Genomic DNA, 56500 nt, shown 5'->3' on the forward strand with positions numbered 1-56500 from the left:
ATGCGCCAGCGCGTCGCGATCGCGACCGCCCTCCTGAACGATCCCGACCTGATCATCGCCGACGAGCCGACCACCGCGCTCGACGTCACCATCCAGGCGCAGATCCTCTACGAGGTGCAGAAGCTTTCGCGCGAGAGCGGCGCCGCGGTGATCTGGATCACTCATGATCTCGCCGTCGTCGCCGAACTCGCCGACCGGGTGGCGGTGATGTATGCCGGCCGCATCGTCGAGATCGGCGATGTCGAGACCGTGCTCGACCGGCCGCGCCATCCCTATACGCTCGGCCTGCTCAACTCCTCCGCGACTATGGTCGAGCCGGGCGAGCGCCTGCACCAGATCGACGGCATGGCGCCGCGCATCGACTCGCGGCCTTCCGGTTGCCCTTTCCGGCCGCGCTGCGAGCGGGCCTTGCCGGTCTGCGCCGAGAGCGATCCGCAGCCGCAGGCTCATGACGGCCGCACCTTGCGCTGCCACAACCCCGTGCCGGATCAGGTGGCGGCATGAGCGAGACCCTGTTCGAGCTGCGCGGTGTCTGCAAATATTTCCGCGGCAAGGCCAACATGGCCGAGCGTATCCTGACCGCGATCGGCAAGCATCCGTCGCCTGCGACACTGAAGGCGGTCGACGGCGTCGATCTCAGCGTCCGCAAGGGCGAGGTGCTCGGCCTCGTCGGCGAATCCGGCTGCGGCAAGTCGACCCTGGCGCGCATCGCCACCGGCATCCTGCCGCCGACCGAGGGCGAGGTCGTCTACAAGGGGCGCTCGGCCGCGGCGCTGAAGGGCAAGGACCGACTCGATTATCTGCTGAAGGTGCAGATGATCTTCCAGGACCCCTATGCCTCGCTCGATCCGCGCATGCGGGTGAGCCGCATCGTCGGCGAGGCGCTTTCGGTCCACAAGCTGGTGCCGAAGGCCGAGATCGACAGCGCTGTCGACAGGGCGCTGAGCGAGGTCGGGCTCGACCTCGCCTATCGCGAGCGTTACCCGCACCAGTTCTCCGGCGGCCAGCGCCAGCGCATCGGCATCGCCCGCGCGCTGGCGGTGAAGCCCGATTTCCTGGTCTGCGACGAGCCGGTCTCGGCGCTCGACGTCTCGATCCAGGCGCAGGTGATCAACCTGTTCATGGATGTGCGCGAGCGGCACGGGCTGACCTATCTCTTCGTCAGTCATGATCTCGGCCTCGTCCGCCATATCAGCGACCGCGTCGCGATCATGTATCTCGGCCGTATCGTCGAGATCGGCAGCGCGACCGCGATCTTCGCCGAGCCGGCGCATCCCTATAGCGCCGCTTTGATCAAGGCGATCCCGTCGGCGGCACGGCGCAAGAGCAGCTTCCAGCCGCTCAAGGGCGAATTGCCCTCGCCGCTGGCCCCGCCGCCCGGCTGCCCCTTCCACCCGCGCTGCGAGCACGCCATGGCGGTCTGCCGCGAGGTCCGCCCGGACCTCAAGGAGATCGCGCCCGGCCGCAGCGCTGCCTGCCATTTGCACACGACTGCGAAAGCCGCATGAGCACGACGCTTACTCTCGATCCGCCGCAGGGCCGCAGCACCCTGCCCTTCATCGACGCCCGCCATCCGCAGCGACCGCTGGACGTCAATTTCTACCGGCCGGCGCGTCATCGCCCGGACGACGAGGTCGTCTTCGTCCAGCACGGCATGCTGCGCAATGGCGATGATTATCGCGATTTCTGGATCGACGCGGCCGAGACGCACGACCTCCTGATTGTCGCCCCGACCTTCGGCAACGAGCACTTCCCCAAGGCGGAGGGATACAATAACGGCCTCGTCATCGGCGAGGACGGCACGGTCGCCGCGCAGGACGATTGGCTCTACGCCGTGCCGGGCCGCGTGCTCGCGGCTTTGCGCCAGGCCGGCGTCACCACGCGCGACAAGGTCAGGCTGTTCGGCCATTCCGCCGGCGGCCAGTTCGTCCACCGCCTGCTGGCGACGCAAAGCGAGACACCCTTCGAGACCGCTTTCGCCGCCAATTCCGGCTGGTACACGCTGCCGACGCTGGAGCGGCGCTTTCCGGAAGGGCTCGGCGGGCTCGGCCTCGGCGAGACGGAGCTGGCACGCTGGCTGGCCTGGCCGATGGTGATCTTCGCCGGCGACCAGGACATCGTCACCAACGATCCGAACCTCCCGGCGCAAGCCGAAGCGCTGGCGCAGGGGGCGATGCGCTATGCCCGTGCCCATTTCATGCTGGATTTCGCCAAAACGGAAGCGGCCAGGCGCGGCCTGCCCTGCAACTGGACGCTGATCACGGTGCCCGGCATCGGCCATGACGGCGCTGCGATGTCGCGCGCGGCAGCGGCCTGGTGGTACGAAGGGCGCATTCCGTCGGTGGAAGAGCTGCAACCTCAGGCCACCGCCGTCGCCTGAGACACCGGAGGCTCGACCGGCCTCTTCCGATCTGCGACATCTGGCCTCCGATCATTGGTGGAGGCTGATCGCAATGAAGCTGCTGCTGGCGGGAGCGACGGGGCTGGTCGGCGGCCATGTGCTGGCGCAGGCGCTCGCCGATCCGCGCATCGATGCGGTGATCGCGCCCGTGCGCCGTGCCCTGCCGGCGCATCCGAAGCTGCTGGCGCCGACCGTCGATTTCGAAGCGCTGCCCGAGGATGCGCCCTGGTGGGCGGCGGATGCAGCGATCTCAGCGCTCGGCACGACCATCCGCAAGGCTGGCTCGCAGGAGGCCTTTCGGCGGGTCGATCACGGCTACCAGCTCGCCGTCGCCCGGCTCGCCAGCCGGCACGGCACCCCGGTCTTCGTCCTGAACTCGGCGCTCGGTGCCGATCCGGCCTCGCGCATCTTCTACAGCCGGGTGAAGGGCGAGCTGGAGCGTGACCTCGCCGGCCTCGACTTCGCCTCACTCACTTTCGTCAGGCCGGGCCTGATCGGTGGCGAGCGACTGGAAAGTCGTCCGGCCGAGCGCGCCGCACTCGTCCTGCTCGGCATCCTCGGCCCGGTGCTGCCGCGCGCCTGGCGCATCAATCCGGCCAAGCGCATCGCCGCCGCCATGATCGAGGCCGCCATCGCGGCGAAGCCCGGGACGCATGTCGTCACCTCGGCGGAGTTGGTCTAAGCAAGCCGCCTACGCGGCCTTGCGCTTCTCTGCCGCGTGCTGCTCTTCCGAGACACCGGCGCGCCAGTAGCTGACGACGAGATGCGCGTCGACCTCGGCACGCAGGTATTGGCGCGCCGCGGCCCGGATCTCGCGGAAGGCGGCATGCTCGCAGGCGGCCCAGAGATAAAGGCTGCCCTCGCCGGCCGGCCACTCCAGCGTCGCCAATGCGTCGGTCAGCAGGCTCGTCGAGCCCGGCGCCGCGCCGTCGCGATGGAGCCAGCGCAAGCTGAACCCCTCCGGCATGGTCAGGGACTGACGCTCGGCGGCATCGGCGATCTCGACCAGCGCGAGACCGGACGTACCCGCCGGCAGATGCTCCAGCATCCGCGCGAGCGCCGGCAGGCCGGTCTCGTCGGCGAGGAAAAGGTAGCGCTGCGCCTGCTTCAGCCCGCGTCCGCCCGGCCCGGCCATGCCGATGCGGTCACCGAGCTGAACCCGCGCCGCGAAGGCCGAACCCGGCCCGGCATCGTCATGCAGCACGAAATCGATGGCGAGCGTGCCGGCCGCGGCGTCGATCTCGCGGATCGTGTATTTGCGCACCGCCGGCCGCTGCTCGGGTGGCGGCGTCTGCAGCAGGCCGTCCGCGCCGATCATCGGCCAGACCGGCTCGGCAAGGCCTGCCGGCGGGATGAACAGGCGCACATGCAGCGCTTCCAGCGAGTCGTAGCGGGCAAGGTCCTCGCCGCGGAAGCGGATGCGGCGCATATGCGGCGTCAATTGCTCGACGCCGGTCACGCTCAGCACGCGGAAATCCGGCGGCAGCATCGGCTCGGCGCCGTCCCCGCTCCAGTGGATCGCCGGCGCGGTTCCTTCCGGCGCGAACTCGACGACATGGCTCGCGATCGCGAACCTGCTGCCTTGCAGTTGGGCGAGATCGGGAGCCTCGATCACAACGGAGAGCGCGCCAGGCTCCACGGTCAACTCCGCCCGGCTCTCGCCGAAGCCGATCGTCGTCACGCCGTCAGCTTCACTCACCTCCGCCTCATGCTCACGCATGTGCTCGCAGAGCGGACGCAGCACGGCAGCGGGATCGGGCAGGGCGATACGCGTTTCAGCGCGAAGCATGGTCATTGGGGTATCCTGTCGCTGCCCTGGCTTTCAGGGCTTGGCCTGACCGGCGCTCTCGATCCAGAGCGCGCCGTCGAGCGGGATCGCCGAGAAGTGGCGGGAGATCTCGTCCAGCGTCACCTGCGGGTCGACATCGGCGAAGCGGTCGGGGTGGAACCATTTCGCCAGCCGCTCAATGGCGACGATATGGAGTGGGGTGTCGTTGAACAGCTGCCAGAGCCCATAGGCCCGGTGATTGCGCACCGCGGCGAGCGCAGCGATACCGGGCCGGCCCAGTAGCGCCGCAAAGGTGGGCGCCGCGGTCTCGCGGGAGACGCCGAGACCGAGGACGAGACCATTGAGCTTGGCCAGATGCGTGCCACCGGTCCCGACATAAATCGCGGGATCGGCGGCCAGCAATTGCTCGAGGCTGATCTGCCCGCTCGCGCCCGGCAGCATCGCGGCGGCGATATTGCGGCCGCCGGCCGCCGTGATGAAGTCGTCGAAAGTGCCCTTGCCCGGCGTCGGACAGCAATCGAAGCCGCCGGCATGGGCATGCATGAAGACAGCCGGACGTTCCGCGCCGCGCACGCGTTCCTCGATCAGGCGACGGCGCTCCTGGTAGAAGCGGATATAGGCCTCAGCCTGCTCTTGGCGGCCGATCAGCTTGCCGAGGATGCGCAGGCTCGGCAGCGTGTCGCGCATCGGCTGCAGGTAGAAATCGACCACGGCGACCTTGATGCCGGCCGCCTCGAAACGCTGGACGAGATCGCCCGGTCCGCGCCGCGTGCCGGCGAGCGAGGAGCTGAGGATCACAAGGTCCGGTGACAGCGACACCGCCTTCTCGAAGGAGAAACCGTCCTGCGTGCCGCCGTCGCCGACGGTCGGCACGCTCTCGATCACCGGGAACTTGGCACGGTAGCGGGCATAGGCGTCGGGGTTTTGGCGGCGATGATCGGCGCCCCAGCCGGCCAGCAGGCTGATCGGGTCGGGATGGATCAGGCCAAGCGCATTGAGCTGGCGCCCCTGCGCCAGCACGATCCGCTTCGCAGGAGCCGGCAAAGTCACGCTGCGCCCGAGCAGGTCGGTCACGGTGACGGGCTCGGCGCGGGCGGGCAGCGCCAGCGCCGACAGCAGCGCGCCGACCACGAGCAGCAACCGCGACAGCGAAGCCATCATGGAGTCTCCCTTTCGCCGAGCGTGAAAGCGACCGCGCGCGACAGCATGGCCGGAAGCACGGAGATGTGGTTCTCGCCGGCGAAGACCACGTGCTCGCAGGCGACCCGCCCGGAGGCGGTCAGCGCCTCAGCCATCTCGGTGGCATTGTCGAGCATCCGCGCCATGCGCAGGCGGGCTGCCCGCTGCGGATCGCGCTGCTCGTCGCCGCTCTGCTCCTCTCCGCCGACGGTGATCAGCAGGCGCGGCGACATCGCGGCTGCAGGCGAGTTCAGGAATCGCTCGCGCGTCGTCAGGATGACGCGGTCATCCCACCAGATCGACGGGCTGCCGGCGACATGGCTGCGGAACAGGCCGGGCCGCGTGAACAGCGCGTAGAGGGCGAAAAGCCCGCCGAAGGAATGGCCGGCCAGCGACAGCCGCGCCCGGTCGATCGGCGCGAGCCGTTCGATCTGGGCCAGGATCGTATCGGCGATCAGATCCAGAAAGCGCTCGGCGCCGCCATCTGTGGGCAGCAGGTCCTGTCGGCGCCGCTCGGCATCGAAGGGCGCCGCACCGGGATAGCCGATGCCGAGGATGATCGCAGGGCCGACACCGGTCACCTCGGGGCGCGCCGCCTGCAGCCGCGCGGCGGAGAGCGCGGTCGGGAACAGTGCATCGCCGTCGACCAGGATCAGGACGGGAAAGCCATTCGGCGGAGCCGGCTCGGGCGGGATCGCGACCAGCAACCGGTACTGCGCCCCGTTCCGCGCAGTGAAGTCGAGGCTGTGCGCATGCGGCAGCTCGACCGGCCGGAGAGCCAGGGCTTCATGTCCCGCAAACGCACTCCGCTCCGGCCGCAGCATCCCGCCTGCCCTCACCAGCGATAGGACAGGGTCGCCAGCACGGTGCGGCGCAGGCCGAAGGAGCACTGCACGGCGCCGTAGCAGCCCGCGACATACTCCTTGTCGAACAGGTTCTGCGCGTTGACCTGCACCTTCCAGCCCTTCATCGCGGCATTGGCAGCGCCGAGATCATAGCTGATCGCGGCATCGACCATCGTGTAGTCGTCGGTGAAGAAGGTGTTGCCGGGATCGCCCGCGCCCTTGCCGACATAGCGCACGCCGGCTCCGAGGCCGAGACCTGCGAACAGGCCGGTCTTGAAGGTATAGTGCGCCCAGAGCGAAGCCATGTGACGCGGCACCACCGTCGGCCGCTTGTGGAGATCGACGCCGGTGCTCTTGGTCACCTCGGCGTCAGTGAAGGTATAGGCCGCGATCAGATCGAGATTGTCGAAGAGCGTCGCCCGCGCCTCGATCTCGGCGCCGCGCGCCCTAACCTCGCCGGTCTGGATCTGGAAACCGGGATTGGCGAGGTCCGCGGTCTGCACATTGGTCTGCGTCAGCTGGTAGACCGCCGCCTGCAGGAAGGCGTTGTAGCCCGGCGGCTGATACTTGAAGCCAGCCTCGTACTGCTCGCCCTCGGTCGGCTTGAAGGCGACGCGGTTGAAGGTCGTGCCCGGCACCGGCTCGAACGAGGTCGCGTAGCTGGCATAGGGCGCAAAGCCGTTGTCGAAATTGTACATCAGCGCGACGCGGCCGGTATTGGCGGTGTCGTCCTGCTTGGTCAGCGCGCCGTTGACCAGGTTGCGCGTGCGCGTCATCGCCCGGTCGAAGCGGCCACCGACCACCAGCGAGAGCCGATCGAGCTTGATCTGGTCCTGGATATAGACGCCGTACTGCTGCGCGACCTGCCCCGTCCCCGGTACCGCCGGCACCGCGAAGGGCCTGCGGCCATAGACCGGGTTGAAGGCGTCTAGCGTCTGCACGGTGCCGCCGGCGCCGGTAAAGGCGGTGCCATCGCTCCAGTAGCCGTCGACGCCGAACAGCACCTTGTGGGTCAGCGCGCCCGTGCGGAAATCGGCCTGGAGCTGGTTGTCGATGCCAAAAGTCTGCGCCTTCTCGTTCGAGGCGGTGACACGGCGGGTCAGCGTGCGCTGGTCGGCGCCCAGCGAGGCGGCCGCGACCGTCCGGTTGCGCGATTCCAGATCGCTGTAGCGGACGTTCTGGCGAACGCTGAAGACGTCGTTGAAGCGATGCTCGAAGGCATAGCCGAGCGTCAGATGGTTGCGGCTATAGCCTTCATAGCTCGGCTCGCCCGGGAAGAAGTTGCTGCGGATCTTGCCATTGCGGTTCGGCAGCGCGGTCCCGACCGAGGGGATGAAGCCGTAGAAGCCGGTCTCCGGATCGCGCTGGAACGAGGTCAGCAGCGTCAGGCTGGTCGCGGCATTGGGCTGGAAGGTGACGGAAGGCGCGATGTAGAGGCGCTCCTCCTTGGTGAAGTCGACCTGGGTGTCGGCGGCCCGGCCGAGCCCGACGATGCGGTAGAGGATCGTCTTGTCGGGCGTCACCGGCCCGCCGATGTCGAAGGCGAGCTGCTTGCGCTCGAAGCTGCCGAACTGGACCTGGACCTCGCCGTGAGCCACGTCGCGCGGGCGCTTGCTGACCATCTCGATCAGGCCGCCCGGCTTGAGCTGGCCGAAGATCACCGAGGCCGGGCCGCGGATCACCTCGACCCGCTCCAGCCCCCACGGATCGACCGCCGGCACCAGGAAGTTGACGCCGCGCTGCAACCTCAGGCCGTCGAGCATGTTGACGAAGCCTGCGCTGCCGCCGCTGCCGCCGAAGCCGCGGATGAAGACGCTGTCATAGCGGCCCATCGACAGGCGCGTCTCGCCGAGCACGCTGGCCGAATAGCGCAGCGCCTGGCTGACGCTCTGCGCGCCCTGGTCGTCCATCTGCTGGCGGGTGACGACGGTAACCGATTGCGGCGTCTCGATCAGCGGCGTGTCGGTCTTGGTCGCGCTCTCGCTGCGCCGCGCGACATAGCCGTTGACCGGTCCGCTGGCCCGTTCGCCCTGAACCTCGATCGTATCGAGGCTGACCGCTTCGCCGCTCTGTGCGAGCACGGCGCTCGGCCAGGCCGCGATGACCGCGCCGAGGGCGACGCCAACCGCCAAGGCGGCGCGATTGCCGATGATCAGAACTCCAGCCATGCCCACACTCTCGCCCCTTCGCCGTCCTGGCGACCCATTGGCAGGGTTCTTTCAGCAAGCGGGCTGGGCGGGCAACGGCGTCGGCTTTCGATTGCGGCAGTATTTCTTTCGGCGCAGTTTCGAGCCTTTCCAGCTCTGAAACAGATACCTCACCGCAGCGCGCTCGGCGGCATGCCGAAGCGCTTGCGGAACAGGCTGGAGAAATGCGCCGGAGTGTAGCCGACGCGAAAGGCCGCCTCGGCGATGCTCGCCTCGCCTTCGGCGATCAGCGCATGCGCCTGCTGCAGCCGCTGCTCCTGCAGATAGCCGAAGACGCTGGTGCCGAACTCGGCGCGGAAGGCGGAGGTCAGCTTGGTCGGGTTGAGGCCGGTCGCACGGGCGAGCTCGGCGAGGCTGGGCGGCTCCTGCATCGCTGCGACCAGTATGTCCCTGACCGCATGGACCTGCTCGCGCGTTCGGACCGGGAGACGCGCCGGCCGCAAGGGCGGCTGGCCGACGATCCGGTCGAGCGCCATGGCGGTCAGCTCCAGCGTCTTGCCGGCAAGATAGAGCCGCCGCAGCGGCGCCGCCACCGGCGCCTGCGCGATCTGGAGGGCGAGGGCGCAAAGATCGGCATCGGCCGGGCGCACCCAGATGCCGGCATCGCCCGCCCCTGCCAGTGCGAACAATTGCTGCATCGGCGCGGCGAATTCCCGCTCGACGAAGTCGAGGTCGAACTGCATCAGCACGCAGCGGACCATGCCGCCGCTGAGACCGGTGCGCTGCTGGACATGGTCGCCGACATTGGCGGTGACCAGCAGCGCCGGCCCGCGGACCATGACCGCAGGCTGGTCGTCGATCTCCAGGGATTGCCGTCCGTCGAGCATGACCGCGATCTTGAGGCCCCGACGCATCGGCCCGGTGATGCGCTCGCCTTCGGGAATCGGAAATGTCCCGGCCGACAGCGACAGCTGCCGCGAGAACAGCGGCAGGCCTACCAAGGATTCAGAGTCGGACAGGGTCTTGATGGCGTTCACCCGTACAGCATAGTTCAATCGCCTCTGGCCTCAAGACTTCCCAGGCAGATTGAAATTCTTCTAGACTCGATGGGACACAAGGTCGCCCTCTATTGAATCTCGCAGCCTCGGCCATCTGCATATCGACAATCCTTGCCGGTGCATTTAGCGCCACCGTTCGCTGCGGAGGCCGCCCTGGTTCCGTCGCTCCTGCCGCGTCACATCACGGTCATCGAAGCGCGCCTATCCCGCTGGGATGACACTCCCGACCACCAGCGATCGCTCCGGCATGGCCGCGCCGCTGCCCGGCCTGCCGGCAAGCCGCGGCCCGCTGCTGGCGCTCGATGGCTTTTCCGTCGCTTTCCCGGGAGCCAGCGGCCCCGTTCCGGTGGTGCGCGGCATCGACCTTTCGCTCGCGCCCGGCGAGGCACTCGGCATCGTCGGGGAGTCCGGCTGCGGCAAGAGCGTGACCTGGCTCGCGGCACTGCGCCTGCTCGGCCGCGACGTCGTCACTTCCGGCGAGGTCCGGCTCCGTGGCGAGGACATCACTCGCCTGCCGGAGCGCGCGCTCGCAAGGGTTCGCGGCGGGCGCATCGGACTGATCTTCCAGGACCCGACCAGCTCGCTCAATCCGGTGCAACGGATCGGCACCCAGCTCGCCGAGGTGCTGCGCCTGCATCGCGGCCTGCGCGGCGACGCCGCCCAGCGCGAGGCGCTGCGCCTGCTCGACCGCGTCGGCATCGCCGATGCGCCGCGGCGGCTCCGGCAATACCCGCATGAGTTCTCCGGTGGCATGAACCAGCGCGCGATGATCGCGCTGGCGCTCGCCGGCGAGCCCGAGGTGCTGATCGCCGACGAGCCCACCACCGCGCTCGACGCGACGATCCAGGCCCAGATCCTAGACCTGATCCGCGACATTCGCCGCGAGAGCGGCATGGGGCTGGTGCTGATCTCGCACGATATCGGTGTCGTCGCCGATCTCTGCGACCGTGTCGCGGTGATGTATGCCGGCCGCGTCGTCGAGACCGCGGCGACGCAGGACCTGCTCGGTAGGCCGCGCCATCCCTATACGCGCGGCCTGCTCGCCGCCCTGCCGAGCCTCGACGGGCCGCGCCGCCAGTTGACGCCGATCGCGGGCACGGTTCCCGCGCCGGACCGGATGCCGCCGGGCTGCGCCTTCGCGCCACGCTGTTCCCTGGCGATCGAGGCGTGCCGGAGCGAAACGCCGCCTCTCGTGCTTGCGGCACAGGAGCAGCGTGCCGCCTGCCTGCGTCTCGCCGAGACGGCGCCGGTGCCTGCCACCCGTGAGCCGGTTTCGGTCGGAGCCTTCGCATGACCCCGCTGCTGCGCGTCGATGATCTCGCCCGCCATTATCCGGTCGCGACGGCGAGCGGACAGAAGCGATTGCTGTATGCCGTCGATGGCGTGAGCTTTTCCCTCGCCGCCGGAAAGACACTCGGCCTGGTCGGCGAGTCCGGTTGCGGCAAGTCGACCACCGCGCGGCTCGCGCTCGGCCTGCTGCCGGCGACAAGCGGGCGGATCACCTTCGCCGGCGAAGCGATCAGCGCGACGCGCGATCACCAGTGGCGCGCCCTGCGCCGGCGGATGCAGCTGGTGCACCAAGACCCGCTCGCGGCGCTCGATCGGCGCCTGCCCGTCGGCGAGCAGATCGTCGAGCCGCTCGTCATCCATGGTCTCGAACCCGGCGCCGAGGCGCGGCGGCAGAGGGCGCTCCAGCTGTTCGAGGCGGTCGGACTGAGGCCCGACCTGTTCGAGCGCTATCCGCACGAGCTCTCCGGCGGGCAGCGCCAGCGTGTCGTGCTTGCCCGGGCGCTGATCCTTGGGCCGGAATTGCTGGTTTGCGACGAGCCGATCTCGGCCCTCGACGTCTCGGTCGCGGCCCAGGTCATCAACCTCCTGCAGGACCTGCAGGAGCGCTTCGGCATGGCCTATCTCTTCATCAGCCACGATCTGAAGGTCGTTCGCCAGATCGCCGACGAGGTCGCCGTGATGTATCTCGGGGGGATCGTCGAGCAGGGCCCGCCGGAGGCGCTGTTCCATGCGCCGGCCCATCCCTACACCGAAGCGCTGGTCTCGGCGGTGCCGACAATCCAGCGCGGCACGCGCGAGCGCATCATCCTGCGCGGCGACCCGCCCAATCCGGTCGACCGGCCGGCCGGCTGCGCCTTCCATCCACGCTGCCCGCGCGCCGTCGCCCGCTGCCGCGAGGAGGCTCCGGCACTGCGTCCCGCCGGCGACGGACGACTCGCCGCCTGCCATCTGGTACCGGTGGCTTCGGACGCCCAAGCAGCTGCTGCCTGATCCCATGGACCGACCGGACACCGACATGGCCCAAAACCCGGCTAACCACGACCGCTACCCCGCCACACGCGTTATCGTCGCGGTCTTCGACGGGCTGAGGCCAGACCTCGTCACGCCTGAGCTGACCCCGAATATCCTGCGCCTCGCGGCGCGCGGCACCTGGTTCCGCCGGGCACGCAGCGTGTTCCCCTCGGTGACCCGTGTCGCGACCAGCGCGATCGCCACCGGCGCGCCTCCCGCCGTGCACGGCATCGTCGGCAACGCCTTCTACCTCGAAGGCGCCATTCCCGAGCGCATCTTCGACACCAGCGACATCGGCATGCTGCGCCGGGCGGAAGCGCATCATGGCGGCCGGCTGATCGCGGTCGATACCTTCGGCGACGTGCTGGCGCGTGCAGGCAAGCGGCTCGCCGTCGTCCACACCGGCTCGGCCGGCTCGGCTCATTTCATCAATCCACGCGCCCGCGCCAACGGGCACTGGACCTTCACGATGCTCGGGACCGAGGCGACGCAGACGCCGGAGGCGGTCGAGGACGCCATCGCCAGGCTCGGCCCGTTGCCGGAGCGGCAGCTGCCGCGCCTCGACGAGCTCGCCTATGGCGGCCGGGTGATGGTCGAACATGTGCTTCCGGTATTGAAGCCCGATGTCGCGCTGATCTGGTTCAACGAGCCCGACACCACCTTCCATTATCGCGGGCTCGGCTCGCCGGAGGCCAAGGCCGGCCTGCAGCAGGCGGACCGCGCCTTCGGCGCCATCCTCGACTGGGTCGAGGCCCAGCCAGACGGCGAGCGCATCGCGGTGATCGCCGCCTCCGACCATGGCCAGATCTCGACCGGCTCGGTCGAGCCGCTGTTCGATGCGGCGCGCGAGGCCGGCTTCGACCTCAGCAATGCCAAAGCCGTCGACGGCGCCGCCTTCCTGGCGACGGGCGGCATCAGCGGCGAGATCCGCCTGCGCGGCGACGACCGCAGCCAGCTCGAGCGCATTGCCGCCTGGCTGATGGAGCAGCCGACGATCGGCCATGTCTTCTCGCGCGGCAGCGGCGAGGACGGCGACATCCCCGGCACCTTGTCGCTCGACCTGGTGGGCGCCGGCCACGCCGGGCGCCAGCCGGACCTGATGTTCATCCTGAAATCGTCGCTCGCCGCCGACCAGTACGGCCTGCCCGGCCTCGGCGCGATGACACCGGGCGATGTCCCGCTCGGCGGCGGCATGCATGGCGGCATCAATCCGCACGAGCTCAACACCGTGCTGATCGTCGGCACGGGTAATGGCGAGGTTGGCAGCGTCTCACAGGAGCCGGCCGGGATCATCGACATCGGCCCGACCGTGCTTGGTCTCTCCGGTCTCGCCAAGGCGCCGAGCATGGTCGGCCGCGACCTCTCCCGCCCGGCCAGGGAGGAAGCGCGCATCCGCCGCGTCTCGACGGGGCGCGGCGCCTTCACCCAGCAGGTCGAGTTCGCCGAGCAGGACGGCCGCCGCTTCATCCTCGGCGGCCACTGATCCGCGGGAACGCAAAAGGGGCGGCTAAGCCGCCCCGTCGTCTTTGCGCGTGCGCGCCACTCAGCTGCGGGTGAAGGACAGGTTGTCCGGACGCAGGTCCATGAAATAGAAGGTCGTCGGCCGCCAGGCGATCGCCTTCTTGATCGCATAGGCCTCGCTCGGCTGGTAGAGGATCGTCGCCGGCGCCTCGTCCTCCCAGATGTCGAGCATCTGCGTGAACAGCGCCTTGCGCTTGGCCGGATCGACCTCCGCCTCCAGCGCCGTGCCGGCCTTGTTGAAGCCATCAGCCGAGGTCCAGAACTTCGAGACCTGGATCTCGCCGGCCGGCCCCCAGGCGACCCAGATCGCGCCGAGCGGATCGGGCAGGCGCGTCGAGTTCGACCAGTTGAAGATCTGCGCGCCGGCCCCGCGCATCTGGGTGGAATTCTCGACCACCTGCAGCGAGGCGTTGATGCCGACGGCCTTCCACTGCTCAACCAGGATCTGCGCCGCCTCCAGCGCATTGGTGTAGTAGTTGGCCATGGTGCGGTAGACGATCGGCTCGCCCTTGTAGCCGGCCTGCTGCAGCAGCGCCTTGGCCTTGGCGGGGTCGTAAGCCAGCTTGCGGCCCTCGACGAACATCTGGCCGTATTCGGGGAAGTTGTGGCTCGCCGGCACCTGCGCCGTGCCCTGCCAGAGCGCATCGACCAGCTTCTGCCGGTCGATCGCAAGGTTCAGCGCCTGGCGCACCCGCTTGTCGGCCAGGACCTTGTCCTGCTCGTTATAGGCGAGAACATGGACGTTCGCGAGCACGACCGAACGGACATCGATGTCCTTGTAGGCGCCGACGACGCTCATCTGGTCCGGCGGGATATTGGTGATCAGGTCGTAATCGCCGGCGACGAGCCCGGCGACGCGCGCCGCCAGTTCGGGCACGCGGCGGAAGGTGACGCGCTTGGCGGTCGGCTTGCCCATGAAATAGTCGTCGAAGGCTTCCAGTACGGTCGCTTCGGCAGCGGAATGCGAGACGACGCGATAGGGCCCGGTCGCCACCGGCTTCCGCGAATAGGCTTCGAAACCCATCGCCTCATAGGCGCGCTTGTTGACGATCCAGGCGCACCAGGAGGCGAGCCGCTGCTCCAGCAGCACGTCGGCGACCCTGGTGCGGAAGCGTACGGTGTAGCGGTCGATCGGCTCGACGCCGGCGAGGATGCCGAAATAGGGCTTGCCGCCGGGGATCTGGGCCTTGTCGCCCCAGAGGCGGCCGTCGCGGAAGGTGTAGGCGACGTCTTCGGAGGTCAGCTCGTCGCCATTGTGGAACTTCACGCCCTGGCGCAGCGTGACGATCAGCTCCTGCGGCGAGACGCGATCCCACTTCACCGCCAGATGCGGCTTCAGCTCGGAGCCGCCGCCATCGGCAGCGCCGAGGAAGTCGCGGCGGATCAGCGTATCGAAGATCGAATAGGTGACACGCGTGCCCACATTGGAGAGCTCGCGCGCCGGCTCCAGCGTTGCCGGCAGATCAGCGACCGCGACTGTGAAGTTGGGTCGCGTCTCGCCGGCGGCGAAGGCCTGCGGGGCGGCGAGCAGCGCCGAGGCGGCGGAGGCGCCTTCGAGGAAGCGGCGGCGGGAAAGGGTGATCATGGCATGTCTCGCATCTGTCGGCGGCGAGGCCGAGTCGGCTCGCCGCGCAATCGCGCTGCCATGCCTCAGTTGGACGACAGGGCCGTGACGGCGCGGGCCGAGAGCAGCAGACGGGGATCGTCCAGCATCACCGCATCGGGCGCGAGCGAAAGGACGCGGTCGATCCCCCGCGCATTGATCCGCCCGACCGGGAAAGGCGGATAGCCGGGCTCGGCGGCGGACCGCGGCTGCCCGACCATGATCACCGTCCGCAGGCCAAGGCTGCGTGCGGCGGCGATGCGCTCCGCCGTCGCCTCGCCTTGCCAGAAGCGGAACCAGTCCGCACCGAGGGCCTTCGCCTGCTCGCAGGACTGCGGGTCCGGCACCAGCGCGAGGATCGCGATCTCCGAGGACAGGGTGCGTGCCGCTGCGATCAGATCGAGCGAGCGCAGGCCGAGCAGTGCGCGCTCGCTGGCCCCTGCCGCTGCGACGACATCGAAGATATGCGCCAGCACCGAAGGGTCGGTGAGCTTCACATCCAGAAGCAAGCCGAGCGGCGCGGAGGCGGCGATCGCCTTGTCCAGCGTCAGCAGGCCGGGCAGGATCGCCCGCAATTCGACGAGTGCGGTCTCGGCAACGAGGCGGGGATCACCGGCGATACGCTGCAGATCGGCATCGTGCAGGCAGACCAGTGCGCCGTCGGCGCTCAGACGCACATCGGTCTCGACGATCTCGGCGCCGACAGCCTTCGCCTGCTCGAAGGCCTCGGCGCTGTTCTCCGGCGCGAGCAGGGCGCCGCCACGATGGGCGATGGCGAGTGGGAGGGGACCGGCTATGCTGCGGATGGCGAAGCTCATCGTCTCAGTGCCGCTCGCTGGTCGGGTCGAAACGGTCGCGCAGCCAGTCGCCGAACAGGCTCATCGACAGCGTCGTCAGGAAGATGACGAGCCCAGGGAAGACCGCGATCCACCAGGCATTGAGGAGATAGCGCCGTCCTTCGCCGAGCATCAGGCCGAGCGAGGTGCCGGGCGGCTGCACGCCGAGACCGAGGAAGGAGAGCGAGGTCTCCAGCAGGATCGTGCCGGGGAAGTTGAGCGTGGCCTGCACCACCAACGCCGCGACGATGTTGGGCAAGAGATGGCGCAGGACGACGCGGGAGGTACGCGCACCGAGTGCCTCGACCGCATTGATGTAGTCGCTTTCCTGCTCGGAGGCGACGAGGCCACGGGCGAGGCGGGTATAGCGGTCCCAGCCGTCGATGCTGACCAGGACGATGAACAGCACGATGTTGTTGCCGAAGAAGGCGAGCATGGTCAGCGCCAGGAACAGGGCCGGGATCGCCGCCTGCGCATCGACCAGCATCATGATCGTCTGGTCGATGATGCCGCGCATACGCGCCGCGATGAAGCCGAGCAGCGTGCCGAACACCGCCCCGATCAGCGTGCCCATCACCGCGATCAGGATCGAGGTGCGGACCGCGTAGATCATGCGGCTGAGGATGTCGCGGCCGAGCTGGTCGGTGCCGAGCCAGTAGGTCGTGCCGCCGCTCTGCGTCAGCGGCGGCTTCAGCCGGGCCAGCAGGTTCTGCGTGGTATAGTGGATCGGCGCCAGCCAGTCCGCCAGGATCGCGACGAGGACGACGAGGACGAGGAAGCCGGCCGAGAGCTTCACCACCGGCGACATGCGGCGCCCGCGCGGGCGGGAGGCGGGAACCGCGCCGATATCGAGGCTCGCGCTCATGCCGGCTTGCCGAGGCTGCGCGAGAAGCCGCCGAGCCGCGGATCGATCAGGATGTGCAGGATATCGACCAGGAGGTTGGCGGCGACCATCACGATCGTGACGGTCAGGATCACCGCCTGGACCACGGCGAGATCGCGCGTCGAGACGGAATCGACCAGCAGGCGGCCGATGCCCGGCCAGGCGAAGATTGTCTCGACCACGGCGCTGCCGGCGAGGATATGGCCGATCTCGATGCCGATGAACATCAGCAGCGGCACCGCGGCATTGGGCAGGGCGTGGCGCAGGATCACCGAGAGCGGCATCACCCCGCGAGCCCGGGCGGCGCGGATGAATGGCTTGCCGAGCACTTCGAGCGTGGCGGTGCGGGCAAAGCGCGCGAGGCGCCCGGCGAGCGGCAGCGCCAGCGTCACCACCGGCAGGATCAAATGCCAGGGCGTCTCGGATCCCGCCGATGGCAGGACGCGCAATTTGAGCGCGAAGAGCAGGATCAGCAGGATGCCGAGGAAGAAGATCGGGATCGCATAGCCGAGCACGGCGACCGCCATGGCGAAGCGGTCGACCGCGCTGTTGCGGCGCAGCGCTGCCAGGACCCCGAGCGGCATGCCGATCAGCAGGGCGAGCAGGAGCGCGCAGGCGCCGAGCAGGAAGGTCTTCGGCAGGGCGTCGACGACCGCGGCGAAGGCCGGCCGGTCATCGGCGAAGGAGAGGCCGAAATCGCCCCTGATCACGCTGGCGAGATAGCGCAGATACTGCTCGGCGAGCGGGCGATCGAGCCACCAGAGCTCGCGATAATAGGCGCGCACATCCGGCGGCGTCTCGATCGAGAGCATGATGTCGGCAGGATCGCCGGCGAGCCGCAGCGCCAGGAACACCGCCGATACGCAGATCGCGACCGTCAGCAGCGCGCGCAGGATGCGGAGGGCCAGGAAACGCAGCATCGCCGAGGGCTCGTGAATCGAAGGCCGAGCTTGTGCCGATGCTTACGCGACAAAGGAATGACAGGTCGCACTCAGCCCGCCCAGCGCGGAATTCGCTGGCGCAGCGAGGTTGATCTTCCTCTCCCGGGGTGGTTATGTCCGACCATGCGATTTCGGTCCGCCATCCGGGGCCTGACCCTGCGACTTAGCCGCCCGGCGCCGTGAGCGCGCCGGGATTTGAAGGCCTGTCCATATCGCATGACGGCGCAGTAGAGCCCTGAGCGGGCCCGACGCCGCATCCTTCGCAAGGGTTGTCCCATGACCACGATGCCGATTTCCAAGTACCGCGCCTATGCGCCGGTCAACCTGCCCGACCGCAAATGGCCGTCGCAGGTGCTGACCAAGGCGCCGATCTGGTGCTCCGTCGACCTTCGCGACGGCAACCAGGCGCTGATCGAGCCGATGGGCGTCGATCGCAAGGACCGCATGTTCAATCTCCTGGTGAAGATGGGGTTCAAGGAGATTGAGGTCGCCTTCCCCGCCGCATCCCAGACCGATTTCGACTTCGTCCGCTCGATCATCGAGCGCGGCGCGATCCCTGACGATGTCGCGATCCAGGTGCTGACCCAGTGCCGCTCCGAATTGATCGAGCGCACCTTCGAGGCGGTGAAGGGCGCCAAGAACGTCATCCTGCACTTCTACAACTCGACCTCGACGCTGCAGCGCGACGTGGTCTTCCGCTCCGACCGCAAGGGCATCGTCAAGATCGCGACCGATGCGGCCGCCCAGATCAAGGCCCTCGCGGCCCAGGCGCCCGAGACGAATTTCACCTTCGAATACTCGCCCGAGAGCTTCACGGGGACCGAGCTCGACTACGCCCTGGAGATCTGCGAGGCGGTCAAGGCGGTGATCAAGCCGACGCCGCAGAAGAAGCTGATCCTCAATCTGCCGGCGACCGTCGAGATGGCGACGCCCAATGTCCATGCCGACCAGTTCGAATGGTTCGGCCGCCACATCTCCGACCGCGACAGCGTGCTGCTCTCGATTCATCCGCACAATGACCGCGGCACGGCGGTGGCGGCCGCCGAGCTCGCCTTGATGGCCGGCGCCGACCGTGTCGAGGGCACGCTGTTCGGCAATGGCGAGCGCACCGGCAATGTCGACATCGTCACCATGGCGCTGAACCTGTTCACGCAAGGGGTCGATCCCGAGCTCGACCTGCGCGACGTCAACGAGATCCGCAGCATCGCCGAATACTGCACGCAGCTGCCGGTGCACGAGCGCCACCCTTATGTCGGCGAGCTCGTCTACACCGCCTTCTCCGGCTCGCATCAGGATGCGATCAAGAAGGGCTTCGACGCGCAGGAGAAGCGCAACGATCCGCTCTTCCAGGTGCCCTATCTGCCGATCGACCCCAAGGATGTCGGCCGCGACTACGAGGCGGTGATCCGGATCAACTCGCAATCCGGCAAGGGCGGCATCGCCTATATCCTGCAGGCCGATCACGGCCTCGACCTGCCGCGCCCGCTGCAGATCGCCTTCTCCAAGATCGCCCAGGAGCAGATGGACGAGGAGGGCAAGGAACTGACCAGCGCGGCGCTCTGGTCGCTGTTCAGCAAGACCTATCTGTTGAGCGACGCGCCGCTGGAGCTGCTCGCCCACAAGACCTTCCCGGGCGCGCAGGGTTCGCGCACGCTGACGGCGGAGCTGAAGCAGGATGGCGCGATCCGCACCATCGAGGGCGTCGGCAACGGGCCGATCGATGCTTTCGTGGACGCGCTGAAGACGACCTATGGCGTCGAATTCTCCTTCCTCGACTATCACGAGCACGCGGTCGGCCGCGGCGCCAACGCCACCGCCGCCTGCTATGTGAAGCTTGAGGATGGGAACGGCCGGACCGTCCACGGCGTCGGCATCGACCCGAACATCGTCATGGCCTCGCTGAAGGCCGTGCTCAGCGGCATGCAGCGCGTGATGGCCGGGCAGACGGGCTGACGTTCCGCTGTCTTTCCGGGGCAGGCCATAGGCCTGAGCCCGGAATCCAGAACCGATATGCTGGCCGAAAAAGTGCGCCTGCCGGTGTGCATCTGAACGACCAACATCGGTTCTGGATTCCGGGCCCTTCGCTCCGCGAAGTCCCGGAAAGACGGCGCGCTTCCGCAGCCGGTCGCAGCGACGCCCGCTACGCTCACTTCGCCGGCAGGCCGGGCGGGTTGGTGCGCGACTGCTCGATCGCCTCGGCGGCAAGGTTCCAGCGCCCGAGTGCCCTGGCGTAGTTGCCGTTGCCGATCTGGGTGTTGATGGCGTGGGTGATCGCCTCGGCGAGGCCGGCGCCCTTGCGGGTCGTCACCGCGATCTCGGCCAGCAGAGGCCAGCCGCCTGAGAAATTGCCTGCCAGACGCGTCTTGTTCTCCTGTGCCGCCTTGAAGCTGAGCAGTGCGTTCGGGCCGAGATAGGCGTCGGCGCGGCCGGTCTCGAGCGCGAGGTAGAGCACGACGTCATCGTCATAATACTGGACCTCGGCCGGCTTCAGCCCGTCCTTCACGTTCTGCTCGTTCCAGCGCAGCAGGATCTGCTCCTGATTGGTGCCGGAGCCGACGATGACCTTGAGCCCGGCGATGTCGCGCGGCTCGCGGATCTGAATCTCGTTGTCCTTCTTCACATAGAAGCCGAGCAGGTCCTTGCGGTAGGTCGAAAAGTCGAACTTCTCCTTGCGCTGCTCGGTGACGGTGATGTTCGAAATCGCCGCATCGTACTTGCCGGAGGCGACGCCGAGCGGCCAGTCGGCCCAGGAGACCGGGACGATCTCGAGCTTGCGCCCGAGCGCATCGGCGACGAGCTGCGCGATGTCCGGCTCCGAGCCGACGATGCTCTTGGTATCGCTGGCATAGCCGGCGAAGGGCAGACGGCCGGTGGCATTGGCGACGGTGAAGACGCCGTCCTTCAAGAACTTGGCGTCCTTGCCGATCAGCCTGATCGCAGCCTCGTCACGCTCCGCCCGTGGCCGGCCGGGCTGCTCGGGCGAGAGGTCGATCGCCTGCTGGGCGAGGCCGAGCGAGGGGAGAAGCGCGCCGGCCGAGGCGGCGCCGAGCAAGGCGAGCGTATTGCGTCGTGTAATCATGGTTTGCTCCTTGAAAATGATGTTCAGAGGACCTTGGCGAGGAATTCGCGGGTGCGGGGATGGTCGGGCTCGGCCAGGACGCGGGCCGGCGGGCCGACTTCGAGGATGCGGCCGGCCTCCATGAAGACGACCTCGTCGGCTACCTCGCGCGCAAAGCCGATCTCATGGGTGACGATCACCAGCGTGGTGCCGGAGCGGGCGAGCTCCTTGATGACGTCGAGCACCTCGTTGACCAGCTCGGGGTCGAGCGCCGAGGTCGGCTCGTCGAAGAGCAGGACCTTGGGCTTCAGCGCCAGCGCCCTGGCGATGGCGACGCGCTGCTGCTGGCCGCCGGAGAGCTGACGCGGATAGGCGTCGACCTTGTCGGCGAGGCCGACGCGGGCGAGCAGTTCGCGGGCCTCGGCCAAAGCCTGTTCGCGGGAGACGCCGCGCACCGCGAGCGGTGCCTCGATGACATTCTCGATCGCGGTCAGGTGCGGGAACAGATTGAAGCTCTGGAAGACCATGCCGACATCGACGCGGCGCTTCAGGATCTCGCCCTCCTTGAGCTCGTAGAGCGTATCGCAGTCCTGCCGGTAGCCGATCAGCTCGCCGTCGATGGCGATGAAGCCCTCGTCGACGCGCTCGAGATGGTTGATCGAGCGCAGCAGCGTGGACTTGCCGGAGCCGGACTGGCCGATGATCGCGGTGACGCTGCCGGGCCGCAGCGCCAGGCTGACATCGTCGAGCACCTTGAGCGGGCCGAAGCTCTTCGAGACATTGCTGATGCGGATCTCGCCGCCGGCACGCGGCGACAGGCTCGCCAGCGAAGGGGCTGCCGAAGCGGATGAGCCCGTCTGGGCCAGCGTGGCCTCGGTGCGACGCGCCGCGGCGGCATCACGCGAGCGGCCGAAGCGGGCCAGCGCCAAGCCGATCAGCGAGGGCGGCGGATTGCGCAGCGCGCCGCGCGAGTAATAGCGCTCGATATGGTGCTGGACGAAGGAGAGCACGCTGAGGATGACGAGGTACCAGACCGTCGCCACCATCAGGAGCGGGATCACTTCGAGATTGCGCCGGTAGATGATCTGGATGGTGTAGAACAGCTCCGGCAGCGCCAGGATGTAGACCTGGCTGGTGCCCTTCGCCAGCAGGATGATCTCGTTGAAGCCGTTGGGCAGGATGGTGCGCATCGCCTGCGGCAGCACGATCCGCGAGAACTGGCGATGGCGCGGCAGGCCGAGCGCCGCGGCTGCCTCGTGCTGGCCCTGATCGACAGAGAGGATGCCGCCGCGCACGATCTCCGACGAGAAGGCGCCGGCATGCAGTGTCAGCCCGAGCACCGCCGCGAAGAACGGCGTGATCAATTGTGTCGTCGACCAGGAGGCGAAGGTGATGTCGGTGAAGGGAACACCGAGCCAGACCGTCGAATAGAGATAGCCGAGATTATTGAGGATCAGCAGCAGCACGATCAGCGGGATCGAGCGGAACAGCCAGACATAGGCGAAGGACAGCGAGGCCAGCAGCGGCGAGCCCGAGACGCGCGCCAAAGCGAGCCCGGTGCCGAGCAGGAAGCCCAAGACCGTGCCGAGCAAAGTGAGCAGCAGCGTGCGCGCCAGGCCCGCCAGCACCGGCTCGGCGAAGAACCATTCGGCAAAGACATCCCAGCCCCAGCGCGGATTGGAGAGGACCGAGTTCGCGACCGCGAAGATCACGACGACCGCGAAGGCGGTGCCGATCGTGCGGGCCGGATAGCGCGCCGGCACGATCTTGTAGCGGCTGAAATCGCGGGTCGGCGGTGTGCTATGGGCGCGCGTCGGCAGGCCCGCGAAATCGCTGGCGAGGCTCATGGCTGGTCTCGTTTTCTGTTGGTGCGGCGGGCGGCGCGATCAGGCGGCGCTGACGGGCAACTGCTCGGCCAGCGGCCGCAGCCGGTAGGGCGCGACGGCTAGATCCTTCTCGAAGGCGAGCTTCTTGTAGATCTCGGGATCGACGGCGGGATCGAAGAGCGGCGTATAGCCGGTGCTGAGGTAGAGATCCCGCGCCTCGGGCTGGCGGAAGCCGGTGGTCAGGAAGATCTTGCCATAGCCCTGGCGCACGGCCTGCGCCTCCAGCTCCTCGACGACGCGCCGGGCCAGGCCCTGGCGGCGAAAGGCGCTGTCGGTCCACATCCGCTTCAGCTCGGCCGTCTGCGCGTCATAGCGCTTGAAGGCACCGCCGGCGATGGCGCGGCCGTCGCGCAGCAGCAGCACGAAATTGCCCTCGGGGGGCGCGAACAGCGAGGCGGGATAGCGGCTCATCTCAGCGCCGGGCGGCTCGCCGAAATAACTGCCATAGCGCGTGGCGTATTCCCAGGTCAGCTGCTCGACCAGTGGCTGGGCGAGCGGGTCGAGCGGGGTGGTGTAGAAGAATTCGTCGGCCATGGTATAGCCTCTCGGATCGCTGGGTTCTGGAAACGGATTGTGCAGAGTTTTCAGCCGGCCTTGCGCGGCGCGGATGCCGGAGCGGTGCGCGCATTGCGGCTCTCGCGGCGCGGCAATCCGAGATGGTCGCGCAGCGTCTTGCCCGGCAGGTTGCGGTCGTAGACGCCGCGCGCCTCCAGCTCCGGAATGACCAGCTCGATGAAATCGTCGAGTCCCTGCCCGATCACCGGGAAGCCGAGAATGAAGCCGTCGGCTGTCTGCTTCTCGACGCGCTCCACCAGGATGTCGGCGATCTCCTGCACCGAGCCGATCAGGTCGGCGCGCGGGGTCGCAGCTTCCAGCGCCGCCTCGCGCAAGGTCTGGCGCTTCAATGCGGCAGTGCGCTTGATCCGGTCGGTGGTCGAGCGGAAGCTGTTCTTGCCGATCTCGCCGAGCTCCGGGAACGGGGCGTCAAGCGGATAGGCGCTGAAATCGTGATGGTCGAAGAAGCGGCCGAGATAGGCGAGCGCGTCATCGATCGAGACGAGATCGCGGATCGCCTGGTACTTGTCCTCGGCCTCCTGCCGGGTGCGCCCGACGATCGGCCCGGCGCTCGGGAAGATCTTGATGTCGTCCGCCAGCCGCCCCTGCGCGATCGCACTGGTCTTGATGCTGCGATAGAAGGCCTGGCCCTCTTCCAGCGAGACATGGTTGGCGAAGACCGCATCGGCATGGCGGCCGGCGAGGCCGATGCCGGCATCCGAGGCGCCGGCCTGGAACAGCACCGGCTGGCCCTGCGGCGAGCGCTGGATGTTGAGCGGGCCCTCGACCTGGAAGAAGCGGCCCTTGTAGCCGAGCGTATGCAGCTTCTCGCGGTCGAAGAAGCGGCCGGTCTCGCGGTCGCGGACGAAGGCGTCGTCGTCCCAGGAATCCCAGAGGCCCTTGGCGATGTCGAGGTATTCATGCGCGATCTCGTAGCGCAGGGAATGCTCGGGATGCGGGCGGCCATAATTGCGGCCGGAACCCTCCAGCGGCGAGGTCACCGCATTCCAGCCGGCGCGCCCGCCGGAGATCAGGTCGAGCGAGGCGAATTGCCGGGCGATGGTGAAGGGGTCGCTATAGGAGGTCGAGACCGTGCCGACGAGGCCGAGCTTCTTCGTCACGATAGCCAGCGCCGAGAGGATGGTCAGCGGCTCGAACCGGTTGAGGAAATGCGGGATCGACTTTTCGTTGATGTAGAGCCCGTCGGCGACGAAGGCGAAGGCGATGCCGTTCTCTTCGGCCTTGCGGGCGTTGCGGATGAAGAAATCGAGATTGACGCTGGCATCGGGCGGATTGCTCGGGTGGCGCCAGGCGTTCATGTGGCTGCCGGGGCCCTGCAGCATCAGGCCGAAGGTGAGACGGGTCTTGCTCATCGGTGTCTCCTGTCGGCTCAAGCCGCAAGCGCCGGCGCGTCGCCGGCCAGCAGCGTGATCGAGGCGAGGCGCTGCGCGGTCGCGGCGGCGGGCGTGTCGATGACGAATTCGGCGATGCCGAAGCGGGCCGAGAGTGCATCGAGCTCGCGCCGGACATCCTCGGCCGTGCCGGCGAGGATGCTGGGGCGGCGGATCTCGGTGATGTAGGAGGCGGCCCCGGCCTGGCGGGCGAACTCGGCGGCCTGCTCCTCGCTGCCGAGATTGACGCTCTGACCGTTGTCGAGCGTCAGCCTGACGACGCGCAGCGGCTCGGTCAGCGCCCTAGCTTCCTCGGCGGTCGCGGCAGCGAGAGCCGCGATACCCAGCAGAGGCTGGTCCGTGGCGCCAGCGCTGGCATAGGCGCCGATGGCCGCCTCCAGCGCCTTCGGATCGCCGTTGAGCTGACCGGCAAAGACGAAACGCCAGCCGAGATCGGCCGCCAGCCGGGCGCTGTCTGGGCTGGCACCGAGCAGGAAGCGTTCAGGTGAAACGGGCGGCTTCGGCAGGGCTTGCGCGCCGGCCTGCGGATCACCCGCGTCTAGCGAGCCTGCGAGGAAGCCATCGAGTTCGGCCAGCAATGCCTCGAAGGAACGCGCGCGCTCCGGATCGTGCTGGACGCGCAGCGCTCTGGTCGAGAGCGGCAGGCCGCCCGGCGCCTTGCCGATGCCGAGATCGATGCGATCCGGCGCCAGCGCGGCGAGCAGGTTGAAGGTCTCGGCGACCTTGTAGGTGCTGTAATGCTGCAGGAGGACGCCGCCGGAACCGATGCGAATGCGACGGGTGCGGGCGATCAGATGCGCGACCAGAATCTCCGGCGCCGAGCTGGCGAGACCGGGAAAGCCGTGGTGCTCGGCGAGCCAGAAGCGACGATAGCCGAGCCGCTCGGCCGCCTGCGCCAGCGCGATGGTGCGCTGCAGGGCATCGACGGCGCTCTCGCCGTCGAGGATCGGGCTCTTGTCGAGCAGGCTTAGGGAATAGGCCATGGGATGTCTCGCCGGGCTCAGATGCCGCGCAGGCCGCAGGCCGTACGCGCCTCCTCGGCCATCCAGCCGAGGCGCTCATAATCGCCGCGCCAATAGACCAGCGCCGCATCGTCGCCGCCGAGCCGGACCTCGCGCACCCGGCCGATGACGATGGCGTGCGAATGCCGCTCGATCAGCTCCTCGACCTCGCAGTCGAGCGCGGCGAGCGCGCCCTCCAGCAGCGGCGCGCCGGTGACGCCGGTCGTCCAGCTCGCGCCGGCATAGCGCGCCTCGCCCTTCTCGCCGGCGCGGCCGGCGAAGCGGTCGGCGATCTGCTTTTGCGTCGCGTTGAGGAAATTCACGCCGAAGCTGCGGTGGCGGGCCAGCACCGGGAAGCTCGACGAACTCAGGTTCAGACCGAACATCACTGTCGGCGGCTCGGCCGAGAGCGAGGACAGCGAGGTGACGGTCAAGCCGGTGCGATCGGCGCCCTGCCCGGTCGTGATCACGCTGACGCCGCCGGCGAGATGGCGCAGCGCCGCCCGGAAGCTGGGGATCTGCGCCGGCGCTCCGATCCGCCCGGGTGGACGAGGAGCTGCAGCGGCGGAATCAACGAGCGAGACAACGGTCATGAAGGCCTCGACTGACGAGAGGGCGCAGCGAGGCGCGCGCCGTCATGGGACGACGTTCCGGCACGGTTGGCCGGGGCGCTGGTGCTGCTGGAAGCGATGAATTCTGCGGTCAGACCGCAGGGCCAAGGATCAGAAGCATCGCAGCAGACTGCCGGATTGCCCCAAAATCGAACTTTCTGCACGATTTCATCTGCGTGTCTCCGTGCTCGGAGCCCACGATTGCATCGTGGTGCTTTTAGCATTGTTGACGCGGCGCAAGCTGCTCCAGCAAATCCCGCGACCGAACGCAGTCATCAACGTTCGATACTGACATTCTTCCTGCGGAAATCATGCAGGGTCAATGAAATGTCTTTTCAAAGATGCGCCCAGTCGGAGGCGGAAGCGCTCGCCCTTTGCCGCCGGCACGGCAGGTTTCTGCTCCGGCAGCGGCAGCATCGTTCTCGACGCGAACCAGCACGTTGTCCCCACGTTTGTCCGCAGCGGCTGCCTCGTGGGGTTACAATATCCCTCCAGGCCCCGTCAGCGGAGGCGATCATGCCCGAAGCCACCGACTACATCTGCGCCCGCCAGATGATGGTCGAGCAGCAACTGGTCGCCCGCGGCATTCGCCACGAGCGGGTGCTCGACGCGATGCGAGAGGTGCCGCGCGAGGCCTTCATCGCAGCCAATCTCGCGGAATTCGCCTATCACGACAGTCCGCTCCCAATCGGCGAGGAGCAGACGATCTCACAACCCTATGTCGTCGCCCTGATGCTGGAAGCGGCTGCGATCGCTGCGCAGAACAAGGTGCTCGAAATCGGCGCCGGCTCGGGCTATGTCGCGGCGCTCCTTAGTCGCATGGCGCGCAAGGTCTACGCGATCGAGCGCCACTCTGGATTGGCGAAAGAGGCAACGAAGAGGCTGCAGCAGCTCGGCTACCACAACGCCGAGATCCTTTGCGCCGACGGCACAGCAGGTTTGCCCGTGGCGGCGCCGTTCGACGCGATCATCGTCTCTGCCGGCAGCCCCGACATCCCCGAAACCCTGAAGCGACAGCTCGCCATCGGCGGGCGTCTGGTCATCCCGGTGGGGCTCAGCGAGCACGGCCAGATGCTGATCAGGCTGACCCGACAGGCCGAGGACGCTTTCGAGAGTGAACGCCTCGTGCCGGTCAGCTTCGTGCCGCTGATCGGCCGCTATGGCTGGGCAGCAGGACGCGAAGGATCGCCGGACAGGGGCGACATCTAGTCTCGGCCTCTCATGACGATGGCGCGCCGCGATGCCAGGCTCGCCGTGAGCATCTGCTGGACAGCTCCCGAAAGTCGCCGGTTGACAGTTTTGCAATCGATTACATAATCACTTTCGAAGCGGCTCCGCAGAATGAGCCGCCCAAGGGAGGAGTACTGATCATGCGCATCAGCATCGTCGATTCATCGGCTTTTTCCGGCAGCGTGACCGCGCTGCGGCTGCGCTGAGCGCCGTAAAGGTCCGGGCCATGGTCCAGATCGGCTTCAACCTGCTGACGGTCGGCGGCTTCATCGACGAGGCGCATCTGCCCTTGTGCGAGCGCATCCGCGAGATCGGCTATGACGGGATCGAGATCCCGGTCTTCGAGGGTGATGTCGGCCAATATGAGAAGCTCGGCCGCCGCCTCGATGCGATCGGCCTGAAGCGCACCATCGTCACCATCGTCGCCGAGGACAGCAATCCGCTCTCGCCCGATCCGGCCATCCGCGAGAGGGCGCGTGAGCGCCATCGCTGGGCGGTCGATTGTGCCGCAGCGCTCGGCGCGAGCGTCATCGCCGGCCCTTATCATTCGCCGGTCGGTGTCTTCACCGGCGAAGGCCCGCGCGAGGACGAGCTCGCTCATCTCGCCGAAGCCCTGCATGCGATGGCGGATCATGCCGGCAAGGCCGGGATCGCGCTCTCGCTGGAGGCGATCAACCGCTTCGAATGCTACGTGCTGAACACGATGGAGGCCGCGTGCGCGCTGAAGGCGAAGGTGGCGCATCCGAACTTCGGCTACATGTACGACAGCTTCCACGCCAATATCGAGGAGCGCGATCCCGTCGGCGCCTACACGCGCCACGCCCCCGAGATCAACCACATCCATCTCTCGGAGAACGATCGCGGCATCGTCGGGCGTGGCCATGTGCCATGGGCGGAAACGTTCCGCGCCATCCGCGCCACCGGCTATGACGGCTGGCTGACGGTCGAGGCGTTCGGCCGGGCGCTGCCCTCGCTCGCCGCGGCGACGCGGGTCTGGCGCGACCTTTTCCCCGATCTCGACACGCTCCTCACCGAAAGCCACGACTTCATCCGGAGCGGCTGGGCGCAGGCGGGTGCCCCATGAGCACCGGCACGCCGATCCTTTCGATGCGCGGCATCGGCAAGAGCTTCACCGGCGTGCGGGCGCTCGACGATGTCAGCCTCGATTGCCAGGCCGGCGAGGTCCACGCCATCTGCGGCGAGAACGGCGCCGGCAAGTCCACCCTGATGAAGGTGCTCGGCGGTGTCTACCGTCCCGACGAAGGCGAAATCCTGCTTGGCGGGCAGCCCGTGGCGTTCCGGCATCCGGTCGAGGCGCGCCGGGCCGGGATCAGCATCATCCACCAGGAGCTCAGCCTGCTGCCCGAGCGCAGCGTCGCCGACAACATCTTCCTCGGCCTTGAGCCTACCCGTGGCGGCCTGCTCGACCGCGCTGGGATGGAGGACGGCGCACGCCAGCTGCTGGAACGCGTCGGCGCCAGGGTACACCCGGCTACGCTGGTGAAGTCGCTGTCGATCGCCGAGCAGCAGCTGGTCGAGATCGCCAAGGCGCTGGCGCTCGATGCCCGCATCATCGTCATGGACGAGCCGACCGCGGCACTCGACGAGCGCGACGCCGGCCGATTGCTTGAGCTTGTCGGGACGCTCAGGCGCGAGGGCGCAGCGATCCTCTACATCTCCCATCGCATGGCCGAATTGAAAGCGATCGCCGACCGCATCACCGTGCTGAAGGACGGCAAGCTGGTCGCGACGCAGCCTGCCGCTGCGCTGACGCCGGCGATGATCGTCCGGCTGATGGTCGGGCGCGACCTCGCCGACTTCTTTCCGCCTCCGGGTGATCAGGCGAAGCTTGGCCCGGTCGTCCTGTCGGTGAAGAATGCCGGCAACGCCATCCTCTCCGACATCGCGCTCGACCTGCGGGCCGGCGAGATCGTCGGCGTTGCCGGGCTCGAAGGCTCCGGCAAGGGCGCGCTCGGCCGCGCCCTCTTCGGTGACGAGCCCTTTACGCGCGGCACCGCCGTCGTCGATGGGCAGGACGGGCTGATCTCATCGCCGCGGGCCGCCATCGCCGCCGGCATCGGCTTCCTCTCCGACGACCGCAAGAAGGAGGGCATCGCCCCGCAGCAATCGCTGCGCGACAATGTCCTGATGACCCTGCGCGCCTTCGCCCGGCGCCTGTTGCCGCCGGGTTCCGGAGACATGGCGCGCGCCGCCGCCGACCGGCAATTGACCGAGGTCGATGTCAGGGCCGCCGGCTTCGCGCAGGAGATCCGCGAACTCTCCGGCGGCAACCAGCAGAAGGTCGTGATCGGTCGCTGGCTGGCGCGCGACCCCAAGGTTCTGATCTTCCTGGAGCCGACCCGCGGCATCGACGTCGCCGCCAAGGCCGCAATCTACCAATTGATGCGCGGCCTCGCCGATCGCGGTCGCGCCATCCTGATGATCTCTTCCGATTTGCCGGAAATCATCGGCGTCAGCGACCGCATCCTCGTCATGCATGAGGGCCGCATCGCCGGCGAACTGAAGCGCGGCGCCAGCGAGGAAGACGTGATGCACCTCGCCCTCGGCACCGGCGCGACGGAGGCCGCGGCATGAGCGCCAGCGCCGACATCGCGACCGCTCGGCCGGCACGCGACCTGCCGGTGGCGCCTTTGCTCTTCGCCGGCTCGCTCGCGCTCTATGTCGCGACAGCGCTCGCGACCGGGCAGCATGCCTATCTCACCGGCGAGGGTTTCGTCGGCCTGACCCAGCGCATGGTCGCGCTCGGCATCGTCGCGCTCGGGCAGACGCTGGTGATCCTGGTCGGCTCGATCGACCTTTCGGTCGCCAATCTGATCAGCGTCTCGGCCGTCCTCGCCTCCTTCATCATGAAGGGCGAGCCGGTGATGATCGCCCCGGCCGTGCTGGCGGTGCTGGGGCTCTCGGCGGCGGTCGGGCTGGTCAACGGACTGATCATCGCCCGGCTCGACGTCAATCCGCTGATCGCGACGCTCGGCGTCGGGCTGATCCTGCAAGGGCTGCTTTCGGCGAGCTTCAGCAATTTCGCCGGCTCGGTCCCGGCAGCTTTCCAGGCCTTCGCCTATGGCCGGATAGGCCCCCTGCCCTGGTCGGTGCTGCTGCTGTTCGTGCTGGCCTTCGCGATCTGGCTGCTGTTGAGCCGCACGCGTTTCGGCGCCCATCTCTACGCCACCGGCGGCAATCGCGACGGCGCCCGCCTCGCCGGCATCCGCACCGAGCGCGTAATGATCGGCGCGCACGTCGTGTGCTCGTTGATGGCCGGGTTGACCGGGCTTTATCTCGCCAGCCGCCTGCGCGCCGGGGCGCCCTGGGTCGGCCGCGACGGCGTCTACGACCTTGAATCGATCGCCGTCGTGGTGATCGGCGGGACCTTGCTCGCCGGCGGGCGCGGCGGCGTCTGGGGCACGCTCGCCGGCGTCTTCCTGTTCGCCACGCTCGACGCCGTCTTCAACATGACCGGCATCGATGCCTTCCCGAAACAGGTTTTGCGCGGCGCCATCGTCATCCTCGCCGTCGCGGTCTATGCAGTGCGCAGCAAGGGGCATGTCGCATGAGCGCCGTAGCCGCCCGCTCCGGACCCTCGGCGGCATTGCGCTTCGCCCGCGGCATCAATGTCGGACTCGCCGTCTTCCTCGTGCTCTACGGCACGATCGGCGTGCTGCAGCCCGGCTATTTCGAGGTCGAGGGCTTCCTCAACTTCCTGCGCCGGGCGGCGCCGCTGATCATCCTCGCCTGCGGCCAGCTCTTCGTCATCGCCGGCGGCGGCTTCGATTTGTCGATGGGCTCGCTGGTGACGCTGACCGTGCTCGGCGGCTCGATGCTGGCCGGCGGCAATCCCGACAACACCTGGTGGACGATAGGCGTGCTCTACCTGATCGGGCTCGGCGTCGGCCTCGTCAACGGACTCGTCGTCACCCTGCTCAAGGTGCCCTCGATCATCGCGACGCTCGGCATGCTGCTCTCACTGAATGGCGCGGCGCTGATGTGGTCGGGCGGGGCGCCGCGCGGCTATCTGCCTGAGAATTTCCGGGCGCTCGGCCGCCTCGTCTACCGGGACGTTCCCCTGACCGGGATCATGCCGCTCTCGGTGCTCATCCTCACCGGCTTCGTCGCACTTGCCGCCTGGCTGCTGCACGCAACCGTCTTCGGCCGGCAGGTGCTGGCGGTCGGCGACAATCCGCGCGCGGCCGAGCTTGCCGGCGTGCCGGTCGGCGCGACGCGAGTGCTGGTCTTCGTGATCTCGGGGCTGTCGGCAGTGACGGCCGGCATCCTGCTCGGCGGCTTCGCCGGGGTCTCGACCGCGGTCGGCCAAGGGCTCGAGCTGCAGGCGATCGCCGCCTGCGTCATCGGCGGAGCGCAACTGCTCGGCGGACGCGCCAGCGTGACCGGCGCCGTCGCCGGCGCGCTCAGCCTGTTCGCCCTGTTCACCTTGCTCAACCTGATGGGCCTGCCGCAGCCGCTGCGCGAGACCGTGCAGGGCCTGATCCTGATCGCCGCGGTGGCGTCGAGCGCCTGGCGCATGCGGCGGGCGTAACGAGTTTTCGGAGGCGCGTGATCCCACGCGCTCCGCCAGAGGCCGCCGGCAAGGCGGCGCGACAGAGGGAGGTGGACATGAAGACGCAGATTGGTTTGGCGGCGCTGCTGGCGGCACTGTCGACGGGCGCCATCGCCCAGAACTTCAACGACCCAGCCGAGTTTGAGCGGCAGAAGGCGCTACTGACGGTCGCCCCGCAAGGCCCCGAAGGCAAGCCCTGGGAGCAGAATCTCGGCGGCGAGAAGGTCGACACCGCCAAGTACAAGAAGCCCGGCCCCTACAAGCTCTGCTTCTCGAACGCCGGCGTGAACAATCCCTGGCGCGTCGTCGGCTTCACCAACATGCAGGCCGAGGTCGACGCCAACAAGGCCGACATCGCCTCGTTCACCCATGCCGATGCCGAGGGCAAGGACGACAAGCAGATCTCGGACATCAACGCCTTCGTCAACAGCGGCCAATGCGACGCGCTGATCGTCTCGCCCAACACCACCGCGGCGCTGACGCCGGCGGTCGAGGCCGCCGCCAAGAAGCTGCCGGTCGTGGTCTTCGACCGCGGCGTCGACAGCAAGGCGCCGGTCACCTTCATCAACCCGATCGGCGGCTACGGCTTCGGGATCCAGGGCGCGAGCTTCATCGCCGAGAAGATCCCGGCCGGCGGCTCGGTGCTGGCGCTGCGCATCCTGCCCGGCGTCGACGTGCTGGAGAACCGCTGGGCCGCGGCCGAGCGCATCTTCAAGGAGAAGGGCATCAAGGTCGTCGGCGCCGAGTTCACCAATGGCGACAACGCCAAGACCAAGGCGATCGTCGAGGACTACATCAACCGCTTCGGCAAGATCGACGGCGTCTGGATGGATGCCGGCGCGACCGCGGTCGCGGCGCTCGAGGCCTTCGAGGATGCCGGCAAGCCCTATCCGGTGATCAATGGCGAGGACCAGCAGGACTTCCTGCAGAAGTGGAAGAAGAACAAGCTCACCGCGATCGCGCCGACCTATCCGACCTATCAGTGGCGCACCCCGGTGATCGCGGCGATCCGCATCCTCAAGGGCGAGCCGGTCGTTGGCCCGACCTGGAAGCTGCCGCAGCCGGCGATCACGGCCGAGAACCTCGACAAGTTCGTCAACGACAAGATGCCGCCGCTGCATTACGCGCTCTGCGGCTGCGAGCAGATGGCGAACTATCCGGCCCGCTGGGGCGGCAAGTAACGAAAACGGGGCGCCCGCTCGACGCGGGCGCCCACCCCTGCCCTATCGGCAGCGATTGCGGCATGATGGGCACCCTGCCTCCTCCTGCCGATTCGCGGCCGTTTTCCAGATCACCAGCTTTGCAAGACTCACCCCTGCCCGCCCCGACCATCGCCGAAGTCGCACGCCTAGCCGGCGTCTCGACCGCGACGGTGTCGCGCGCGCTGGCGATGCCGGAGAAGGTCAAGGCCCGGACCCGCGAGCGCGTGCTCGAAGCAGTCGCGGCGACCGGCTTCATCCCCAACGCCCAGGCGCGCAATCTGCGCCTGCAGGCGACGCGCACCGTGATACTGCTGGTACGCGACATCAGCAACCCGTTCTATCTGGAGATCTACAAGGGCGTCGAAGAAGCGGCGATCGACGCCGGCTACAAGGTCCTGATGGGCGATGCCCGCGACGATGACGAGCGCATCCTGCGCTATGTCGACATGGTCAGGGAGCGCCATGCCGACGGGCTGATCCTGATGGTCGGCCGCTTCCCCGAGGCCCTGGCCAACCGCAGCCACCTGCCACCGATCGTGATCGCGCTGGAGACGCTGCCGGGCCTCGATCTGCCGACGGTCCGCATCGACAACCACGCCGCGGCCCGCGCCGCCGTCGCCCATCTTGCACGGCTCGGCCATCGCCGCATCGCCCATATCGCCGGGCCGATGCCGGATCCGATGAGCCTCGACCGGCGCGACGGCTATCTCGCCGGCCTCGCCGACGCCGGCATTCCGGCCGACCCCAGCCTCGTCGTCGAGGGCGATTTCGGCCTCGCCGCCGGCCGCGCCGCGATCCGCACGCTCGATTCCCGCGGCTGCAGCTATACCGCCATCTTCGCCGCCAGCGACCAGATGGCGGTCGGCGCGATGGGCGAACTGCGCGCCCGCGGCCGCAATGTCCCCGACGACGTCTCGGTCGTCGGCTTCGACGACATCGTGCTGGCCGAGGCGGTCGAGCCACAGCTCACCACCGTGCATCAGCCGCGCCGCGAGATCGGCCAGGCGGCGATGAAGCTGCTGATCGAGCAATTGTCGGGAGCCAGCGACCATCCCGACCTCGTCCTGCCGACGCGGCTGATCGAGCGTGCCTCGGCGGCCCCTTTGCCCAAGCGAACCGACCGGGCCGGGTAGGCCGGCTCAGGCTGCAGCCGCCGTCGCGCGCCGCGTCATCGCGGCGCAAACCGCCTTTTCCAGATCAGCCTGCCAGAACGGCTTGTTCAGCCGCAGCACACCCGCTCCAGCCCCAGCCGGCAGATCGGCATAGCCGGTGGCAAGGATAACCGGCAGGTTGGGCCAGCGCTGCCCAACTTCCGTGATCAATTGCGCACCAGTCATCTGCGGCATGGCATGGTCGGTGATCAGCAAATCGATCTCGTTGTTCTCCAGCACGGACAGCGCTTCCCGCCCCGAGCTCGCCTCGATGACCTTGTGGCCGAGATCTTCCAGTAGTGCGGTGGTGTTCATCAGCACGAGCGCATCGTCATCGACCGCGAGCACGGTCAGCGGGCGCGGCTCCATGGCAGTCTCCATTTTCGTCTCGACGGGCAACTGGACAGGCTCGGCCGTAGCGGCCTTCGTAGCCACCGGCAGCCAGATCTCCACGGTCGTTCCCTGCCCCTCGCGGCTGTCGAGCTGCAACCGCCCGCCGAGCTGCTCGGCCATGCCATGGACCATCGACAGGCCGAGCCCGGTGCCCTTGCCGACGCCCTTGGTGGTGAAGAAGGGTTCGGTCGCCTGGGCGAGCGTTTTTGCATCCATCCCGATGCCGGTATCGGCGACCGAGAGGCGGACATAGTCGCCATCCGGCAGGCCGCTCCGATGACCGCGGCCGATATGCTCATTGACGGCTGCGACCCGCAGCACGCCGCCCTCGGGCATGGCGTCGCGGGCATTGACGGCGAGATTGAGCACGGCGGCTTCGAGCTGGTTCGGATCGGCCGAGGCCGTCGCGAGATCGGCCGGAAAATCCGTCTCGATCCGGATCAGCGGTCCAAGCGAGCGCTGCAGCAGATCGCCCATCTCGGCGACGAGCACGTCGACCGCGACCGGCTGCAGCGCCAACTCCTGCTTGCGGGCGAAGGAGAGCATGCGCTGCGTCAGGGAGATGCCCCGGCTCGCGCCCTTGATCGCATTGTCGATCAGGTTGAGCTGGCGCTCGTCGCCGATCTGGCGACGCACGAGTTCGAGGCTGCCCAGCACGGCGGTCAGCAGGTTGTTGAAGTCATGCGCCACGCCGCCGGTGAGCTGGCCGAGCGCTTCGATCTTCTGGGACTGAAACAGGGCCTCGCGCGCCGCGTCGAGCTCGGCCTGGACCTTCTGGCGCTCGGTCAGGTCGCGGGTGATCTTGGCGAAGCCGATGATCTCGCCGGCATCGTCGCGGATCGGGTCGATGACGACGCTCGCCCAGAAGGTCTCGCCGTTTTTGCGAACCCGCCAGCCCTCCCTCTCGGCGCTGCCATTGTCGATCGCAGCCTGGAGCGTCTTCTGCGGCTCGCCACGCTCGCGATCCTCTGGCGTATAGAACAGCGAGAAGTGCTTTCCGATGATCTCGGCGGGAGCATAGCCCTTGATCCGCTCCGCCCCGAGATTCCAGTTGGTGACGATGCCGTCGGCGTCGAGCATGTAGATGGCGTAGTCGGTGACGCCCTGCACCAGCAGGCGGAACTTCTCCTCCGAGCGCCGCAGCGCCTCATCGGCCTGGCGTCGCTCGGTCAGGTCGCGTGTCACCTTGGCATAGCCGAGCACGCGCCCGCTCGCCGGGTTGAGGATCGCGTCGATGACAACGTGCGCCCAGAAGCGCGTGCCGTCCTTGCGGACGCGCCAGCCTTCCCTCTCGAAACGGCCTTCCTCCGCGGCGATGCGCAGCGCATGTTGCGGCAGGCCGGCGGCGCGATCCTCCTCGGTGTAGAAGCGCGAGAACGACTGCCCGATGATCTCGTGATCCTCATAGCCCTTAAAACGGCGGGCGCCTGGGTTCCAGCTGATCACGATTCCCTGCGGATCGAGCATGTAGATCGCGTAGTCCGTGACGGACTCCACCAGCAATCGATAACGCTCGGCGGTCACCGGACCTTCCGCAATCTGAAGCACGTTTGGAACCTTGATCTATGACATGTCCAGCGCGCTGAACGCCGCACTCCGCAGAAGGTTCCCGGTGGGACAAAGAAAAATTGCCCTAGGGTCAGCGACCCTGTTTCGGCGAGACCAGAATCGCGCCTGAAGCCGCGACGACGAGCACAAGGCCGAGCCAGTCGCTGGCCGCTGGCCGCTCACCGAGAAGTAGCACGGAGCCGAGTGCGCCGACAGCTGGAACCATCAGCGTCCCCAGGCTCGCGATGCCGGCCGGCAGGCGTGCGATCACGGTGAACCAGAGGAAATAGGCGAGCGCCTGGGCCCCCAAGATGTGGAAGGTGAGCGCGACCGCGACGGGCGGCGACAACGCCTTGGGAACCGGCACGCCTTCGAAGGCGAGCATGCCGATGCCGGCAGCCGCGCCGCCGATCAGCAATTGCCAGGCGGCGATCGTCAGCGTCGGCGCCGCCACCGGCCAGCGCTTGGTGACGATGGTGCCCAGCGCCCAGCTGAGGCTCGCGAGCAGGGCGAGAGCGAGCCCCGGCGATAATTGCCCGGTGCGGATCAATGGCAGGCCGAGGCAGAGCAGACCGGCGATGCCGAGTCCGAGGCCGATCAAGCGCGGCCGATCGAAGCGCTCGCCCAGCACCGGCCAGGCCATCAGCGTCGCCCAGACCGGCATGGTGAAGGTCAGGATCGCGGCACGCGAGGTCGGCGCCATCAATTGCGCGAAGGCGAGCAGGATGTTGAAGGCGGCGATCGAGAGGATGCCGGCGACGATCAGCCTCGGCCAATGCGCTGCCGGCACCTTGAGGCTGACGCCGCGCGCCAGCGCGACTGCAACCAGTGCAAGGCCGGCGAAGGTCATGCCGCCGGCCCGCAGGGTCCAGGGCGCGATCTCGGTCAGCGAGATCCGGACTGCCGGCCAGTTGAAGCCCCAAAGCAGCCCGAGCAGCGGAACGAGCAGGAGCGAGCGGGCGGGCACGGAGGGCATCAGCCGACTATGCAGGAGGATGCGATGACGACGTCATGTGATTTCAGTGGAGGCTGGATGCACGGCGGGCGTGCACCAGCCCTGCCTCCTTCAGCCAGCAACCGGCTCGACACCGCACCATTCGGCAACGAAGAGCGCCATCGTACCGGTGATGCGCTTCAGCGAGGCAAGACTGACGCGCTCGTCGAAAGCGTGGATGTTCTGTGAGATCGGCCCGTAGCAGAGCGCCGGCACCTTGTCGTAGAGCGCATAGACGCGGGTATCGAGATAACCGGGAGTCATAAAGCTCTTCAGCGCCTTGCCGGTCGAGGCCTTGTGGGCATTGCCGAGCACGGCCTCGGCCTCGCTACCGGGCTCGAGCACATAACCTTCCGACCAGAAGCCGTTGAAGACGACCTTGGGCGGGTTGTTGGAGAGGAAGGTGTCGGAGCGCGCGAAAGCCAGCACCTTGGCCTCGATGCGCTTGCCGAGTTCCTCGGCCGACATGCCGGGATAGAGCCCGATCCGGCAATCGACCCGGCACCAGCACGGCACGGACGAAGCCCAGTCACCGCCCTCGATCTTGCCGATGTTGAGGTTGATCGGGTGGGCGATGTCCTCGAAATGCTTCCGGCCGTGCTTCTCGCGATTGAGCTCCTCTTCGAGTTCCCGCAGCGCGGCGACGACGCGATAAGCCGCATCGATCGCATTGGCACCGACGCCCATCTCGCGGACATGCACCGGGACGCCGCGGACCTCGAACTGGAACCAGAGCACGCCGGTATTGGCGCGCACCAGCATCTCCTCCTCCGGCTCGGGGATCAGCACCGCATCGGCCCTGTAGCCGCGTAAGTGCGTCATCAACGCGCCGTTGCCGGTCGATTCCTCCTCGACCACCGACTGGACATAGACGGTTCCCGCCGGCTGGAGGCCGATGCGCCGGAGCGCATCGAGGCAGAAGAGATTGGCCGCCCCGCCGGCCTTCATGTCGGCGCCGCCGCGTCCATAGAGCCAGTCACCCTCGATCACGGGGTCGAAGGGCGGATGCGTCCAGAGCTCGGCCGGGCCGGTCGGCACCACATCCACGTGAGACTGCAGAATCAGCGAGCGACCCGTCTCCTCGCGCGGATGATGGATGCCGACGACGATCGGCGCGTCCGAATGCGTCTCCGAGAACGGCGCGCCGCCGGGATGGCGACCGATCGCCTCGCGATCCATCGCGAAGCGGTCCATGGTGAAGCCGCGCTGCTTCAAGGCCCGGAAGATGAAGTCCTGGACGGTGTGCTCGTCGCCGCGCGTCGAAGGAAAGCGGATCATCTCCTGGGTGAAGGCGATCTGCTCCGCAAAGCCTTCTTCGACAGATGCGAGGATGCGGTCGCGCAGGGCGGGATCGAGCGGCATGGCTGGGGTCTCCGGTAGATAGGCAGGCATTCGGCCGGCTCGTCATGGTCGGGCTTGACCCGACCATCTCGGAAACCAGCCATCTGGTCATGAGATTCTCGGGTCTGCGCTTCGCTACGCCCGAGAATGACGCATGGAACTCACCGCCCGAACCGCTCGCCGCCGGGGACGGCGGCGAGCAGCTGGCGGGTGTAGTCGTGCTGGGGAGCGGAAAAGAGCGCGGCGGTCGGGCCGGCCTCGACGATCCGGCCGCGCTGCATCACCGCGATCTTGTCGCAGATCTGCGCGGCGACGCGCAGATCGTGGGTGACGAACAGGATGGCGAGGCCGAGCCGCTGCTGGATATCCTTGATCAGCTTGAGGATCTGCGCCTGCACGGAGACGTCGAGCGCCGAAACCGCCTCGTCCGCGACGAGCACGTCGGGCTCGAGAGCGAGCGCGCGGGCGATGCCGATGCGCTGGCGCTGCCCGCCGGAGAATTCATGCGGGTAGCGGTCGATCGCATTGGCGGAGAGACCGACCAGCTCCAGCAACTCCTTCGCCCGCGCCAGCGCCTCCTTGCGCGAGACGCCATGCGCGACCGGCCCGTCCGAGATGATCCGACCGACCGTCTGGCGCGGATTGAGCGAGGCGAACGGGTCCTGAAAGACCATCTGGATCCGCTTGCGATGCGGGCGCAGGGCGGCGACGCTGAGATCGGTAATGGTGAGATCGCCAAGCACGATACGGCCCGAATCCGGCTCGATCAGGCGCAGGCAGCAGCGCCCGACCGTCGACTTGCCCGAGCCGGACTCGCCAACGAGGCCGAGCGTTTCGCCACGCGCCAGCGTGAAGCTGACATCGTCGGCTGCCCTCACCTCGCGGCCCGGGCGGAAGAAGGCGCGCTTGCGATAGACCTTGCCGAGCTTCTCGACGGTGAGCACCGGCTTGCTTTCCGGCAGCGGCGGCCGCTCCGGCGGCGTCAGCGAAGGCACGGCGGCGAGCAGCTTCTGCGTATAGGGATGGCGGGGCGAGCCCAGCACCTGATCGACCGTGCCCTCCTCGACCAGCACGCCCTTCTCCAGCACGGCGATGCGGTCGGCGATCTCGGCGACGACGCCCATGTCATGGGTGATGAACAGCACCGCTGTGCCGTGCTTGTGGCGGAGATTGTCGATCAGCTTGAGGATCTGCGCCTGCGTGGTCACGTCGAGCGCGGTGGTCGGCTCGTCGGCGATCAGCAGCTTCGGCTCGAGCGCCAGCGCCATCGCGATCATCACGCGCTGGCGCTGCCCGCCGGAGAGCTCGTGCGGATAGGCCCGCGCCAGGCGCTCCGGCTCGGGCAGGCCGACCTCGGTCAGGAGCGCGACGGCGCGGGCATAGCGCTCCGGCTTGCTCAATAGCTTATGCGCCTCGAAGGTCTCGACGATCTGGTCGGCGACGCGCATGACCGGGTTGAGCGAGGTCATCGGCTCCTGGAAGATCATGCCGACCTCGCGGCCGCGTACGTCCTGCATCGCGTCTTCCGAGAGCGCGAGGAGGTCGCGACCGGCGAGCCTGATCGCTCCGCCGACCGGCTTCACCGCCTTGGGCAAGAGGCCCATCACGGCATGGGCGATCATCGACTTGCCGGAACCGGATTCGCCGACGACGCAGAGCGTCTCGCCCGCGGCAATGCGAAGCGTCGCATCCTCGACCGCATAGGGGCGGTCGGCCATCACAGGCAGAGCGAGCTTCAGGCCTTCGATCGAGAGGACGGGCTCGGCCATCATTCCCTCTCCCGAGCCAGGCGCGGGTTCATCGCATCGTTCAGCCCTTCGCCGGCGAGATTGAGCGCCAGCACGGTCAGGAAGATCGCGACACCCGGGAAGAAGCTGATCCACCAGGCGTCGAGCAGGCGGGTGCGGCCGGCGCCGACCATGTAGCCCCAGCTCATCAGATTGGGATCGCCGAGGCCCAGGAAGGAGAGCGAGGATTCGAGCAGGATCGCCGAGCCGATCATCAGCGAGCCCATCACGATGATCGGCGCGATCGTGTTGGGCAGGACCTGGCTCCAGATGATGCGCGAGGTCGGCTGGCCGATGGTGATCGCCGCCTGGACGTATTCGCGCGTCTTCAGCGAGAGCACTTCGCCGCGCACCAGCCGCGCCACCGGCGGCCAGCTCACCACGCCGATCGCGAGCACGATCGAGCCGAGCTTGGGCTGCAGGATCGCGACGAGGACGATGGCGAGCGCGAAGGAGGGAATGGTCTGGAAGAACTCGGTGAAGCGCATCAGCGCATCGTCGATAATGCCGCCGGCATAGCCGGCGATGGCGCCGAGCGGCACGCCGATCAGCAGCGCGACCAGCGTCGAGACCAGCCCGATCGTCAGCGAGACGCGGGCGCCGTGCGCCAGGCCCGAGGCGATGTCGCGCCCGAGCGTATCGGTGCCGAGCGGGAAGCGGTCCATCACGAAGGGCGCGAGGAAGGGCCGCGCCACCGTCCGCCAGGGCGATTGCGGATAGAGCTGCGGGGCGATAATCGCGAACAGGATCACCACGATCAGGATGGCAAGGCCGATCAGGGCGCCGCGATTGCGGGAAAAGCGCTCAAGGAAGCTCATGACACCGCCTCGATGCGCGGATCCGCCAATCGGTAGACGAGATCGGTCAGGATGTTGAAGCCGACGACCATAGCCGAGGACATGAAGAAGACGCCGAGCAGCACCGAATAGTCGCGCTGCACCAGCGCATCGAACATCAACCGGCCGATGCCGGGCCAGGCGAAGACAGTCTCGGTCAGCACCGCGCCGCCGACGAGTTGGCCGGCCTGAAGGCCCGCCAGCGTCACCACCGGCAGGATAGCGTTGCGGGCGACGTGGCGGCGCGAGATCACGCCGGGGCTGAGGCCCTTGGCGCGGGCGGTCTTGACGAAATCGGCGCCGGCGACCTCGAGCATCGAGGCCCGCATCATCCGCGCATAGAGCGCGGTGAAGAAGAGGCCGAGCGTCAGGGCCGGCAGGACGAGGTGGCTGGCGATATCGAACGCACGGGCGAGCCCGGTATAGTTGGCACCGATGGTCTCGTAGCCGACATTGGGTACGAGGCCGAGCTTCAGCGAGAAGACGATCTGGCTCATCAGCGCCACCCAGAACAGCGGCGTCGCATAGAAGATGAGCGCCAGCGTGGTGATGACGCTGTCCTGCCAGCCGCCGGCGCGGCGGGCGGCGAGCGCGCCCATCAAGGTCCCCAGGCCGAGCGAGACGATGAAGGCGGCGCCGGTCAGCAGCAACGTCGCCGGCAGGCGGTCGAGGATCAGGCTGAGCACGCTCTGCTGCTGGCGGTAGCTGAAGCCGAGATCGAAGGTCAGATAGCCCTTGAGATAGACCCAGAGCTGGGTCAGCAGCGGCTGGTCGAGGCCGAAGCGCTCGCGCAACTGGATCAGCAATTGCTCGTCGGCAGCGCCGGCTTCGCCGGCGAGCACCTGCGCCGGATCGCCCGGCGCGGCCCGGATCAGGAAGAAGTTCAGCACCGCGATGGCGAAGAGGACGACGATCCCCTTCGCGAGCCGGCCGGCGAGAAATTGCGCGAGGTTCATTCAGGTTCCGCTGGCGTCATTCTCGGGCAAGCGCAGCGCAGACCCGAGAATCTCTTGCAGGAGATGCTCGGGTCAGGCCCGAGCATGACGTGATCCTGTCGGATCACGTCACTCCTTCCAGGCATCCCGGAAGCCGTCGTTCACGCCGACGCCGGTGGTGACGAGGTTCTTGACGTTGCAGCGATAGATGGTCGGGAAGTCCATCTCGAGCAGCCAGAGCACCGGCAGTTCATCGGCAAGGAGCTTCTGCACTTTCGTATAAAGTTCCTGCCGCTCCTTCTCCGTCGGCGCGATCGCCGCCTCGGCGAAGAGCTTGTCGACCTCGGGGTTGGAATAGCCGCCGACATTGGCGAAGGGATTGCCCTTAGCGATGTTGCTGGTGATGTAGCTGCGCGCCACGCCCATGGCGGGATCGCCGAGCTGATAGAGGAAGTTGAAGTTGAGATCGAAATCCCAGTTGCTCGCCTTCTGTGTCCAGCCGGGCACGTCGGTGTTCTCGACCTGCACCTTGACGCCGACATCTTCGAGGTTCTGCTTGATCGCCTCGGTCCAGCGGGTCCAGGTCTCGCCATAGGGCAAATTGAGCAGGCGGATCGTCTCGCCCTTGTAGCCGGAGGCCTTGATCAGCTCTTTCGCCTTCTTCGGGTCGAAGGCGTATTTCGGCACGTCGTCCGAATAGAACTTGGTCTTCGACGAGATCGGCCCGGTCGGCAGCTTGCCGAGCCCGCCCCAGACCACCTCGCGGCCGAATTCGCGGTCGATCGCATACATCAGCCCCTGGCGGAACTGCTTGTTGCCCAAAATGCCGTTGCGGACGTTCGGGGTGAGCCAGGCATGGGGGGCGAACATCTCCCAGCCCTTGGTGGTCATGCAGGTGTTCGGCAGCTTGGAGAGGCGGGCGACGTCGTAGACATCGACCGAGCCGCCGGTCAGCACGTCGACCTTGCCGGTTTCGTAGGCGACAGCGCGCGCCGCCGCATCGGGGATGATCTGCCAGTAGATCTCGTCGAGGTTGGGCTTGCCCTTCAGCCAGTAGTTCTCGTTCTTGACCAGGTGGATGTAGGAGCCCTTCTTCCACTCCTTCAGCTTGAACGGGCCGGTGCCGATCGGCGTGTTGTTGGCCGGATTGGCGCGATAATCGGTGCCGTCATAGATGTGCTTGGGGATCATCGGCGCGGAGGCGACCTCCTGCGTCATGATCATCGGGCCGAAGGGCTGCTTCAGCGTGATCTTCACGGTGAGATCGTCGACCTTCTCGATCTTGTCGACCTGGGCGTTGACGATCGGGCGCCAGCGCGGATGGACCTCGCGCAGGAACTTGTCGAGGGTGAAGACGACGTCGTCTGCGGTGAACGGCTTGCCGTCATGCCAGGTCACGCCCTCCTGCAGCTTGAAGGTGTAGACCTTGGCGTCCGCCGAGATCTCCCAGCTCTTGGCCAGCGAGGGCTGCGGCTCGAGCTTCTCGTTATAGCGCAGCAGGGATTCGTAGATGTTGCCGGCGACCATGTTGGTCGGGCCGTTCTGGTTGAGCCCCTGCATCAGCATCGGCGGCTCGGGCTGGACGACGACGTGGACCGTGCCGCCCTTCTTCGGTTCCTGCGCCTGCGCCACGCCGAGCGCCAGGACGGAGGCGGCGAGCGCCAGGCCAAATCTCAATCCGGTCATCGTCGTTCTCCCCCGTTGTTTCATTGGCAGCCGGTTCAGGCCGATCGCACCCGATCGGGCGCCCGTTGGCAAGCTCGGCAGACATGAAAGCGAGAGACAAAATCCGTGTCAAGGATTGACATGGCGTGTTATTAGGCGACACGCTTAGCAAACGACCATGGCGCACCCACATCTGCGATGAACGACAAAGACGATGACAGGGCCGCGCAACTGCCACCGGGCGTGCCGATCGTCCGGGCCGTCGACCGCGCAATCGCCCTGCTGCGGGCTTTCCGGCCGGAGCAGCCGCGGCTGGGCCTCAGCGAGCTGGCCCGGCAGGTCGGGCTCGACAAGGGCACGACACGGCGCCTCCTGCTGACGCTGCAGCTCAACGAGCTCGTCGAATATGACGAGCATTCGCAGAGCTATGCGCTGGCCGTCGGGCTGATCGAGCTCGGCAGCGCGGTGACGACCGGCCGCGAACTGCGCGACATCGCCGGCCCCTATCTGACCGCGATTGCCGAGAAGACGGGCGCGACCGCCTTCATCTGGGTTCACATCGCCGGGCGCGGCCTTTGCGTCGATCGCGTCCGTGCCTCGCTGCCGCATGTTGACGCGACCTGGTTCGCGGTCGGGGCGCAGGCCCCGCTGAATTGCGGTGGTGGCCCGCGCGTGCTGCTGGCCTATCTCGACGACGAGCAGCGCCGGCTCGCTCTGTCGCTCGATCTGCCTAAGCGCGCGCCGGCGAGCCAGACCGATCCGGCGCTGCTCTGGCGCGAGGCCGACCGAATCCGGGCGCAGGGCTGGGAACTCGCCGCCGACGATTTCTTCATCGGCCTGACCGGCGTCGGCGTGCCGATCTTCGACCGGTCGGGCGCGCTCGCCGGCGCGCTCAGCATCTCCTCCCTGACCTCGATCGTCGCGCCGGACGGGCACCCTGTGCATCTCGATGCGCTGCTCGACGCCGCGGCGCGGATCGGAGCGCGCCTGCTGCCGGGGTGAGCTACCGCTCGATCCGGGTCGAGAGAATGATCGAGGACATCGTACGCTCGACGCCTTCGAGCGCGCCGATCCGGTCGATCAGCCCGTCGAGCTCGCCGATCGAAGGCGCGACCACCACGGCGATCATGTCAAACTGGCCGCTGACCGAATGCAGCGTCCTGATCTCGGGAATGCGGCGTAATTCCGCCTCGACCCGGCCGGCGAGCTTCGGTAGGGCGGTGATCAGCACATGTGCCTTGACCTGGCCCTTCTCGTAGTCCTCCGAGAGCCGCGCCGTGTAGCCGGCGATGACGCCGCGGCGCTCCAATCGCTCGATCCGGCTCTGCACCGTCGTGCGCGACAGGCCGAGCTTGCGGCCGAGCTCGGCCACCGGCGCGCGAGCGTTCTCGGTGAGCAGGGTCAGGAGATGGCGATCAGTCTGGTCTGTCGGCATAATGACGAGAGCTTACGGCGTTCTGCTGAAAATTCCCATATGAATCGTCGCGTCGCCCGCTTCTAACCGACGAGCCATTCGGTGACTCTGTTCCCAGAAACAGATTCATCGGGGGAACCATGAAAAACGTGGTCGTCATCGGCGCCGGCAAGATCGGCGCAACCATCGCCGACCTGCTCGGCGCAACCGGGGATTACCGCGTGGTGATCGCCGACCGCTCCAACGAACAGCTCGCCGCGATCAAGACCAGCTCGACGATTTCGACCCGCCGGGTCGACATCACCGACGAGGCCGAGCTCGCAGAGGTGCTGAATGGCGCCTTCGCCGTGCTCTCCGCTGCGCCCTACGATCTGACGACACGCATCGCCGAGGCCGCCGCGGCTCAGGGCGTGCACTATCTCGATTTGACCGAGGACGTCGCCTCGACCCGCCGGGTCAAGGAGCTGGCGCTGACCGCCAAGGCGGCGCTGATTCCGCAATGCGGGCTGGCGCCTGGCTTCATCTCGATCGTCGCCGCCGATCTCGCCCGCGATTTCGACCAGCTCGACAGCCTCAAGCTCCGCGTCGGCGCGCTGCCGCAATATCCGTCGAACGCGCTGAACTACAACCTGACCTGGAGCACGGACGGGGTCATCAACGAGTACTGCGAGCCCTGTGAAGCCGTGGTCAACGGCGAGCGCGTGCTGGTGCCGGCGATGGAAGAGCGCGAGGAGTTCTCGCTCGACGGCGTCACCTACGAGGCCTTCAACACCTCGGGCGGGCTCGGCACGCTCTGCGACACGCTCGCCGGCAAGGTGCGCACGCTGAACTACCGCACCATCCGCTACCCCGGTCATTGCGCGATCATGAAGGCGCTGCTGCAGGATCTGCGCCTCGGCGAACGCCGCGACGTGCTGAAGGACATCTTCGAGAACGCGCTGCCGAGCACGCTGCAGGACGTGGTCGTGATCTTCGTCACCGCGAGCGGCCGGCTGAACGGGCGGCTGACCCAGCAGACCTATGCCAACAAGGTCTACAGCGCGGTGGTCGGCGGCGTGATGCGTAGCGCCATCCAGATCACCACGGCCTCGGGCATCTGTGCCGTGCTCGACCTGCTGGCAGAGGGCAAGCTGCCGCAGAAGGGCTTCGTCAAGCAGGAGGACATCGGCTTCGACGCCTTCCTCGCCAACCGCTTCGGCCGCGCCTATGCCCGGCCCGAGGATCTCGGCCACGCCCCCGGCGAGACCCACGCGGCCCGCGCGGCCTGAGCCCGTTCCGCAAAAGTGGGCACCACTTTTGCGATAAGAACTGCTCAAGCTTGGAGTCGCGCGAAGCATATTCGCCCCTGCCCGGCAAGCGGGCCAAAGTCAGGGGGAGCATGAACGGGTCTGGGCTGGCAAACGCCCGGACCCACGCTACAAAACAAAAAATGGTTCCATAGGGAACGTTTTCGGGGGAACGATCGCACGATGGCCAGACGCGTCCTGATCGCGGAATTCATGCATGAGACGAACACCTTCAGTGTTCAGCTCACCGATGAGGCGGTGTTCCGCCATCACGGCGTCTTCCGCGACAATGAGGTGCCGGCCGCCTTCCAGGGCACCCGGACCTCGATGGGCGCCGCCTTCGAGGCCGCCGAGAAGTTCGGCTGGAGCCTCGTCCACCCGCTCGTCACCGGAGCCAACCCCTCGGGCCGCGTCACCGATGCGGCCTTCGATGTCTTCGCCGGGCTGATCCTTTCCGCCTGCGAGCGGCTTGACGGCGTGCTGCTGCATCTGCATGGCGCGATGGCGACAGAGAGTTCCGACGACGGCGAGGGCGAACTGCTGAAGCGCATCCGCGCCAAGGTCGGCCCCGACGTGCCGGTCGTCGCGATCCTCGACCTGCACGCGACGCTCACCCAACTGATGGCCGACAACGCCAATGCGCTGATCTCCTACCGGACCTATCCGCATATCGACCAGTATGAGCGGACCTGGCAGGGTGCCGAGCTGCTCGAACGGGCGATGCGGGGCGAGATCAGGCCACGCGTCGCAGTCGCGCGCCGGCCGATCCTCTATGCGCTCGATGGCGGCCGTACGACCTCGCCGCCGTTCATGGAGCTGCTGCGCCGCGGCGATGCGCTGGAGGCGGCGGGCGATGCGCTCGTGGTCAGCGTCCAGGCCGGCTTCTCCTCGGCCGATGTCCACGATATCGGCCCCTCCATCGCAGTCACCCATGACGATCGCGGCAAGGCGCAGGCCATCGCCGAGGAGCTGATGGACTATGCCTGGGAACAGCGGCATTTCTCCTCGATCCACTTCATCCCGCTGAAGGAGGCGATGGCCAGGGCCAAGGCGGGTGAAGGCATGCTCGGGCCGGAGGCCGGAGGCAAGCCGCTGGTGATCTCCGACTATTCCGACAATCCCGGCTCCGGCGCCTATGGCGACGCGACCAATCTGCTGCGCGCCGTGCTCGACGCCGGCCTCAAGAATGTCGGCTTCCACGCGATCCGCGATCCGGAAGCCGCGCTCGCGGCGCAGGCGGCCGGCGTCGGCAACCGCGTCAGGCTCAAGCTCGGCGGCAAGGTCGATCCGTCGACCGGCGGCGGCCCGCTCGATCTCGATGCCCATGTGGTCGCGCTGACCGACGGGCATTTCATCTGCTACGGGCCGATGGCCGGTGGCGTCTGGCGCAATTACGGGCTCTCGGCCCTGCTGCGGGTCGAAGATGTCGAGATCATCGTCATCACTCATAACGGCCAGGCGACCGACCTTGCCCAGTTCACCTCGCTCGGCGTCGATCCTACCCGGAAATCGACCGTCATCGTCAAATCGATGCAGCACTTCCGCGCCGCCTTCGAGCCGATCGCGCGGGAGGTGATCGAGGTCGACACCGGCGCGCTCTCGACCAAGAACTTCAAGGAGCGCCCCTACCAGAAGGTGCGCCGCCCGATCTTCCCGCTCGACGATATCTGAGCGAGATCGAAGACCACAACCGGCCGAAAGCGCCGGCAGCGACAAGACTGGAGGATGCCAGATGGCAGGGATGACGGAGCAAGCGGCATGAGCGTCAAGGCCGATATCGTGCTGCGCGGCGGGCCGATCTGGTGCGGCCGGCAGGAGGGCGTGGTCCAGGCGCTGGCGCTCTGGGGCGACAAGGTGCTCGCCGCCGGCAAGGAGGCCGAGATTGCCGAGCTGATCGGGCCATCGACCCGCGTCATCGACCTCGCCGGCCGGCTGGCGACGCCGGGGCTGAACGATTCCCACCTGCATCTGATCTCGGTCGGCCTGACCATGGACTGGGTCGATGCCCGCCCCGCCGCGGCGCCGACATTGGAGGCGCTGCTCGGCCAGATCGCCGAACGCGCGGCGAAGTCGAAGCCCGGCGAGTGGGTGCTGGCGCGCGGCTACGACCAGACCAAGCTCGACACCGGCCGCCACCCGTTCCGCGAGGAACTCGACCGCGCCGCCCCGAACAATCCGGTGATGCTGGTCAGGACATGCGGCCACATCTCGATCGTCAATTCCCTGGCGCTCGCGCTCGGCGGCATCGACGAGAGCTCGCCGACACCTCCGGGCGGCCTGATAGAGCAGCAGAACGGCCGGCTCACCGGCCTGCTCGCGGAAAACGCCCGCGCTCCGGTCAAGGCCGCGATCCCGGCGCCGAGCGATGAGCAGCTCCTGGCGGCGATCGAGCGCGGCGGCAACTATCTGCTCTCGCTCGGGATCACCAGCTGCATGGATGCGGCGGTCGGGATGGTCACCGGCTTCAACGAGATCGCGGCCTATCACAAGGCCAAGCGCGACGGCCGCCTGCCGGTGCGCACCTGGCTCGCTCTGCTCGGCGACGAGGGCCGCTCGATCGTGCCGCAATGCCATGCGGCAGGACTGATCTCCGGCACCGGCGACGACATGCTGATGATCGGCGCGGTCAAGATCTTCCTCGACGGCTCGGCCGGCGGGCGCACCGCCTGGATGAGCGAGCCCTATCTCGGCGAGGACAAGACCACCGGCGTGCAGATGCTCTCGGACGAGGATCTGGAACGGCAGGTGCTCGACGCCCATGCCAAGGGCTACCAGCTCGCCTGCCACGCCATCGGCGACGCCGCGATCGAGCAGTTGATCACCGCCTATGAGAAGGCACTCGCCGCCCATCCCGATCCCGACCGGCGCCACCGCATCGAGCATTGCGGCTTCTCGACGCCGCAGCAGCACGCCCGGATGGTCAGGGCCGGCATCTATCCCTGCCCGCAGCAGGTCTTCATCCATGATTTCGGCGACGCCTACGTCAAGGTGCTCGGCGAGGAGCGGGCGCTGCCGAGCTATCCGTTCCGGACCTGGTTCGATCTCGGCCTGAAGCCGGCGACCGGCAGCGACGCGCCGGTCTGCGACCCCGACCCGTTCCCGAACTTCCACACCATGCTGACGCGCCAGACCTGGCGCGGCACGGTGATGGATGAGCGCCAGCGTGTCTCGATCGAGGAGGCGCTGCAGGCCTATACCGAGTACGGCGCCTTCTCGCAGAAACAGGAAGCGGTGAAGGGCAAGCTCAAGCCTGGTTTCCTCGCGGATGTCGCCGTGTTCTCGCGCGACCTGCTCTCGGCCTCGCCCGAGCAGATTCTGAAAGACACAAGCTGCGACCTCACCATTCGCGGCGGCAAGGTTGTGTACCAGCGTTCAGGCACCGCCTGAACGCACTGCACAATGGAAACAAGAAGACAGGGCGTGAAAGCCCGCTAAGGTCTCAGATGGAACGAATACCGGCGCCGGCCAACGGCGCCACCAGGACGAGTTCACCAACAGATTGGGAGGTTTCGACGTGTTGAAAAAGCTTGCCTTCACGACCGCGCTGACATTCGCGGCCGCCTTCACCCTGCAGGCGCAGGCCCAGGAGCCGCGCCGCGGCGGCACGATCCGCTTCACCGCGCCCTATGGGGCGTCCTTCGTCAGCAATGACAGCCATGTCTCGAACCAGATCCAGGACGAGATCTACACCTACGCCTTGCACGCCATGCTCTACAAATGGGATTCGAAAGCCGGCAAGCCGGCGCTCGACATCGCCGAGAGCGTCCAGGTCTCGGCCGACGGCAAGACCTATACCTACAAGCTGCGCGACAATGCGCTCTTCCATAACGGCCGCAAGCTGACCTCGGACGACGTCATCTGGTCCTATACCCGCATCATGGATGGTTCGAAGAACTATCCGGGCGCGCGCTATGTCGCCCGCATCGTCGGCGCGACCGAGGTCCAGAAGGGCCAGGCCAAGGAAATCTCCGGCCTGAAGAAGATCGACGATTCCAGCTTCTCGATGACGCTGACCGACAAGGCCGATCCCGGCTACTTCCTGTTCCAGGGCCAGACCGCGATCCTGCCGGCCAAGGAAGCGCAGCAGCCCGGCTTCTTCGACAAGCCGATCGGCCTCGGGCCGTTCAAGTTCGTCGAGCACGTGCCGGGCTCGCGCATGGCCTTCGAGCGCTGGGACAAATACTACCTCACCGGCAAGCCCTATGCCGACAAGCTCGTGATCTCGCCGATGGGCGAGGCTGCGGCCCGCGACGTCGCCTTCCGCAACAAGGAGGTCGACGTCTCGATCCTGGGCTCGACCCAGTATGTCGCCTACAAGGCCGATCCGAACCTGTCGAAGGGCATCCTCGAGGTCGCCGAGGTCTTCACCCGCAATATGGGCATGAACCCGACCTTCAAGCCATTCTCCGACAAGCGGGTGCGCCAGGCGATCAACCACGCCATCGACAGCGACCTGATCATCAAGCGCCTGGTCCGCGACAAGGCCTACCGCGCCGCGAGCTGGCTGCCGCTGTCCTCGCCCGCCTTCGACAAGGACGCCAAGCCCTACGCCTTCGATCCGGACAAGGCCAAGAAGCTGCTGGCCGAGGCCGGCTACCCCGACGGCTTCGAGTTCGAATGGACCGCGACGCCGAACGAGAGCTGGGGCGTGCCGATCGTCGAGGCGACGATCCCGATGCTCGCCAAGGTCGGCATCAAGGTGAAGGTCAAGCCGGTCGAGACCTCTGCGCTCGGCGGCGTCGTCGTGGGCGGTGATTTCCAGGCCTATATCTGGTCGAACACCTCGGGCCCGGACACGCTGACGGCGCTGAAGTGCTTCCACTCCTCGACACCGCGCTCGTCCTGCAACTACACCACCTTCAAGAACGCGGCCTATGACAAGCTGATCGACGACGCCTCGAACGAGGCCGACGCCGCCAAGCAGCTCGACCTGCTGAAGAAGGCCAACGCCCTGCTGCAGGAAGAAGCACCGGTCTGGTTCTTCAACTACAACAAGGCGGTGCTGGCCTATCAGCCCTGGCTGCACGGGCTCCAGCCGAATGCGACCGAGCTGGCGCTGCAGCGCTATGAGGACCTCTGGGTCGACAGCACTTCGCCTGCTGCGAAGTAAACCCATCCCGAGCCCCCGCCGTCGCATGGCGGCGGGGGCTTGTCCGCCTCCGCCCGTCGGCCACGCCCCGACGCTCAGGAGCCTATTGTCATGTTGCCTTATGTCTTTCGCCGGCTGCTGCAGGCCATTCCGATCCTGCTTGCGGTCGCGGCGCTGATCTTCGTGCTGTTCAGCGTCATCCCCGGCAATTTTGCCACCAGTCAGATCGCCGACGGGCGCAGCAATATCGATGCTGCGACGATCGAGCGAATGAACCAGCAGTTCGGCCTCAACGATCCGCTGCCGCTGCGCTTCGCCAAATATGTCGGCGGGCTCGCGACCTTCGATCTCGGCGATTCCTTCCGCACCCGCCAGCCGGTCACCGCCCTGATCGGCGAGCGGCTCTGGCCGAGCCTGCAGCTCGCGCTCGCCGCCATGGCCTTCGCTATCGTCATCGGCGTGCCGCTCGGCTTCTTCGCAGCACTGAAACCGGGGAGCTGGGTCGACATGCTCTCGATGGTCTTCGCGGTCTCAGGGCTATCACTGCCGATGTTCTGGCTCGGCCTGCTCCTGATGTACGCCTTCGCGCTGACGCTGAACTGGTTCCCGAGCTTCGGCTATGGCGACGGCGATCCCCGCTACATCGTGCTGCCGGCGATCGCACTCGGCGTCTCGCCGCTGGCCCTGTTGGCGCGGACCGCCCGCGCCGCCGTGCTCGAGATCCTGCATGCCGACTTCGTCCGCACCGCCCGGGCCAAGGGCGCGAGCGCCTACCGCGTCATGCGCTGGCACGTCGCGCGCAACGCGCTCGTCATCATCCTGACCACGCTCGGCCTGCAGTTCGGCTCGGTGCTCGGCCAGGCCGTCGTGGTCGAGAAGCTCTTCGCCTGGCCCGGCCTCGGCTCGCTGCTGGTCGACAGCGTCACCTGGCGGGACATCCCGGCGGTGCAGGGCTGCATCCTGACGATCGTGCTCTTCTTCCTCGTCGTGAACATCGCCGTCGACGTGCTCTGCGCCGTCGTCGATCCGCGCATCAAGTACAGCTAGGCTTACCGATGAAGTTCCGTGCCAACCTCTGGATCGGCGCCACCTGCTTCGCCCTCGTCGTCGCGGGCGGCGTCTTCGCGCCCTGGCTCGCCCATACCGACCCGGTGATGGACGCCAATCTGATGAACGCCGAGGTGCCGCCCGGCTCCGAGTTCTGGTTCGGCACCGATGCGCAGGGCCGCGACATCTACAGCCGCGTGCTGCATGGCGCGCGTATCTCGCTGACGGTCGGCATCGTCTCGCAATTGATCAACACCTGCATCGGCGTCGCGCTCGGCCTCTCCGCCGCCTATTGGGGCGGCTGGTGGGACGATTTCGTCAACGGCCTCACCAATATGATGCTCGCCATCCCCTCCCTGATCTTCGCGCTGGCGATCATGGCCATCCTGCAGCCGGGCCTGACCAGCCTCCTGATCGCGCTCGGCCTGACCAACTGGTCGTTCACCTGCCGGCTGACGCGGGCCGCAACGCTCTCGGTCAAGCAGCTCGGCTATGTCGAGGCAGCCCGCTCGCTGGGATACGGCACCTTCCGGATCATGTTCACCCAGATCCTGCCGAACATCGCCGGCCCGATCATCGTGATCGGCACGCTCGGCATGGGCGGCGCCGTGCTGGCCGAGGCCTCTCTCTCCTTCCTCGGCCTCGGCATCCGCCCACCCTTCCCGAGCTGGGGCTCGATGCTGTCGGATGCGCGTGACCAGATCTCGACCGCGCCCTGGATCTCGATTTTCCCGGGTCTCGCCATCTTCCTGACGGTGCTCGGCCTCAACCTGCTCGGCGACGGCCTGCGCGACATCCTCGATCCGCATTCGCAGACCCGCAAGGCCTGACCCCTTCTGACGAGAGCCTATCCCGTGACCAGCACCGACCTCGACGACGGCCCGCTCGAAACCGTCAGCTTCATCGGGCTGAAGCCCGGCCCCAAGCTGATCGTCACCGGCGCCGTCCACGGCAACGAGCCTTGCGGGCCGACCGCTATCCGCCGCGTCATCGACGAGTGCCGGGCCGGCAAGATCAAGATCCTGCGCGGCGAGGTCACCTTCCTGCCCGTCACCAATCCCAAGGCTTTCCGCCTGAAGACCCGCGAAGGCGACCGCAACTTCAACCGCGACCTGCGCGAGCGGCCTTTGGCGGGCGATTACGAAGACCGGATCGGCAACCCCGTCTGCGCGCTGCTGCGCCGGCACGACGCGCTGCTCGACATCCACTCCTTCCGGCAGGAGGGCGAGCCCTTCGTCTTCTTCGGTCCCGCCAACAACCGCGGCGAGCTCGAACCCTTCGCGCGAGCCGAGGAGGAGATGGCGCTGGCCTCCTGCCTCGGCGTCTCGACCGCGATCCATGGCTGGCTCGACAACTATGCCCGCCTGCTCGACAGCCGCGCCCGCCTGCCGGTGCCCAGGCTCAACGTCACCGAGGGCTATGGCACGACAGAGTTCATGCGCTTTTGCGGCGGCTATGCGGTGACGCTGGAATGCGGCACGCATGACGATCCCAAGGCCGCCGATATCGGCTATGCCGCGATCCTGAACACGCTGGCGCAATTGCAGCTGGTCGATGCGCCCTTGCCGACGCCCGCTTTGCGCGACGTGATCGAGATGATCGAGGTCCTGCTCTGCGAAACGGAGGGCGACCGCGCCGAGGCCGGCTGGCGCACCGGCGATGCGGTCGAGGCCGGCGCCACCCTCGCCCATCGCGCCGACGGTTCGAAGGTGACGGCGCCCCGCGACGGCTACATCATCTTCCCGAACACCGCGCCCAGGCTCGGCGAGGCGATCTGCCATTTCGGCGTCGCCAGCAATCGCGGAGTTGAACGCGTCTGACGCGACGACGCGATCAGCGCCGGCCAGCGGCGACGAATTTATCGCCGTTCCAGACGAGTCGGCGCTGGCACCCCATGTGGCCGGAACGGCCGCAGGCGCTGCCATGCAGAGACAGCACCAGCACCGACCTGCCGCCGGCCTGGGCAAGCGACCAGCCCTGGACATTGCTGCCGTAGGCCTGGCGGTAGCCGCCGCCGTTCGAAATCAGGATGTCGAGCGTGCAGCCGGCCGAGCCGCAGAACGGATTGGTCGACATCCCGCCGACGCATTCGGACTGGCCATAGTCGAGCAGATAATCGGGTTGGCCGTCGCCGTTGAAATCGGCCGTCCGCTGGAAGCCCGGCTTGAACGTCGCGCGGCCGCCGCAGCTATCCCGGATTTCGGCGCGCACCTTGGCGATCTCGGCTGGAACCGCCGGCTGCGCCAAAGCACCCGCGCCGAACTGAACAGCGACAGACAGACCCAAGGCGAGACTGCGCCACAACCTCATCGCCTCCTCCCTTCTGGCAACGCCATCATGACGCTACGGCAAGGCTCGTCATGTTGCGTCCTGCCCGGATAAAAGCAACATGCTGCGCGCATCGCTTCAGGAGTACCCATGTCCCGTCTCGTCTATGTCCTCAACGGTCCGAACCTGAACCTGCTCGGCAAGCGCCAGCCGCACATCTACGGCTCGGAGACCCTGGCCGATGTCGAAGACGCCTGCCGGGCGCTGGCCAAGGAGCTCGATCTCGACATCCGCTTCCACCAGTCGAACCGCGAATACGAGATCATCGACTGGATTCACGAGGCGCGCGAGCAGGCGGTCGGCATCGTCATCAATCCCGGCGCCTTCACCCACACCTCGGTCGCGATCCTCGACGCGCTCAACGCCTTCGACGGCACCGTGATCGAGTGCCATATCTCGAACGTCCACAAGCGCGAGAGCTTCCGGCACCATTCCTACATGTCGCTGCGCGCCGACGGCGTCATCGCCGGCTTCGGCACGCAGGGCTATCTGCTCTCGCTGCGCCGCGTGGCGAAGCTCGCCGACGAGACGAAGGGCTGAGCCGGCCGCAGCTCCCGCGCCTGTCTGATTGACGTGCGCGGGAGCCAATCCCTGCTGGCGACAGCTCTCGATCAGGCAACCGCCTTTTGATTATAACAAATATAATCTTGTCAAAATCTGATGGAGGACAGCAACAAGGCTGACCTCCCGGCACGACAACTTGCTTACGTCATGCGAATGCCCTAACCGCATCTCGGCCGCGCCGTTCGGCTGCTGCAACGAGAGCCCTGACGTGACCAAAGCAAGCCTTCTCCTCGCGATCGCCCTGCTCGCCAGCTGGACCATTTTGCCGACCGACTCGGCCTTCGCTCAGGCCGAGCCGTCCGCGACCGAGCAGGCCGAGGATGCAGTACCGGCACCCCGCGCCCCGACCGCCCGCCCCGCTCCCTCGCGACCGGCGCCGCGCCCGGCGGCCCCCGCTGCCCGCCAGGCCAATCCGCCGGCCCGGCCCGCCACCGCGCAGGTCCCGGCCGCAGCGCCGAGCGTGAGCCAGCCCGCCGCGACCGCGCAATTGCCGAACGGAGCCTCGGCGGTCAACGAGGTCTATGGCGACTGGACCGTCGATTGCCGCATCAATGACGGCCAGAAGCTCTGCCTGCTGTCGCAGTCACAAGGCGACAGTCGCACAAATCAGCGCGTCTTCGCGATCGAGCTGCGGGCGCCGAAAGATGGCCGTGCCGAGGGCACGATCCTGATGCCGTTCTGGCTCAAGCTCGAAAACGGCGCCGTCCTCAAGCTCGACGATAGGGACCTCGGCCAGGGCCTGCGCTTCTCGACCTGCACGCCGTCCGGCTGCCTGTTGCCGGTTTCGTTCCCGACCGTCGCGACCGACGCGATGAAGAACGGAAAGACATTGACGGCAGCGGCGCTCAACCTGTCGAACAACGACGTCGTCTCGTTCAACATCGCGCTGAACGGTTTTGGCCCCGCCCTCGACCGGCTGGTTCAGCTGGCGAATTGAGCCAAAAGATCATGCTCTGGCATGAGCCCGAGCATCCCTTGCAGAAGAGTCTCGGGTCGGCGCTTCGCTCGACCCGAGAATGACGGCTACAGCTTCGCCCGCGGATCGTGCCTCGCCAGCCGCCCGAGCAGGTAGTCGACCTCGGCCTTGGCC

At 67.4% G+C, this 56500-nt stretch carries 50 protein-coding genes (2 of these 50 running past the window's edge); 25 read left to right on the forward strand and 25 right to left on the reverse strand.

Going from position 1 to position 56500, the window contains the following annotated elements:
• The 4 genes from BMZ69_RS04670 to BMZ69_RS04685 form a co-directional block, all read left to right on the forward strand.
• Nucleotides 1-504, forward strand: the 3' portion of a protein-coding gene (locus BMZ69_RS04670) for an ABC transporter ATP-binding protein (protein WP_092155337.1). The gene continues 480 nt to the left of window position 1, outside the view; the window shows 504 of its 984 coding nt (coding positions 481-984); its start codon lies beyond the left edge, outside the window; the stop codon is at nt 502-504.
• Complete coding sequence (locus BMZ69_RS04675) at nt 501-1508, forward strand: ABC transporter ATP-binding protein (RefSeq protein ID WP_092155339.1); 1008 nt, start codon at nt 501-503, stop codon at nt 1506-1508. The genes BMZ69_RS04670 and BMZ69_RS04675 overlap by 4 nt, the downstream gene beginning before the upstream one ends.
• Nucleotides 1505-2380: an alpha/beta hydrolase family protein gene (locus BMZ69_RS04680; RefSeq protein ID WP_092155341.1), complete on the forward strand. Its 876-nt coding sequence runs from the start codon at nt 1505-1507 to the stop codon at nt 2378-2380. The genes BMZ69_RS04675 and BMZ69_RS04680 overlap by 4 nt, the downstream gene beginning before the upstream one ends.
• Nucleotides 2381-2453: 73 nt before the next feature.
• Complete coding sequence (locus BMZ69_RS04685) at nt 2454-3083, forward strand: Rossmann-fold NAD(P)-binding domain-containing protein (protein ID WP_092155343.1); 630 nt, start codon at nt 2454-2456, stop codon at nt 3081-3083.
• Between the two features lie 9 nt (nt 3084-3092).
• On the opposite strand, the gene BMZ69_RS04690 is transcribed toward BMZ69_RS04685, so the two are convergent.
• The 5 genes from BMZ69_RS04690 to BMZ69_RS04710 form a co-directional block, all read right to left on the reverse strand.
• A complete protein-coding gene (locus BMZ69_RS04690) occupies nt 3093-4196 on the reverse strand; it encodes a siderophore-interacting protein (RefSeq protein WP_092155345.1) in 1104 nt (367 codons plus the stop codon).
• Nucleotides 4197-4223: 27 nt separating this feature from the next.
• Nucleotides 4224-5348, reverse strand: coding sequence for an ABC transporter substrate-binding protein (locus BMZ69_RS04695; RefSeq protein WP_092155347.1), 1125 nt, complete (start codon nt 5346-5348; stop codon nt 4224-4226).
• Nucleotides 5348-6193, reverse strand: coding sequence for an alpha/beta hydrolase (locus tag BMZ69_RS04700; RefSeq protein WP_092155349.1), 846 nt, complete (start codon nt 6191-6193; stop codon nt 5348-5350). Before BMZ69_RS04700 ends, BMZ69_RS04695 begins: the two co-directional genes overlap by 1 nt.
• An 11-nt stretch (nt 6194-6204) precedes the next feature.
• On the reverse strand, nt 6205-8382 hold the full coding sequence (locus BMZ69_RS04705) for a TonB-dependent siderophore receptor (RefSeq protein ID WP_092155351.1): 2178 nt from the start codon (nt 8380-8382) through the stop codon (nt 6205-6207).
• Between the two features lie 149 nt (nt 8383-8531).
• Nucleotides 8532-9398 carry a helix-turn-helix transcriptional regulator gene (locus tag BMZ69_RS04710; protein WP_092155353.1) on the reverse strand — a complete coding sequence of 289 codons (867 nt, stop codon included), beginning with the start codon at nt 9396-9398 and terminating at the stop codon, nt 8532-8534.
• A gap of 268 nt (nt 9399-9666) precedes the next feature.
• Between BMZ69_RS04710 and BMZ69_RS04715 the strand changes: the two genes are divergently transcribed.
• From BMZ69_RS04715 to BMZ69_RS04725, 3 genes are read left to right on the forward strand one after another with little or no spacing between them, the layout of a single operon-like run.
• A complete protein-coding gene (locus BMZ69_RS04715; RefSeq protein WP_092155355.1) occupies nt 9667-10713 on the forward strand; it encodes an ABC transporter ATP-binding protein in 1047 nt (348 codons plus the stop codon).
• Nucleotides 10710-11699, forward strand: a complete 990-nt coding sequence (locus BMZ69_RS04720) for an ABC transporter ATP-binding protein (protein ID WP_092155358.1) — start codon at nt 10710-10712, stop codon at nt 11697-11699. The genes BMZ69_RS04715 and BMZ69_RS04720 overlap by 4 nt, the downstream gene beginning before the upstream one ends.
• 25 nt (nt 11700-11724) lie before the next feature.
• Entirely contained in the window at nt 11725-13203 is a 1479-nt protein-coding gene (locus BMZ69_RS04725; RefSeq protein WP_175506662.1) for an alkaline phosphatase family protein, read from the forward strand.
• Between the two features lie 60 nt (nt 13204-13263).
• Here the strand turns inward: BMZ69_RS04725 and BMZ69_RS04730 are convergent, their stop codons facing one another.
• The 4 genes from BMZ69_RS04730 to BMZ69_RS04745 form a co-directional block, all read right to left on the reverse strand.
• Complete coding sequence (locus BMZ69_RS04730; protein WP_092155362.1) at nt 13264-14826, reverse strand: ABC transporter substrate-binding protein; 1563 nt, start codon at nt 14824-14826, stop codon at nt 13264-13266.
• Nucleotides 14827-14891: 65 nt separating this feature from the next.
• A complete protein-coding gene (locus tag BMZ69_RS04735) occupies nt 14892-15662 on the reverse strand; it encodes a glycerophosphodiester phosphodiesterase (protein WP_092155364.1) in 771 nt (256 codons plus the stop codon).
• A gap of 4 nt (nt 15663-15666) precedes the next feature.
• Complete coding sequence (locus BMZ69_RS04740) at nt 15667-16545, reverse strand: ABC transporter permease (protein WP_092155366.1); 879 nt, start codon at nt 16543-16545, stop codon at nt 15667-15669.
• Nucleotides 16542-17483 (reverse strand): ABC transporter permease, encoded by a 942-nt coding sequence (locus BMZ69_RS04745; RefSeq protein ID WP_092155368.1) that lies wholly within the window; start codon nt 17481-17483, stop codon nt 16542-16544. Before BMZ69_RS04745 ends, BMZ69_RS04740 begins: the two co-directional genes overlap by 4 nt.
• A gap of 306 nt (nt 17484-17789) precedes the next feature.
• Here BMZ69_RS04745 and leuA point away from each other — a divergent pair, with 306 nt between their 5' ends.
• Nucleotides 17790-19457 carry a 2-isopropylmalate synthase gene (gene leuA / locus BMZ69_RS04750; protein ID WP_092155475.1) on the forward strand — a complete coding sequence of 556 codons (1668 nt, stop codon included), beginning with the start codon at nt 17790-17792 and terminating at the stop codon, nt 19455-19457.
• 193 nt (nt 19458-19650) lie between these two features.
• Here the strand turns inward: leuA and BMZ69_RS04755 are convergent, their stop codons facing one another.
• From BMZ69_RS04755 to BMZ69_RS04780, 6 genes are read right to left on the reverse strand one after another with little or no spacing between them, the layout of a single operon-like run.
• Nucleotides 19651-20583 (reverse strand): ABC transporter substrate-binding protein, encoded by a 933-nt coding sequence (locus BMZ69_RS04755; protein WP_092155370.1) that lies wholly within the window; start codon nt 20581-20583, stop codon nt 19651-19653.
• A 23-nt stretch (nt 20584-20606) separates the two neighbouring features.
• The gene (locus BMZ69_RS32340; protein ID WP_092155373.1) at nt 20607-22409 is read right to left on the reverse strand and encodes an amino acid ABC transporter permease/ATP-binding protein; all 1803 of its coding nucleotides are present in this window, start codon (nt 22407-22409) and stop codon (nt 20607-20609) included.
• A 39-nt stretch (nt 22410-22448) separates the two neighbouring features.
• Nucleotides 22449-22982 carry a GNAT family N-acetyltransferase gene (locus tag BMZ69_RS04765; protein WP_092155375.1) on the reverse strand — a complete coding sequence of 178 codons (534 nt, stop codon included), beginning with the start codon at nt 22980-22982 and terminating at the stop codon, nt 22449-22451.
• Nucleotides 22983-23032: 50 nt separating this feature from the next.
• Nucleotides 23033-24376 (reverse strand): LLM class flavin-dependent oxidoreductase, encoded by a 1344-nt coding sequence (locus tag BMZ69_RS04770; protein ID WP_092155377.1) that lies wholly within the window; start codon nt 24374-24376, stop codon nt 23033-23035.
• A 17-nt stretch (nt 24377-24393) separates the two neighbouring features.
• On the reverse strand, nt 24394-25398 hold the full coding sequence (locus BMZ69_RS04775; protein WP_092155379.1) for an MsnO8 family LLM class oxidoreductase: 1005 nt from the start codon (nt 25396-25398) through the stop codon (nt 24394-24396).
• A 17-nt stretch (nt 25399-25415) separates the two neighbouring features.
• On the reverse strand, nt 25416-26009 hold the full coding sequence (locus tag BMZ69_RS04780; protein WP_092155381.1) for a flavin reductase family protein: 594 nt from the start codon (nt 26007-26009) through the stop codon (nt 25416-25418).
• Nucleotides 26010-26543: 534 nt separating this feature from the next.
• On the opposite strand from BMZ69_RS04780, the gene BMZ69_RS04785 reads away from it, so the two are divergent.
• The 7 genes from BMZ69_RS04785 (at nt 26544) to BMZ69_RS04815 (ending at nt 34165) form a co-directional block, all read left to right on the forward strand.
• Nucleotides 26544-27236 (forward strand): protein-L-isoaspartate(D-aspartate) O-methyltransferase, encoded by a 693-nt coding sequence (locus BMZ69_RS04785; protein ID WP_244543206.1) that lies wholly within the window; start codon nt 26544-26546, stop codon nt 27234-27236.
• A 247-nt stretch (nt 27237-27483) separates the two neighbouring features.
• A complete protein-coding gene (locus BMZ69_RS04790) occupies nt 27484-28341 on the forward strand; it encodes a sugar phosphate isomerase/epimerase family protein (RefSeq protein ID WP_092155383.1) in 858 nt (285 codons plus the stop codon).
• The gene (locus BMZ69_RS04795; RefSeq protein WP_092155385.1) at nt 28338-29852 is read left to right on the forward strand and encodes a sugar ABC transporter ATP-binding protein; all 1515 of its coding nucleotides are present in this window, start codon (nt 28338-28340) and stop codon (nt 29850-29852) included. The genes BMZ69_RS04790 and BMZ69_RS04795 overlap by 4 nt, the downstream gene beginning before the upstream one ends.
• Nucleotides 29849-30829 carry an ABC transporter permease gene (locus BMZ69_RS04800; protein WP_092155388.1) on the forward strand — a complete coding sequence of 327 codons (981 nt, stop codon included), beginning with the start codon at nt 29849-29851 and terminating at the stop codon, nt 30827-30829. The genes BMZ69_RS04795 and BMZ69_RS04800 overlap by 4 nt, the downstream gene beginning before the upstream one ends.
• Entirely contained in the window at nt 30826-31809 is a 984-nt protein-coding gene (locus tag BMZ69_RS04805) for an ABC transporter permease (RefSeq protein WP_092155390.1), read from the forward strand. Before BMZ69_RS04800 ends, BMZ69_RS04805 begins: the two co-directional genes overlap by 4 nt.
• A 77-nt stretch (nt 31810-31886) precedes the next feature.
• Nucleotides 31887-33011, forward strand: a complete 1125-nt coding sequence (locus BMZ69_RS04810; protein ID WP_092155392.1) for a substrate-binding domain-containing protein — start codon at nt 31887-31889, stop codon at nt 33009-33011.
• 119 nt (nt 33012-33130) lie between these two features.
• The gene (locus tag BMZ69_RS04815; RefSeq protein ID WP_244543207.1) at nt 33131-34165 is read left to right on the forward strand and encodes a LacI family DNA-binding transcriptional regulator; all 1035 of its coding nucleotides are present in this window, start codon (nt 33131-33133) and stop codon (nt 34163-34165) included.
• 6 nt (nt 34166-34171) lie between these two features.
• Here the strand turns inward: BMZ69_RS04815 and BMZ69_RS04820 are convergent, their stop codons facing one another.
• From BMZ69_RS04820 to BMZ69_RS04850, 7 genes are all read right to left on the reverse strand, one after another.
• Entirely contained in the window at nt 34172-36100 is a 1929-nt protein-coding gene (locus tag BMZ69_RS04820) for a hybrid sensor histidine kinase/response regulator (protein WP_280142065.1), read from the reverse strand.
• A gap of 115 nt (nt 36101-36215) precedes the next feature.
• Nucleotides 36216-37100 (reverse strand): DMT family transporter, encoded by an 885-nt coding sequence (locus tag BMZ69_RS04825; protein WP_092155394.1) that lies wholly within the window; start codon nt 37098-37100, stop codon nt 36216-36218.
• 90 nt (nt 37101-37190) lie between these two features.
• On the reverse strand, nt 37191-38480 hold the full coding sequence (locus BMZ69_RS04830; protein WP_092155396.1) for an ArgE/DapE family deacylase: 1290 nt from the start codon (nt 38478-38480) through the stop codon (nt 37191-37193).
• Nucleotides 38481-38620: 140 nt separating this feature from the next.
• Complete coding sequence (locus BMZ69_RS04835; RefSeq protein WP_092155398.1) at nt 38621-40228, reverse strand: ABC transporter ATP-binding protein; 1608 nt, start codon at nt 40226-40228, stop codon at nt 38621-38623.
• Nucleotides 40228-41064 (reverse strand): ABC transporter permease, encoded by an 837-nt coding sequence (locus BMZ69_RS04840; protein ID WP_092155401.1) that lies wholly within the window; start codon nt 41062-41064, stop codon nt 40228-40230. Before BMZ69_RS04840 ends, BMZ69_RS04835 begins: the two co-directional genes overlap by 1 nt.
• Nucleotides 41061-42038 (reverse strand): ABC transporter permease, encoded by a 978-nt coding sequence (locus tag BMZ69_RS04845; RefSeq protein ID WP_092155403.1) that lies wholly within the window; start codon nt 42036-42038, stop codon nt 41061-41063. The genes BMZ69_RS04840 and BMZ69_RS04845 overlap by 4 nt, the downstream gene beginning before the upstream one ends.
• A gap of 108 nt (nt 42039-42146) precedes the next feature.
• A complete protein-coding gene (locus tag BMZ69_RS04850) occupies nt 42147-43703 on the reverse strand; it encodes an ABC transporter substrate-binding protein (protein WP_092155405.1) in 1557 nt (518 codons plus the stop codon).
• Nucleotides 43704-43880: 177 nt separating this feature from the next.
• On the opposite strand from BMZ69_RS04850, the gene BMZ69_RS04855 reads away from it, so the two are divergent.
• Nucleotides 43881-44684, forward strand: coding sequence for an IclR family transcriptional regulator (locus BMZ69_RS04855; RefSeq protein ID WP_092155407.1), 804 nt, complete (start codon nt 43881-43883; stop codon nt 44682-44684).
• Between the two features lies 1 nt (nt 44685).
• Here BMZ69_RS04855 and BMZ69_RS04860 read toward each other — a convergent pair whose 3' ends face one another.
• On the reverse strand, nt 44686-45117 hold the full coding sequence (locus BMZ69_RS04860) for an Lrp/AsnC family transcriptional regulator (RefSeq protein WP_092155409.1): 432 nt from the start codon (nt 45115-45117) through the stop codon (nt 44686-44688).
• Nucleotides 45118-45236: 119 nt separating this feature from the next.
• Here BMZ69_RS04860 and BMZ69_RS04865 point away from each other — a divergent pair, with 119 nt between their 5' ends.
• The 7 genes from BMZ69_RS04865 (at nt 45237) to BMZ69_RS04895 (ending at nt 54338) form a co-directional block, all read left to right on the forward strand.
• On the forward strand, nt 45237-46364 hold the full coding sequence (locus BMZ69_RS04865; protein ID WP_092155410.1) for a saccharopine dehydrogenase family protein: 1128 nt from the start codon (nt 45237-45239) through the stop codon (nt 46362-46364).
• A gap of 201 nt (nt 46365-46565) precedes the next feature.
• Nucleotides 46566-48053, forward strand: a complete 1488-nt coding sequence (locus BMZ69_RS04870) for a M81 family metallopeptidase (protein ID WP_092155412.1) — start codon at nt 46566-46568, stop codon at nt 48051-48053.
• 87 nt (nt 48054-48140) lie between these two features.
• Entirely contained in the window at nt 48141-49769 is a 1629-nt protein-coding gene (locus tag BMZ69_RS04875; RefSeq protein WP_092155414.1) for an amidohydrolase, read from the forward strand.
• Between the two features lie 157 nt (nt 49770-49926).
• Nucleotides 49927-51492 (forward strand): ABC transporter substrate-binding protein, encoded by a 1566-nt coding sequence (locus BMZ69_RS04880; protein ID WP_244543218.1) that lies wholly within the window; start codon nt 49927-49929, stop codon nt 51490-51492.
• A 90-nt stretch (nt 51493-51582) separates the two neighbouring features.
• A complete protein-coding gene (locus BMZ69_RS04885) occupies nt 51583-52518 on the forward strand; it encodes an ABC transporter permease (RefSeq protein ID WP_092155418.1) in 936 nt (311 codons plus the stop codon).
• Nucleotides 52519-52526: 8 nt separating this feature from the next.
• The gene (locus BMZ69_RS04890; RefSeq protein WP_092155420.1) at nt 52527-53348 is read left to right on the forward strand and encodes an ABC transporter permease; all 822 of its coding nucleotides are present in this window, start codon (nt 52527-52529) and stop codon (nt 53346-53348) included.
• Between the two features lie 24 nt (nt 53349-53372).
• Nucleotides 53373-54338, forward strand: coding sequence for a succinylglutamate desuccinylase/aspartoacylase family protein (locus BMZ69_RS04895; protein WP_175506663.1), 966 nt, complete (start codon nt 53373-53375; stop codon nt 54336-54338).
• Between the two features lie 13 nt (nt 54339-54351).
• Here BMZ69_RS04895 and BMZ69_RS04900 read toward each other — a convergent pair whose 3' ends face one another.
• Nucleotides 54352-54828: a hypothetical protein gene (locus BMZ69_RS04900; protein ID WP_092155422.1), complete on the reverse strand. Its 477-nt coding sequence runs from the start codon at nt 54826-54828 to the stop codon at nt 54352-54354.
• Nucleotides 54829-54936: 108 nt separating this feature from the next.
• On the opposite strand from BMZ69_RS04900, the gene aroQ reads away from it, so the two are divergent.
• Nucleotides 54937-55386, forward strand: a complete 450-nt coding sequence (gene aroQ / locus BMZ69_RS04905; protein WP_092155423.1) for a type II 3-dehydroquinate dehydratase — start codon at nt 54937-54939, stop codon at nt 55384-55386.
• 232 nt (nt 55387-55618) lie between these two features.
• Nucleotides 55619-56347, forward strand: a complete 729-nt coding sequence (locus tag BMZ69_RS04910) for an invasion associated locus B family protein (RefSeq protein WP_244543208.1) — start codon at nt 55619-55621, stop codon at nt 56345-56347.
• 86 nt (nt 56348-56433) lie between these two features.
• Here BMZ69_RS04910 and BMZ69_RS04915 read toward each other — a convergent pair whose 3' ends face one another.
• Nucleotides 56434-56500 carry the final stretch of a dihydrodipicolinate synthase family protein gene (locus BMZ69_RS04915; protein WP_092155424.1) on the reverse strand. It continues 863 nt past the right edge of the window, so only the last 67 of its 930 coding nucleotides appear in the window; the start codon falls outside the window, past its right edge; its stop codon occupies nt 56434-56436.

The sequence above is a fragment of the Allobosea sp. CRIB-10 genome, from assembly GCF_900112185.1.
In the GTDB taxonomy this organism is placed as follows: domain Bacteria; phylum Pseudomonadota; class Alphaproteobacteria; order Rhizobiales; family Beijerinckiaceae; genus Allobosea.

Coding starts and splice junctions, on each gene's coding strand:
- BMZ69_RS04865 (WP_092155410.1), top strand. CDS start 45,237: ATGAAAAACGTGGTCGTCATCGGCGCCGGCAAGATCGGCGCAACCATC.
- BMZ69_RS04785 (WP_244543206.1), top strand. CDS start 26,544: ATGCCCGAAGCCACCGACTACATCTGCGCCCGCCAGATGATGGTCGAG.
- BMZ69_RS04690 (WP_092155345.1), bottom strand. CDS start 4,196: ATGACCATGCTTCGCGCTGAAACGCGTATCGCCCTGCCCGATCCCGCT.
- BMZ69_RS32340 (WP_092155373.1), bottom strand. CDS start 22,409: ATGAGCCTCGCCAGCGATTTCGCGGGCCTGCCGACGCGCGCCCATAGC.
- BMZ69_RS04840 (WP_092155401.1), bottom strand. CDS start 41,064: ATGAGCTTCCTTGAGCGCTTTTCCCGCAATCGCGGCGCCCTGATCGGC.
- BMZ69_RS04800 (WP_092155388.1), top strand. CDS start 29,849: ATGAGCGCCAGCGCCGACATCGCGACCGCTCGGCCGGCACGCGACCTG.
- BMZ69_RS04875 (WP_092155414.1), top strand. CDS start 48,141: ATGAGCGTCAAGGCCGATATCGTGCTGCGCGGCGGGCCGATCTGGTGC.
- BMZ69_RS04780 (WP_092155381.1), bottom strand. CDS start 26,009: ATGACCGTTGTCTCGCTCGTTGATTCCGCCGCTGCAGCTCCTCGTCCA.
- BMZ69_RS04885 (WP_092155418.1), top strand. CDS start 51,583: ATGTTGCCTTATGTCTTTCGCCGGCTGCTGCAGGCCATTCCGATCCTG.
- BMZ69_RS04790 (WP_092155383.1), top strand. CDS start 27,484: ATGGTCCAGATCGGCTTCAACCTGCTGACGGTCGGCGGCTTCATCGAC.
- BMZ69_RS04735 (WP_092155364.1), bottom strand. CDS start 15,662: ATGAGCTTCGCCATCCGCAGCATAGCCGGTCCCCTCCCACTCGCCATC.
- BMZ69_RS04715 (WP_092155355.1), top strand. CDS start 9,667: ATGGCCGCGCCGCTGCCCGGCCTGCCGGCAAGCCGCGGCCCGCTGCTG.
- BMZ69_RS04795 (WP_092155385.1), top strand. CDS start 28,338: ATGAGCACCGGCACGCCGATCCTTTCGATGCGCGGCATCGGCAAGAGC.
- BMZ69_RS04730 (WP_092155362.1), bottom strand. CDS start 14,826: ATGATCACCCTTTCCCGCCGCCGCTTCCTCGAAGGCGCCTCCGCCGCC.
- BMZ69_RS04825 (WP_092155394.1), bottom strand. CDS start 37,100: ATGCCCTCCGTGCCCGCCCGCTCGCTCCTGCTCGTTCCGCTGCTCGGG.
- BMZ69_RS04725 (WP_175506662.1), top strand. CDS start 11,725: ATGGCCCAAAACCCGGCTAACCACGACCGCTACCCCGCCACACGCGTT.
- BMZ69_RS04700 (WP_092155349.1), bottom strand. CDS start 6,193: ATGCTGCGGCCGGAGCGGAGTGCGTTTGCGGGACATGAAGCCCTGGCT.
- BMZ69_RS04870 (WP_092155412.1), top strand. CDS start 46,566: ATGGCCAGACGCGTCCTGATCGCGGAATTCATGCATGAGACGAACACC.
- BMZ69_RS04830 (WP_092155396.1), bottom strand. CDS start 38,480: ATGCCGCTCGATCCCGCCCTGCGCGACCGCATCCTCGCATCTGTCGAA.
- BMZ69_RS04805 (WP_092155390.1), top strand. CDS start 30,826: ATGAGCGCCGTAGCCGCCCGCTCCGGACCCTCGGCGGCATTGCGCTTC.
- BMZ69_RS04765 (WP_092155375.1), bottom strand. CDS start 22,982: ATGGCCGACGAATTCTTCTACACCACCCCGCTCGACCCGCTCGCCCAG.
- BMZ69_RS04775 (WP_092155379.1), bottom strand. CDS start 25,398: ATGGCCTATTCCCTAAGCCTGCTCGACAAGAGCCCGATCCTCGACGGC.
- BMZ69_RS04755 (WP_092155370.1), bottom strand. CDS start 20,583: ATGATTACACGACGCAATACGCTCGCCTTGCTCGGCGCCGCCTCGGCC.
- aroQ (WP_092155423.1), top strand. CDS start 54,937: ATGTCCCGTCTCGTCTATGTCCTCAACGGTCCGAACCTGAACCTGCTC.
- BMZ69_RS04745 (WP_092155368.1), bottom strand. CDS start 17,483: ATGCTGCGTTTCCTGGCCCTCCGCATCCTGCGCGCGCTGCTGACGGTC.
- BMZ69_RS04900 (WP_092155422.1), bottom strand. CDS start 54,828: ATGAGGTTGTGGCGCAGTCTCGCCTTGGGTCTGTCTGTCGCTGTTCAG.
- BMZ69_RS04770 (WP_092155377.1), bottom strand. CDS start 24,376: ATGAGCAAGACCCGTCTCACCTTCGGCCTGATGCTGCAGGGCCCCGGC.
- BMZ69_RS04810 (WP_092155392.1), top strand. CDS start 31,887: ATGAAGACGCAGATTGGTTTGGCGGCGCTGCTGGCGGCACTGTCGACG.
- BMZ69_RS04850 (WP_092155405.1), bottom strand. CDS start 43,703: ATGACCGGATTGAGATTTGGCCTGGCGCTCGCCGCCTCCGTCCTGGCG.
- BMZ69_RS04675 (WP_092155339.1), top strand. CDS start 501: ATGAGCGAGACCCTGTTCGAGCTGCGCGGTGTCTGCAAATATTTCCGC.
- BMZ69_RS04740 (WP_092155366.1), bottom strand. CDS start 16,545: ATGAGCGCGAGCCTCGATATCGGCGCGGTTCCCGCCTCCCGCCCGCGC.
- BMZ69_RS04705 (WP_092155351.1), bottom strand. CDS start 8,382: ATGGCTGGAGTTCTGATCATCGGCAATCGCGCCGCCTTGGCGGTTGGC.
- BMZ69_RS04890 (WP_092155420.1), top strand. CDS start 52,527: ATGAAGTTCCGTGCCAACCTCTGGATCGGCGCCACCTGCTTCGCCCTC.
- BMZ69_RS04860 (WP_092155409.1), bottom strand. CDS start 45,117: ATGCCGACAGACCAGACTGATCGCCATCTCCTGACCCTGCTCACCGAG.
- BMZ69_RS04695 (WP_092155347.1), bottom strand. CDS start 5,348: ATGGCTTCGCTGTCGCGGTTGCTGCTCGTGGTCGGCGCGCTGCTGTCG.
- BMZ69_RS04680 (WP_092155341.1), top strand. CDS start 1,505: ATGAGCACGACGCTTACTCTCGATCCGCCGCAGGGCCGCAGCACCCTG.
- BMZ69_RS04855 (WP_092155407.1), top strand. CDS start 43,881: ATGAACGACAAAGACGATGACAGGGCCGCGCAACTGCCACCGGGCGTG.
- BMZ69_RS04685 (WP_092155343.1), top strand. CDS start 2,454: ATGAAGCTGCTGCTGGCGGGAGCGACGGGGCTGGTCGGCGGCCATGTG.
- leuA (WP_092155475.1), top strand. CDS start 17,790: ATGCCGATTTCCAAGTACCGCGCCTATGCGCCGGTCAACCTGCCCGAC.
- BMZ69_RS04835 (WP_092155398.1), bottom strand. CDS start 40,228: ATGGCCGAGCCCGTCCTCTCGATCGAAGGCCTGAAGCTCGCTCTGCCT.
- BMZ69_RS04720 (WP_092155358.1), top strand. CDS start 10,710: ATGACCCCGCTGCTGCGCGTCGATGATCTCGCCCGCCATTATCCGGTC.
- BMZ69_RS04845 (WP_092155403.1), bottom strand. CDS start 42,038: ATGAACCTCGCGCAATTTCTCGCCGGCCGGCTCGCGAAGGGGATCGTC.